The organism is Lysobacter capsici (assembly GCF_018732085.1).
GTDB classification, from domain to species: Bacteria; Pseudomonadota; Gammaproteobacteria; order Xanthomonadales; family Xanthomonadaceae; genus Lysobacter; species Lysobacter capsici_A.
This window is the reverse complement of sequence record NZ_CP076103.1, coordinates 4,305,191-4,362,390: the sequence shown is the minus strand read 5'-3', so window position 1 is coordinate 4,362,390 and position 57,200 is coordinate 4,305,191. Positions and strand designations below refer to the sequence as shown.

The following is a 57,200-nucleotide window of genomic DNA, read 5'->3' as shown; positions in this document are numbered from 1 at the left end:
TCGACGGTGGCCTTCATCGAGGCGATCGCGCGCGCCGCGGGCCGCCGCGTCGGCGCCTACACCTCGCCGCATCTGCTGGCCTACAACGAGCGCATCCGCATCGACGGGCGCGACGCGGACGATGCCGACATCGTCGCCGCGTTCGAGGCAATCGAGGCCGCGCGCGGCGAGGTCGTGCTGACCTATTTCGAATACGGCACCCTGGCGGCGTTGTGGCTGTTCGAGCGGGCGAAGCTGGATCTGGCGATCCTGGAGGTCGGCCTGGGCGGGCGCCTGGACGCGACCAACCTCGTCGATCCGGACGTGGCGGTGATCACCACGGTCGATCTGGACCATCAGGACTACCTGGGCGACGACCGCGAGGCGATCGGTTTCGAAAAGGCCGGGATCGCGCGCGCCTGGAAGCCGCTGGTGCTCGGCGACGACGATCCGCCGTCGAGCGTGCTCGGCCACGCTTATGCGATCGGCGCCTCGGCGGTGCGCGCGGGCTGCGATTTCTTCTTCGAATCGATGTCGGGAACCGATCACTGGCGCTGGCGCGAGGTCGGCTATCGGGTCGAATTGCCGGCGCCGGCCTTGGCCGCGCCGGCGCAGCGGCGCAATGCCGCGGTCGCGATCGCCGCGTTGCGGGCGCTGCGGCCGTCGCCGACCCGCTTGCAGTTCGCCGAGGGTGTCGCCGCCGCGCGGGTGCCGGGGCGGTTGCAGCGCTTCGAACGCGACGGGGTCGAGATCGTGGTCGATGTCGGCCACAACCCGCAGGCCGCGCGCGAACTGGCGGCGTGGTTGCGGGCCGCGCCGGCGGCCGGGCGGGTGCGGGCGGTGTTCGCCGCGCTCGGCGACAAGGACGTGGTCGGCGTGGTCGAGGCGCTGGCGGAGCAGGTCGACGACTGGTATCTGGCCGGACTGACCGACAGTGGCCCGCGCGGGATCGGCGTGGACGCGTTCGCCCTGCGGCTGCACGGCAGCGCGGCGGGCGAGGGCCAGCGGCATGCCGACGTCGCCACGGCGCTGCAGGCGGCGCGGGCGCAGGCGGGCGAGGGCGATCGGATTTTGGTGTTCGGCTCGTTCCACACCGCGGCGGCGGCGCTGGCGTGGTTGGGGGCGCACTGAGCCCCGGCGCCTTACGAAACCGCGACGGTCCCTGCAGGAGCGGCGCGAGCCGCGACCAACCGAAGAGGCCGAATACCACGCAACCCACCGAAGCGGTAATGGCCGGAACGCTTTCGCTCCCAATGCCCGGAGCGAGCTGGCTTCGGACGGGACGCTTGCGTGCGTGGCTTGGGTTGGTCGCGGCTCGCGCCGCTCCTACAGGGGGCCGCCGTGGCATTGCATCGCCGTGAAAAACGGCACCCCAACACGCCCGGTTATCCTGAATACAACGCTCCGACCCGGCCATGTACACCGGACCGATGCCCGCTCGGGGGTATAATTCGCGCCGGCATCCGGCCTTGCGAGTGATCGAGTAGCGATGGAACCTGCCCTGAAACAGCGATTGATCGGTGCGATGGTGTTGGTCGCGCTGGCGGTGATCTTTCTGCCCATGCTGATCAAGGGGCCGGCGCCCGCAAGCGGCGCCTCCGACGTGCCGTTGACCTTGCCCGACCAGCCGCAAGGCAGCGGCGACATCGAAACCCGCGAACTGCCGCTGATCACCCCGGGCGATGCGCCCCAGGGCGGCGTGGTCGGCATGGACCATCCCGCGCCCGCGACCGAGCCTGCGCCCGGCGGCGACGGCCAGACCCTGCCGACCGTGGACACCGCGGCCGGCAACAAGGGCATGCTGCCGGCGGCCACCGCCGGCGGTGATTACGCGGTCAGCTTCGGCAGCTACGCCAGTGCCGGCGACGCCGACCGGGTGATCGCGGCATTGCAGGCCGCGCGTCTGCCGGGTTATCAGGAAACCGTCGCCAGCGCCGCCGGCCGCACCGTGTACCGGGTGCGGATCGGGCCGTTCGCGACCCAGGCCGACGCCGAGTCCGCGCGCCTGAGTTCGGCGAAGGTCCGCAACGACATCGGCGCCAAGGTCGTGGTCCTGAACGCCGACGCCGCCGATCCGGCGCTGAGCACGCCCGCGGCCGCGTCCAAGCCGGCGGTCAGCGCGCCGCAGCCGCTGGCCGAAACCAAGCCGGCCAAGCCGACGCCGTTGCCGCCGACGCCGGTCAAGCCCGAACCGGCCAAGCCGGTCGCGGCCAAGCCCGCCGAGGTCAAACCGACCAAGCCGGCCGAACCGATCAAGCCCGAGACCAAGCCGGTCGCCGCCAAACCGGCCGAAACCAAGCCGGCCGCGCCCAAGCCCGTCGAGCCGGCCAAGCCCGCGGCCGCAGCCACCGGTTTCGCCGTGCAACTGGGCGCCTTCGGCAACGCCGAAGAAGCCAACAAGCTGCGCGACCGCGCGCGCGCCGCCGGATTCAGCGCTTTCGTCGAACAGGTCCGCACCGACAAGGGCACGCTCAACCGCGTGCGTATCGGTCCGGTGGTCAACCGTGCCGACGCCGACAAGCTCAAGGCCCAGGTCGCGAGCAAACTCGGGGTCGCCGATGCCCTGGTCAAGCCGCATCCGTGATCGACGGTCGCGGCGGGCAGCCAGGGCGGTCGCGGCGGTGAGCCGCGAGCGGAAACACTAAGGAGCGGCACGCTATGACGGCATTGGATTGGGGTTTGTTGTTGATCGTCGGTCTGTCGGCGATCCTGGGCATGGCGCGCGGCCTGATCGGCGTGGCGGTGTCGCTGGCGGCGTGGCTGCTGGCGGGCGTCGGCGCGTTCCTGTTCGGCGGCGAAGTCGGCCGCAGCCTCGGCGACGGCCAGATGGGCTGGGCCTCGTACATGGGCGGCTATGCGCTGGCGTTCGTGGCGATCTGGATCACGGTGGGGCTGATCGGCCTGGTGATCCGCCGGATCGCGCATTCCTACGGCCTGTCGGAGATGGACCGGCTGATGGGCCTGGGCCTGGGCACGATCCGCGGCCTGATCTTCGCCTGCGCCTTGCTGGTGACCTTGGGCATGACCACGCTGCCGCGCGAACGCGCCTGGCGCGAATCCAGCCTCGCCGCGCTGCTGATGCCGGGCGCCAAGCTGATGCGCAGCGGCCTGCCGGACGCGATGGCGCGCAAGGTCGATCTGGAAGGGCGCGGCACCTCGTTGCAGGCGACCGTGCAGTCCGAGGCGAAGAGCCTGGAGAAGAATCTGAAACAGCAGGTGCCGCAGGGGATTCCCGGCGGCATGGGCGGCTTCGGCGGTGGCGGCGGTGGACTGGCCGACCTGATCCCGGCCGGGCTCGGCGGCGCCAACCAGGGCAACAACAACGGCAACATCAATAACAACAACGGCAGCGGTGGACTGCGCGACATCGCGCTGCCGCAGCCACTGCCGGAAGAACAAGCCTCCGGCGGCTTGCAGGACCTGCTGCCCGGCGCGATGCGCGACCTGTTGCCGCGCGGCGCCGGCGGCCAGGGCGCGGCGAACCGCACCCAGGGCGATCCGGCCCGGGTCGACCCACACAACCAGCAAGACGACAAACGCGTGAATTGAGCCACGCCAGCGGCCACGGACGGCGGACGTAACGCAACTCGGCGAGGGGTGGGTATCGCTCCCCGTCGCCCGCATTTCGCAGTAACCGTTGTTCGCAACCGGGCTTCACAACTCGTTCCGCAACGCGCGCCGTCCACGGCAGTTCTTCGGTCGCGCCACGCATCATCGACATCTCAGCAGGATTCAAGCGCTATGTGCGGCATTCTCGGTATCGTCGGCAACACGGATGTCGCCGCTCAGCTCTACGACGGTCTTACGGTGCTGCAGCACCGCGGCCAGGACGCGGCCGGCATCGCCACCGCCGACGGCGCGCGTCTGCGCGTGCATAAAGGCAACGGCCTGGTCAGCGACGTGTTCGACGAAAAGGCCATGCGCCTGCTCGAAGGCCGGGTCGGCATCGGCCATTGCCGCTACCCGACCGCCGGCAGCGAAGGCTCCGACGAAGCGCAGCCGTTCTACGTCAACTCGCCGTTCGGCATCGCCCTGGCCCACAACGGCAACCTGATCAACACCGACATGCTGCGGCGCGAGGTGTTCGAACAGGACCGTCGCAACGTCAACACCGAATCGGATTCGGAAGTGCTGTTGAACGTGTTCGCGCACGAGCTCGACCGCCAGCGCGTGCTCACCCCCGAGGCCGCGTTCGGCGCGATCGAGGGCGTGAATCGTCGCTGCATCGGCGGCTATGCGGTGGTCGCCACCGTGCTCGGCCTGGGCCTGGTCGCGTTCCGCGACCCGCACGGCATTCGTCCGCTGGTGCTGGGCAAGCGCAACACCGGCGGCCAGGACGAATACGCGATCGCGTCCGAATCGGTGGCGCTGGACCTGCTGGGTTTCGAGCGCCTGCGCGACGTGCGTCCGGGCGAGGGCATCGTGATCAACGCGCGCGGCGAACTGTTCTCGCGCCAGTGCGCGCAGCCGCGCCAGCACGCGCCGTGCATTTTCGAATACGTCTACTTCGCCCGTCCCGACTCGATGATGGACGACGTGTCGGTGCACAAGGCGCGCATGCGCATGGGCCAGACCCTGGGCGAGAAGATCCAGCGCCTGCGTCCGGACCACGACATCGACGTGGTGATCCCGATCCCCGACACCTCGCGCGACTCCGCGCTGGAAATCGCCAACACCCTGGGCGTGAAGTATCGCGAGGGCTTCATCAAGAACCGTTACGTCGGCCGCACCTTCATCATGCCCGGGCAAGGCGAGCGGGCGAAATCGGTGCGGCGCAAGCTCAATCCGATTCCGCTGGAATTCCGCAACCGGGTCGTGCTGCTGGTCGACGATTCGATCGTGCGCGGCACCACCTCGCGCCAGATCGTGCAGATGGCGCGCGATGCCGGCGCGCGCAAGGTCTACCTGGCCTCGGCCGCGCCGCCGGTGCGCTTCCCGAACATCTACGGCATCGACATGCCGTCGACCGACGAACTGGTCGCGCACGGCCGCAGCGACGACGAAGTGCAGACCCTGCTGGGCTGCGACTGGCTGATCTACCAGGACCTCGACGCGCTGGAACAGGCGGTGTCCGGACCGAAGCACCGCATCGATCACTTCGATTCGTCGTGCTTCAACGGCGAGTACGTCACCGGGGTGGAACCGGGCTATTTCGAGCGCATCCAGCAACTGCGCTCGGACGACGCCAAGAAGACCCGACGCGCGTCGTAAGCGCGCGCCGGCCATGCTCGATTCGGGTTCGCTGTTCGACGCCGCACGCGCCTGCCTGGATGCGGCCACGCCGCAGGCCAAGGTCGAGCTGACCTTCGCCTGCGCGCAGGCCTATGCGCGCGGCGAACTGAGCACGCCGGCCGATGCGCCCGCGCCCGATCCGATCCGCATGCCCGGCCGCCCCGCGCGGCCGGCGCTGGTGCATCCGCGCGAATTGCCCAAGCGGGGCTTCGGCACCGCTGAGGGCCGCGCCGCGTTCGTGCATGCGATCGCGCACATCGAATTCAACGCCATCGACCTGGGCTGGGACGCGGTGTACCGCTTCCGCGGCCTGCCGGCGCAGTTCTATGCCGACTGGGTGAGCGTGGCCAGCGACGAAGCGCGCCATTTCAGCCTGCTGCGCGCGCGCTTGCAGGAGCTGGGTTACGACTACGGCGATTTCGACGCGCACAACGGCCTGTGGGAAATGGCCGAGAAGACCGCGCACGACGGCCTGGCGCGCATGGCGCTGGTGCCGCGCGTGCTCGAGGCGCGCGGGCTCGACGTGACCCCGGGCATGATCGTCAAGCTGCGTTCGCTCGGCGACGGCGCGACGGTGGCGATCCTGGAAACGATCCTGCGCGAGGAAGTCGGCCACGTCGCCGCCGGTTCGCGCTGGTACCGCTGGTACTGCGAACGCGCCGGCATCGACCCGGCGCCGCGTTTTCGCGAACTGCTGGGCGAATACGCGCGCGCGGTGCTGTATGGGCCGTTCAATTTCGAAGCGCGCAGCGCGGCGGGGTTCGACGATGAGGAACTGCGGATGCTGGAGGCGTTCGTCGAGCGTTGAGATGGTGGGATTGTCGCTTCTGATCGGAGAGCGTCAGGGCTGAAGCCCCCTCCCACAAAAGACCTCGTGGCGTCGCATGCGTTTGCGTTGCTCAGGGCGCCATGGAGTTGACTGAGTACACGCGGCGAACCGCACCATTTCGCGCTCAATGTTTTTCCGAAACCCGCGAAACTCGCGACAGCAGCGACAGCCACGAGGTCTCCTGTGGGAGTGGCTTCAGCCCCGACGCTTTCCTCTCCGCCGCGATCATCGACACGAAGGCAGCGCCTACGCAGCACCGGTTGACCTGCGGCTTGCATCAGCGACAGCAACGACAGCAGCGAAAGCCACGAGGTCTCCTGTGGGAGGGGCTTGAGCCCCGACGCTTTCCTCTCAGCCGCGATCATCGACACGAAGGCAGCGCCCACGCAGCACCGGTTGACCTGCGGCCTGCCTCACAGCCCAAGTCCACACACCGCAGCCCCGACCCCGCCGCCCGGTCGGACTGCCTCGCAATGCAAAGCCAGCCCCCGGCGCCTGTGCCATCGTCGGCCTTCCATCGAAGGGAAGGGGGATGGCATGAGTCGCTATGGGATGTGGGCCGCCGCGCTGCTGTGCGCCGCGGTTGGACCGGCGTGGGCGCAGCCCGCGTCGTTGAGCGCGCAAGACTACGCGCGCGCCGAGAAGGTGCTGGACTACAACCTCAAGGGCCAGATCAAGAACGCGGAGATCACCCCGCATTGGTTGCCCGACGGACGCCTGTGGTATCGCCGCGACGGCGATCAGGGCGCGCAGTACATGCTGGTCGATCCCGCCGCGCGCAGCCGCGAGCCCTTGTTCGATCCGGCGCGGATGCGCGAAGCGATCCGCGCGCTTCTGCCGGCCGCCGCCGAAGGCATGCCCGAGCCGCTTTCGGTCGTCGTCGAAGAAGGCGTACTGCGCGCACGATTCGCCGGCGACGCGAAGCAGCAATTGTCCTGCGATGTCGCCGCCAACCAATGCCGCATCGTCGCGGCGAACACACCCGATCCCTTGTGGCTGCCATCGCCCGACGGCCGTCGCGCAGCATTCGTGCGCGACTACAACCTGTGGCTGCGCGATCTCGACAGCGGCCGCGAGCGCGCGCTGACCCAGGACGGCGAAGCCTTCTACGGCTACGGCACGATGCCCGATCTCGCCCTGCACGCGGTGCCGGCGCGGCAGGGACGTTGGAAGGTGCCGCCGTTCGCGGTCAACTGGTCGCCCGACGGCAAGCGCCTGTTCGGTTCGCGTTTCGACGAACGCAAGGTGCAGCCGTACCCGATGCTGGCGATGGTGCCCCAGCATGGCTATCGGCCCGAGCTGTACACCATCCGCCTGAGCCTGTTCGGCGATGCCGAGCAAGCGCGGGCCGAATGGTTTTCCGTCGATGTCGACGGTGCCGGCAAGGTTCAGCGCATCGTCGCTCCCGACGGCTGGTCGCCGGTGATCGAGGCCGATATTTTCGGATGGTCGGCCGACAACCGCCGCGTCTATGCCTCCATCGCCAATTACGGCCGTCCGGCGCGCATGCGTCTGGTCGAACTCGATCTGGACACCGGCCGTTCGCGTGAAGTGCTGGAAGAAAAATCCGCCACCCGCGTGCAGGTCAACGACTTTCTCTACAACCGCGCCGCGGTGCGGGTGTTGAATCGCAGCCATCAGGTCGTGTGGTTTTCCGAGCGCGACGGCTGGGGCCATCTGTACCTGCACGACTTGCGCGACGGCCGCCTGATCCGCCGCCTGACCTCGGGCGAATGGCTGGTGCGCGATCTGATCGGCGTCGACGAAAACCGGCGCGCGGCGTACTTCACCGCCGGTGGCCGCGAGAGCGGCGATCCGTATCTGCGTCGTCTGTACCGGGTGTCGCTCGACGGCGGCGAACCCGTGTTGTTGACACCCGAAGTCGCCGATCACGCGCTGGAGGTCGGCGCGAGCGCGATCCTCGGCGGAGACGGCATCGATCTGCTGTCGCCGTCGGGCGATTACGTGGTCGATAATTTCTCCACCCTCGATACCGCGCCGCGCACCGTGCTGCGATCGACCCACGACGGCGCGATCGTGCTCGAACTCGAACGCGCCGACACTTCGAAAGTGATCGCCGCCGGTTGGCGCGCGCCGCAGCGGGTCACGCTCAAGGCCGCCGACGGCCGCACCGATCTCTACGCGACCGTGTACTTCCCGCCGGACTATTCGGCGAAGACCGCCAAGCCCGGCCAGTACCCGGTCATCGACGCGTTCTACGGCGGACCGCAAGTGACCAACGCGCCGGTCGGCATGGCCGAAGCGGTGTCGGCGACCAATCCGATTTCGCGCTCCAGCCTCGCCGCCTTGGGCTTCGTGGTGGTGACCATCGACGCACGCGGCACGCCGGGGCGATCGCAGGCCTTCCATGACGTGAGCTTCGGCGCGTTCGCCGATCCGCAGATCGACGATCACGTCGCCGCCATCGGCGAACTGGCGCGGCGCTATCCGGGACTGGACCTGCAGCGCGTCGGCGTCTACGGCCATTCCTTCGGCGGCTACAGTTCGGCGCGCGCGATTCTTTATCGGCCGGAGTTCTACAAAGTCGCGGTGTCCTCGGCCGGCAGTCACAACTACCAGGGCATGTACTCCAGCCTCAACGGCATGGAGCGCCTGCTGGCCGGCGAGGTCGACTACGGCAACGGCCGCACCGTGCGGCCCACGCCCGACGCGATCCCGGAAAACTACCGCGGCCTCGACAGCGCCACCCTGGCGCAGAACCTGCGCGGCAAGCTGATGCTGGTGTACGGCGACCTCGACGAAAACGCGCTGCCGGCGGTGACCGCGCAATTGTCCGCGGCGCTGATCCGCAACAACAAGGACTTCGACCTGTTGTACCTGCCGAACCAGAATCACGAGCTGTTTCGCAACGACGCGTATTACACCCGGCGCATGTGGGATTACTTCGTCGAGCATCTGATGGGTGCGAAGCCGCCGGTGGGGTACAAGCTGGCACCGCCGCCGAAGCCCGGTGGGGTCGGGTACTAAGATAAGTGCTGGGTCGACTGGTGCGATGGAAGGGGTGCAATGAGTCAGCAGGAATATCCGCATGCGCTGGACTGCGCCTGGATCGCATCCGATGGACAAGGGCACGTGGCGGTCTTCATTACCGCCGGTGAGGGACCGATCCCGGCGCAGGCTCTGCGCGGCGACTTCTTTCCTGTTGAGGAAGTGGAATCCAGAGTGCTGCGCCTGAGCATCCGGCCCGGTCAGGCGGTAACGAATCTGTGCGACGCGCCTGACCCCGGTTCCTATATCGCGCTGGCGCAGCGTGGCGTGTTCGTATACGACTGGACGGATTTCACCAGTATCAAAGGGTCATTGAACGCATACGAATTGGTCGCCCGGCCGCTGCTGCCGATCACCTGCGCCGATTTGTCGATCGATTTGCGAGAGGTGGCGCAAGCCGTGAGATTTACCGACGTATGCTTCGCCGACGCGAGCCTGGTCGCAGTGAAATAGCTCCGGCGGTGCGTTACGCCGCAGCGCGTCATGCTGGGGCCAAGGTAGGTAAAGTCCGAGTGTTTGGGTTATGCGATCTTCTTCTTTCATACCTGGGGAAGGGGATGGCATTGAAACGATGGGCGATCTGTATCGCGGCGATCTGCGCCGCGATGTCCGCTGCCGGTCAGGCGCAACCGGTGGCCTTGTCCGCTGCCGATTACGCGCGCGCCGAGCGCGTGCTGGATTACAACCTCAAGGGCCGGATCAAGAACGCGACGGTCGCGCCGCAGTGGCTCGCCGATGGCCGCTTCTGGTATCGCCGCGACGGCGAGCGCGGCGCCGAATACGTAGTGATCGATCCGGCTCGCGTCGAGCGCCGGCCGTTGTTCGATGCAGCGCGTCTGGGCGAAGCGATGCGTACCGCGTTGCCGTCGGCAACGGCGGCGCCGGAACTGTTGGCGCTGCGCGCGGACGGCGAAGCGTTGCATGCGCGGCTGCGGGGTGTGGACGCGCGCGACCTGGAATGCGACCTGCGGACCTATCGCTGCGAGGCAATAGCCGCGATGCACGCCGATCCAGGCTGGCTGTTGTCGCCCGACGGCAGTCGCGCGGCGTTCGTGCGCGAAAACAACCTGTGGCTGCGCGATCTGCGCAGCGGCGCCGAGCGTGCGCTGACCTCGGATGGCGAAGACCACTACGGCTATGGCGTGCAACCCGACTTCGCCATGCGCGGCGTGCCCCGTCGGCAGGGCCGCGGTCAAACCCGGCCGTACGCGGCGTCGTGGTCGCCCGACGGCCGCCATCTGTTCGGCCTGCGTTTCGACGAACGTAAAGTGCTGCCGTATCCGTTCGTCGCGCTCGCACCCGAACACGGCTTTCGCCCAGTCGCCTACGAGTTGCGCCTGACCCTGCCGGGCGATCGTGAGCCGGCGCGCGACGAATGGTTCGTGGTCGACGTGGAGGCTGGCGCCACGCGTCGCATCGCGATGCCGGGCGGCTGGAATGCGATGCGCGAGGCCGGCGTGCTGGGTTGGTCGCAGGACAACGGCCGGGTGTATGCCGCGATCGCCAACGACGGGCGGCCGACACGGGCTCGCATGGTCGAGATCGCTCTGCGCGACGGCGCGGTGCGCGAGGTGTTTGAGGAAACCTCCGACACCCGCGTGCAGGTCAACGATTTTCTGACCCGGCCGCCCGCGGTGCGTGTGCTCGCCGCGAGCGATGAAGCGGTGTGGTACTCCGAGCGCGACGGATGGGGCCATCTGTATCTGTACGATCTGCGCGACGGCCGATTGATTCGCCGCCTGACCGGCGGCGACTGGGCGGTACGCGAGATCATCGGGGTGGACGAACCTCGGCGCCGCGTGTACTTCACCGCAGGCGGCCGCGAGCCGGGCGATCCGTATCAACGTCGCTTGTACCGCGTATCGCTCGATGGCGGCGAGCCGACCTTGCTGACCGCGGAGCGGGCCGATCACGACATCAACGACGCCAGTGGCGGTTTCGCACGCAGCGGCGCGGCCGATCCCTTGTCGCCCTCGCGCGATTATGTGGTCGATACCTATTCGACCCTCGATCAGGCGCCGCGCAGCGTGTTGCGCTCGACCGAAGACGGCGCGGTGATCGCCGAACTGGAGCGCGCGGATGTGTCGGTGGTGACGCAGGCCGGCTGGCTGCCGCCGCAACGGCTCAAATTCAAGGGCGCCGACGGCCGCACCGACGTCTATGCCACGGTGTACTTTCCGCCGGATTACGCGCCCGAACGCGCCAAGCCCGGCCAGTACCCGATCATCGACGCGATCTACGGCGGCCCGCAGGTGACCAATGCGCCGGTGGCTTATGTCGAAGCGACCGCGGCGATCAATCCGGTCTCGCGCTCCAGCCTGGCGCGGCTGGGCTTCGTGGTGATCAGCATCGACGGACGCGGCACGCCGGGCCGTTCGCGCGCGTTCCACGATGTCAGCTACGGGCTCAATCACGACACCCAGATCGACGATCACGTCGCCGCGATCGAGCAACTGGCCGCGCGTTATCCGGGCCTGGATCTGCGGCGGGTCGGCATCTACGGCCATTCCTTCGGCGGCTATTCCTCGACCCGCGCGATCCTGCGCCGGCCGGAGTTCTACAAGGTCGCGGTGTCTTCGGCCGGCAATCAGAATTTCCAGGGCATGTACGCCGGCGGCGTTCTGGGCCTGGACCGCCTGCTGACCGGCCCGCTCGATTACGGCAACGGCGAACGCTTTCGGCCAAGCCCGGACGCGGTGCCGGCGGTGTATCGCGCCTTCGACAACGCCGGCCTGGCCGATCGTCTGCAAGGCAAGTTGTTGCTGGTGTACGGCGATCTCGACGAGAACGCCTATCCGGCCGTGACCGTGCAGCTGACCTCGGCCTTGATCCGCGCCAACAAGGATTTCGACCTGTTGTACCTGCCGAACCAGGATCACGAATTGTTCCGCAACGATCCGTACTACACCCGGCGGATGTGGGACTACTTCGTCGAGCACCTGATGGGCGCCAGACCGCCGGCGAATTATCGGCTGCAGCCGCCGAAGCAGTTGAGCACGTCGGGGTTTTGAGCGATTGAGCTCATGCGCGATGAGACAGGCAAGTCGGCGATAGGGACTCGCCCGCTTTCTCGATGACGCGGCCGGATACTGGTGACCACAAAAACCTCGCGTCGAAGCGCGAGGTTTTTTGTGGGAGGGAGCTTCAGCCCCGACGCTTTTGGTGCCGTTCGCCATGAACTGACCGAACAGCGTCGGGGCTAAAGCTCCCTCCCACAAAGTCGCCGCTATCGCTCCGCTCGCCGACGCGAACGAAAAAGCCGCACGTTCGCCCGATACTAGTGACCACAAAAAACTCGCGTCGAAGCGCGAGGTTTTTTGTGAGAGGGAGCTTCAGCCCCGACGCATTTGGTACCGTTCGCCGTGAACTGACCGAACAGCGTCGGGCTGAAGCTCCCTCCCACAAAGTCGCCGGTATCGCTGCGCTCGCCGACGCGAACGAAAAAGCCGCACGTTCGCCCGTCTCTACCTGCGTTCGATGCGCGCGCCCAGCGCAAACTGACGCCGATCTGAAATATCCCTTTCACACGTCACCCACAGACTTCCGGGCTTCGCTCTCAAGCCGCCCAAGAGTGATTCACGCAGCGGATTCTGCAACGCGTGCGGCGGCACTCTCTCCCAATGGAAGTCCCCCATGACGACGAAGACGACGCTCCTCGCCGCCTCGATCCTGTTGTGTCTGTACGCCGCCAGCGGCCATGCCGCCGAAGCCGCCAACCCCGCCAACCCCGCCAACCCCGCCGGCTCTGCCGAATCCGCTGCCGCCACCGGCGCCAGCGCCGACGCCGGCAAAGACGCCACCACGCTCGATGTGGTGTCCGTGGTCGGCACCGGTCAGACCCGCCAGGTGCAGGCGCTCGGCAAGGCCGATCTGCAACGCGAAGCGGCCGGCACCAGCCCGCTCAAGGTCATGGCCAAGCTGCCCGGCGTGCATTTCCAGAGCTCCGATCCGTGGGGCAACTACGAATGGTCGAGCAAGCTGAGCATCCGCGGCTTCTCGCAGCAGCAGCTCGGTTTCACCCTCGACGGCATCCCGCTCGGCGACATGAGCTACGGCAATCACAACGGCCTGCACATCAGCCGCGCGATCACCGCCGAAAACCTGTCCGGCGCCGAACTCTCGCAAGGCAGCGGCGCGATCGATACCGCGTCCTCGGGCAACCTCGGCGGCACCCTGCGTTTCTTCAGTTCCGATCCGTCCGCCGACTTCGGCGTGCGCCTGGCCCAGACCATCGGCAGCGACGCGACCAGCCGCACCTACGCGCGCCTGGACACCGGCGATCACGACGGCTGGAGCGCCTACCTGAGCGGCGTGTTCCACACCACCGACAAGTGGAAGGGCGAAGGCCCGCAGCGCAACAGCCAGTTCAACGGCAAGTTCGTCTACACCGGCGAAGACTTCAAGATCACCGGCTTCGCCGACTCCTCGCGTCGCCGCGAGACCGACTACGCCGACCTATCGCTGGAATCGGCCAAGCGCCTGGGCATGGACTGGGACAACTACGCCAAGGATTGGCAGCGCGCCATCGACGCGGCCAACGGCAACTTCCGCGGCGGCGTGACCAGCCTGGACGATGCCTACTACATCGCCCGCGGCGTGCGCGACGACGATCTGGCTTACCTGAGCGCGGAGTGGAACCTCAACGCCGATGTGACCCTGGCGGCGACGGCGTACTACCACAACAACGAAGGCCAGGGCCATTGGGCCACGCCGTATGCGGTCTCGCCGACGGTGCCGCTGCGCATGCGCACCACCGAATACGACATCGAGCGCACCGGTTTCATGCCCAGCCTGACCTGGCAGATCGGCAACCACCGCCTGCAGGCCGGCCTGTGGCTGGAGAAGAACGATCACGGCGTGCAGCGCAACTTCTACGACCTCAACCGCAACGAGCCGCCGGACGCGATCTTCTTCTACCGCAACCCGTCGCAGCGCGTGTTCCGCCAGCGCTTCGACACCGACACGCGCATGTACTACGTGCTCGACCACATGGAGTTCGCCGACGGCCGCCTGGCCGTGGACGCGGGTTTCAAGGGCCTGAAGGTGGAGACCGACGGCAAGACCCTGATCGGCGGCGCCAGCCGCGCCAGCGGCAAGCTGGTGTCGGAAGACAACTTCCTGCCGCAGCTCGGCGCGCGCTGGCAGCTCAGCGAGCACGAGGAAATCTTCGGCTCCTACAGCGAAAACCTGTCGGCGTTCCGCACCGGCGTCAACGGCCCGCATTCGACCTCGCAGGCCGCCTTCGACGCCGCCGTGGGCACGCTCGAACCGGAAACCTCCAAGACCTTCGAAGCCGGCCTGCGCACCAGCCGCGACCAGATCGAGGCCTCGGTCGCGGTGTACCGGGTCAACTTCGAGAACCGCCTGCTCGCGATCGCGCGTTGCGCCGGCATCGTGGGTTGCGCGTCGAGCTTCGCCAACGTCGGCGACGTGGAAAGCCGCGGCGCCGAGGTCACGGTGTTGTGGAAGCCGTTCGCCGGTTTCAGCTGGTATCACTCGCTGGCGTTCAACGATTCGCAGTACGAGTCGGATTATCTCGACGGCAATACCCTGGTGCTGACCAAGGGCAAGCAGGCGGTCGACGCGCCCAAGCGCCTGTACGCGACCGAACTGCGCTGGGATCACGACGGCCTGCAACTGCAGCTCGGCGCCAAGTACACCGACAAGCGCTATCTGACCTACCTCAACGATTCGCACGTGTCGGGGTTCTGGGTGGTCGATGCCTCGGCCTCGTACGAATGGAAGGACATCGCCTGGGCCGATGCGTTCAAGCTGCAGTTGAACCTGACCAACCTGTTCGACAAGGAATACTTCGGCAGCATCGGCACCAACGGCTTTGTGGCCTCCGATCCGCGCGGCCTGAACTACACCTTGCAATCGGGCGCGCCGCGCCAGGCGTTCCTGACCGCGGAAGTGCGGTTCTGATCGATGCGGCTGCGATCGATGCCGCCGTGACCAATACGGCGGCTATCGACGCAGCTGTGACCAATGACATCACCCGCATGCATTGAAGGCACGCGCATGCAAAGCAGCGAACGCCCGGCCCCGTCCGGGCGTTCGCATGTGTGCCTGCAATACCCCTCGTTGCGCATAGCGAAAACTCGTTAGCATTCGTCCGGGGATACGAACGGCGGGGCAGCATGGGTATCGGTTTTCAAGTTGTCAGCACGCCGTGGAAGCGGCGCATGTGGGCCAAGCCCAGCGTGCCGGCGTTGCTGCGTGAATTTAAACGCACCTACCTCGAGGCCCTGTCCGAACCGGTGCTGCGCGAACGCGTGCAGGTGTGGGAGGGCGAGCACGGCGCGACCATCGCCTGGCATCCGGCCGAGGAAGGACTGTCGATCGAACTGCGCGCCGACGGCAGCCTGCTCGCCAGCGCGCGTACCAACACGGTCGGGCCGGGCTATCACGCGTTCCTGCTCGACGTGCTCGATCGCATCGCCGCGCAATGGGGTTTGCGTTGGCGCTGGGACGAAGGCGAGGACGAGGGTTACGGCGACGAGACCGGCTACGCGAACGGCCGCGATTGGGTGCAGTTGCAGTCCGAGATGGCGTTCTGGCTGCGCCAGGTGGCCGGGCTGTTGTTGCAGCGGCGCGATGCGCAGGATCTGTTCGTATCGATGCCGATCGGGCCGATGCCGCGCATCGGCGGCTTCGTCGGTTCGCCGATGGGAATCTGGAGCGAGGAGCGTTTTGAACGCATCGTCGCAAACGAGGCCGAAGCGCTGGTCGCGGCGAGCGAATTCTTCCCGTGGTGGCAGCCGGGTTTCGGCGCCGACTTGTGGAGCGGGCTCGCGCGCGTGGGCGTGTGGTGCGACGTGCACTGGGTCGGCCCGCGCGATCAGGCCGAGCGCGATGTCTTGCGGCGCGTGCTCGACAGCGATCGCCGCGCGAGTGCGATCGACCCGCGCCGCGCGCTGGAGCCGGACGTGCGCGACGAACTGCAATGGCTGCTCGAACGCGGCGCGGAAATCGAACTGCCCCAGCGCGAAGGCCCGGGCTATAGACGTCTGCCGACCCGGCATGCGCTGTACGGCGGGCCATGGAGCGTCGAGGTGCCGGGGCATTTCATCGAGCATCAGCTCAACGACGGCAACAACCTGCAATACCTCGGCGACCGGCGCGCGGTCTATGTCAGTTCGTTGAACATTGCCTCCGCCGACGGCCGTCTGCCGCCCGCGGCCGAGTTGCTGGAAACCGCTAATCGCGACGGCCCGGGCGATCTGGCCTGGGCCCAGGACGAAATTCTGGCCAGTGCGCGCTGGGAAGAGGATGTCGAGGCGCAGGTGCGGCATCTGTACGCGGCCTGCGCGGTCGATGGGCGCGTACTGCTGCTGACCATCAGCGACGAACTCGACGCGTCGCGCGAATGGGCCGAGGCGGTGGCGCGTTCGGTGCGTTGGGCCTCGCCCGCACAGTGAGCGTCGGCCGTCGTGGCTTCGCCATTCGACGGCTCTCGACGGCCGTGCGGCGCCGGCTTCAGTCCAGCGTCTGCAACTGCATGCCGTCGCGATCTACCCGCAGCACCGAGCCTTGTTCGTACCAGTCGCCGAGCACGATGCGGGTGCGCGCGCGCCCGCCGACCTCGAGCGTATGCACGGCCGGACGATGGGTGTGGCCGTGGATGATCGTGTCGATGCCGTAGCGGGCGAAGGTTTCGGCGACCGTGTCCGGCGCGACATCGGTGATGGTTTCCATGCGCCCGTCGTCCTTGAGCCCGGCCTGATGCGCCTTGCTCGCCGCGCGCGCCTGCTGCGCGAACGCCAGCCGCGCCGCCAGCGGCTGGGCCAGGAACTGCGCCTGCCAGGCCGGATGCCGGGTCTGGGCGCGGAACTGCTGGTAGGCGACATCGTCGGTACACAGCAGATCGCCATGGCCGATCAACGCCGGATGGCCGTACAGCACGATCACCGACGGATCGGGCAGCAGGCGCATGCCCGCGCGCGTGGCGTAGTCGGCGCCGAGCAGGAAATCGCGATTGCCGCGGATGAAGAACACCGGCACGCCGCTGTCGTTGAGCGCCTTGAGTTCGCTGGCGACCAAGGCGCCGGTGTCGGACGGGTCGTCGTCGCCGACCCAGGCTTCGAACAGGTCGCCGAGGATGTACAGCGCATCGGCCTGGCGCGCCTCGCCGCGCACGAAGCGGCCGAACAGCTCGGTGATTTGCGGGCGCTCGGCGTCCAGGTGGAGGTCGGAGATGAAGAGGGTGGTCATGGCGGCTAGTCTAAAACACCGCGCCCGAGCGGCGCGGGCGAGTGCGCACAATGCTCGCTCCGGATCGGCCGAAAGCCTTGCGGGTCGGTGCTTTCGCGATGGCGTGGGCGCTCTGACGCGGCGTCGCGCGGCCGTTGCCGCCATCGCCACCGCCAGTCCGTTAAAATGCGCGATTCCCCGGTCCACCCGAGCCCCGCATGACCCGCACCCGCTTCGCCCCCAGCCCCACCGGTTACCTGCACATCGGCGGCGCGCGCACCGCGCTGTACTGCTGGCTGGAAGCGCGCCGCGCGGGCGGCCAGTTCATCCTGCGTATCGAGGACACCGACCGCGAGCGCAGCACCCAGGCCGCGATCGACGCGATCCTGGAAGCGATGCAGTGGCTGGGCCTGGATTACGACGAAGGCCCGATCTACCAGACCCACCGTCTGGAGCGTTACCGCGAGGTCGCCGAGCAGATGGTCGCGGCCGGTACCGCGTACTACGCCTACGAGAGCAAGGACGAGCTGCAGGCCGCGCGCGAAGCGGCCGAGGCGGCCAAGGAGAAGCCGCGTTACAACGGCGCGTACCGCGATCGCAACGAGCCTTACCGCGACGATCCGAACCGGGTGATCCGGTTCAAGAATCCGCTCGACGGCACGGTGGTGCTGGAGGACAAGGTCAAGGGCCGGATCGAGATCGCCAACAGCGAGCTCGACGATCTGGTGATCTTCCGTGCCGACGGTTATCCGACCTACAACTTCGCCGTGGTCGTCGACGATCTGGACATGGGCATCACCGATGTCGTGCGCGGCGACGATCATGTCAACAACACCCCGCGCCAGATCAACATCTACCAGGCGCTGGGCGCGCCGGTGCCGCATTTCGCGCATTTGCCGATGATCCTCGACCACGAGGGCAAGAAGCTGTCCAAGCGCACCGGCGCGGCCGATGTGATGCAGTACCGCGACGAAGGTTATCTGCCGCACGCGCTGCTCAATTATCTGGTCCGCCTGGGCTGGTCGCACGGCGATCAAGAGATCTTCTCGATCCCGGAAATGACCGCGCTGTTCCAGTTGTCCGACGTCAATTCCAGCCCCTCGCGCCTGGACGCGGCCAAGCTGGGATGGATGAATCAGCAATACCTCAAGAGCGACGATCCGATCGAGGTCGGCAAGCATCTGCAATGGCATCTGCTCAACAACGGTTACGACCTGGCCAACGGCCCGGCGCCGGCCGACGTGGTGATCGCGCTGCGCGACCGCGTGCAGACGCTCAAGGACATGGCCGAGCGTGCGGCGGTGTGGTATCGCCCGCTGGAGAACTACGACGAAGCCGCGGTCGCCAAGCACCTCAATGCCGCCGCCCAGGCGCCGCTGAGCGAAGCGCGCACGCGCCTGGCCGCGTTGAGCGAGTGGAGCGCCGACACCGTCTCGGCGGCGCTGCACGAGGCCGCCGACGCGCTGGGCCTGGGCATGGGCAAGGTCGCCCAGCCGCTGCGCGTGGCGATCACCGGCACCCAGGTCAGCCCGGACATCTCGCACACGGTGTACCTGGCCGGCCAGGCCGGGGCCTTGCAACGCATCGACGCCGCCCTTACTAAGATCCCTGCGTAGGTTCAACCGCGCCGCGACCACGGAGTCCGCCATGAGCACCAGCCACGCCTGCACCGATCCCCAGCACCACGTCCACGACGGCGACGCCTTCGTGCATGAGGTCGAGCGGGCCTGCGAGCAGCGCGGGCTGCGGCTGACCCCGATCCGCGCGCATGCCCTGCGCCTGATCGCCGCGGCCGGCAAGCCGATGAAGGCCTACGACCTGCTCGACCAGATGAAAGCCACCCACGACGCCGCGGCGCCGCCGACGATCTACCGCGCGCTGGATTTCCTGCTCGAGCACGGCTTCATCCACAAGCTCGCCTCGATCAACGCCTTTGTCGGCTGCCATCACCCCGGCGGCGCCCAGCACGCGGTGCCGTTCCTGATCTGCGACAACTGCCAGTCGGCGATGGAGCTGGAAGACGAACGCATCGTCGACCTGCTGGAAAGCCGCGCGCGTGCGCTGGGTTTCGTGCCGCAGGCACAGACGTTGGAAGTGCATGGGCTTTGCGCGGATTGCGTTGAGGCCAAGGCGGCGCAGGCTTGAGCGCTGATTGAGCCGAGGGCTGCGCACGGGTCTTGGCTTGCTCCGAGTTGGTAAGGCGCTGTAACAAATCCAAACGAGTATTTGCCCCCTTTGAAAAAGGGGGCTGCGCCTTGCGTTGCGCGAAGTCAGGTCATGGCCGACTGGCGCGGGGGATTTGCTTTTTGCCCCGGTGCGCGGCTATCTGACAGCAAGAGCAAATCCCCCTTGGCCCCCCTTTTTCAAAGGGGGGAACCGATCGAGAATTCGCCCCCTTTGAAAAAGGGGCTGCGCCTTGCGTTGCACGAAGTCAGGTCATGGCCGACTGGCGCGGGGGATTTGCTTTTCGCCCCGGTGCGCGGCTATCTGACAGCAAGAGCAAATCCCCCCTGGCCCCCCTTTTTCAAAGGGGGGAATCGGTAGGAAGGATTCGTCTCGTCCGGTGCTCGACATCAAGTACCAAGCATCGAATCGTCGATCGATTCCCGATTCCCGATTCCCGATTCCCGATTCCCGATTCCCGATTCCCAAATCCCAAATCCCGAATCCCGAATCCCGAATCCCGAATCCCGAATCAAGCCGCCGCCAACCCACCGGCCCGCACCGGCCTCGCCTCGCGAATCGGCAGATTCGCCAGCGCTGCGACCAAGGCCAAAGCGATGTCGGCGTACCACATCCAGGTGTAGTCGCCGAACTTGGCCATCGCCACGCCGCCGAGCCAGGCGCCGAAGAAACCGCCGATCTGGTGCGACAACAAGGTCAGCCCGAACAACGTGCCCAGGTAGCGCGGCCCGAACAGTTTGCCGACCAGGCCCGCGGTCGGCGGCACCGTCGCCAGCCAGGTCACGCCCAGGCCCGCGGCGAACAGGTAGAAGGTCAGCGGCGTCGGCGGCGAGATCAGGTAAATCGCGATCAACCCCGCGCGGCTGGCGTACATCAACGCGAGCAGGTGCTTCATCCGATAGCGCTGACCGAGCCAGCCTGCGGCCAGACTGCCGGCGACGTTGAACAGGCCGATCAAGGCCAGCGCCATCGCCGACACGTTGTCCGACAGCCCGCACAGCGCGATCTCGCCGGGCAGGTGGGTGACCAGGAAGGCGATGTGGAAGCCGCAGGTGAAAAAGCCCAGGTGCAGCATCCAGTAGCTGCGGTCGCGCAAGGCGATGCGCAGTTGCTCGCGCAGGCCGATGCCGGGCGCGGCGGCGGCTGTCGTCGCCGACGGCGTGGCCGGCTCTGCGCGGCGCCGCAGCGGCCACGCCAAAGGCAAGGTGGCGACCGCGGCCGCGGCCAGGGTCCACATCGCCGCCATCCATCCCGCCGCGGCGATCACCGCCTGCACCAGCGGCGCGAACACGAACTGGCCCATCGAGCCGCCGGCATTGATCACCCCGGCCGCCATCGAGCGCTTTTCCGCCGGCAGGCGTTGCGCGGTCGCGCCGATCAGGATCGAGAAACTGCCCGCGCCCGCGCCGGCCGCGCCGAGCAGGCCGAGGGTGACGATCAATCCCCATTGCGAGGTCACCAGCGGGGTCAGCGCCATGCCGGCGATCAACAGCAGTCCGCCGAACACCAGCACCCGTCCGGGCCCGCGTTGGTCGGCGAGCGCGCCGAACAGCGGCTGCACCGCGCCCCACACGAACTGACCGATCGCGAGCGCGAAACTGATCTCGGCGATGCCCAGCCCGGTGCTGTGGCCGATCGGTTTGATCAGCAGGCCCTGCGATTGGCGGATGCCCATGGTGATCATCAGCATCGCGGTGGCGGCGAGCAGCAGCGGCCAGTAGGAAACGGGCTTGGGGCCGAGGGACGCGGGGCGGGTGGAGGTCATGGGGATCTCGACGGCGGATGAGGTGAGAGGGTGCGGAGATTTCTATTGCGGGGGTTCGTTTTTGCCGTCATTCCCGCAATGGCGGACTCTGCTTTACTTCGGCGGAGCCGAACATCCAGAGACTTCAGCGTGATCGCACCCGAGCGTCATTCCCGCGAAGGCGGGCTCTGCTTTAGTTAGGCGGAGCCGAACATCCCGAGACTTCAGCGTGATCCCACCAGAACGTCATTCCCGCGAACGCGGGAATCCAGGGCTTTTCGTGCGAAAGACTGCCGATGTCGATGCATAAATGCTCTTCGGTTTCTATGCGTAAAAGTGGACACGCCCAGACTTCAGAAGTTCTCGCGCGAAAGGCCCTGGATTCCCGCCTTCGCGGGAATGACGGTAGGAGGGTTGCGCGGTTATTGAATGGTGGGTCATGCAGAATCAGCGACTCGCCCCCTGCAACTGCGCGATCGCCGCATCCAACTGCGCATGCAGCAGCGCAATCCCGTCGACTCCAAGCCCGCGATCGATCTCATCCTGCGCCACCCGCCACAGCGGCATCGCGCGGTCGATCACCTTGCGGCCGGCGCGGGTGAGGCGCAGTCGCCGTTGACGCGCGTCCTCGCCCGCGACCGCTTCGATCCAGCCCGCGTCGACCAGCGGCTTGAGATCGCGGCTCAAGGTGCTGCGGTCCATGCCCAGTTCGTGCGCGATCTCGCCCAAGGGCCGGCCCTGGCCGCCGGTGCGGCGCAGGATCGAATACTGGTTGAGGTTGACCCCGGCCGGCGCAAGCGCCTGGTCGTAGCGCTGGCTCATCAGGCGCGAAAGCTTGCGCATGCGAAAACAGGTGCAGACGCTGGGCGAGGGTGAAGGAGAGGACGAGGACATCGCGGCGGAATCGTTGCTGGCGGTCATTATGTGTATATACACCTATTTGCGCCGCAACCGCAAACGCCGGCGCGAAGGCCGGCGTTCGGGGCTGCGAGGATGCGCTACAAGCGACCTGGAGAGAGTCGGTTCAACCCCGCAAACGATGCCTCGGCAGCAGCGGTCAGAAGAACACCCGCACGCCGAAATCGACGCCGCGGCCCGGCAGGATCACGCTGTCCTTGAGGAACGAGGTGTGGACCCGCGCGACCTGGTCGGTCAGGTTGGTGCCGTCGAGAAACACTTCGTAACCCAGGTTGCCGGCGTCCCAGTGATAGGCCATGTGCGCGTCGACCAGGGTGTAGCCGTCGGTCGGGGTTTCGTTGAGCGCGACCTTGTCCTGCTTCATGTAGCGGGTCGCGCCGAGCGACGCGCGCCAGCTGTCGGCGTCCCAGCGCAGTTCGCCGCCGATACGCGACGGCGCGATCCGCGGCAGGTTGCCGCCGCCGTTGTCGAGCTTGGCGCGCACGGTGTCGCCGAACAGGCGCACGTCGAACTTGCCGGCGTCGCCGTCGAACACATGCGCGATCGCCTCGCCTTCGAAACCGGTGAAGGTGGCATCGGCCTGGCTCCACTGGCGCACCGGATTGCCTTCCTCGAACGCGCCGGTGTCGACCAGGTAGATGAAACCGTCGAAGCGGGTCTGGTACGCGGCCAGCTTCGCTTCGAACATCGAGCCGTGGTAGTGCAGGCCGAGTTCGAATTGATTGGCGCGCTCCTTGCGCAGGTCGGCATTGCCTATCTCGAACGAGGCGGTCGCTGCGTGCAGGCCGTTGGCGAACAGTTCTTCCTCGGCCGGCGCGCGCTCGGCGCGGTCGACGTTGAAGGTCAGGCGCCAGGCGTCGGTGAATTTCCACATGGCGCCGGCCGACAGGCTCAGCGGATTGAAATCGCGCTTGGCCGCGCCGCTGGGCGAGCTTTCCACCTTGTCGATGCGCGCGCCCAGTTCGATCTGCAGCTGATCCCACTTGCGCTGCTCGGTCACGAACAGGCCGGCGGCGCGGGTCTTGGTCTTGGGCACGAAGGCTTCTTCGCCGATCGCCTGGAAGGTGCGGTCGTAGCCTTGCAGGCCGATCGCGCCGACCCAGCCGGCCAGCGGCTTGTGGGTCAGTTCCAGCCGGCCTTCGGTGGCGTCGTTGAGAAAGCGCGTGCCGATTTCGCTGCCTTCGAATTCGGTGTGTTCGTATTCGGTGTTGGCCACGCTCGCGCGCAGGCCGCTGAAGATGCCGAAGTCCTGGTTGATGCCGCCCTTGAGTTCGAAGCGATTCTGGCGCATGTCGATGTGGACCGGTGACTCGCCTTCCTCGGCGTTGCCCGGCTCGCCGGGATTGCCGTATTTGTCTTCGTAGCGCGCGGCGGAAAAACCCAGGAAGCCGACGTCGCCGACCAAGGACGCGCCGAGCGCGCCGGTCTTGGTGTCGACGAAGCTGTTGCGCTGGCGGCCGAGCGGGGTGTCGTAGTCGTCGTTGTTGCGGTACACGCCGTCGGCGTGCAGCACCAGCGCGCCGTCGGCGCCGCTGGCGTCGACCCGGGCCATGCCGGTGACGCCGTTGCTGACCGAGCTGCGGCGCACTTCGGCGCGGCCGGATACGGTTTCGTCGAGCGGCTTCTCGGCGATGCGGCCGTCGACGATGTTGACCACGCCGCCGATCGCGCCGCTGCCGTACAGCAAGGTGGCCGGGCCCTTGAGCACTTCGATCTGGTCGGCCAGGAACGGCTCGACCGCGGCGTTGTGGTCCTGGCTGACGGTCGATACGTCCTGGCTGGCGAGGCCGCCGGTCATCACGCCCACGCGCGGGCCTTCCATGCCGCGGATGATCGGCCGGCCGACGCCGGCGCCGAAGTTCGAACTCTGCACGCCCGGCAGCTTGCCGACGGTTTCGCCGAGGGTGGCGCCGCGCGCTTCGTCGAGCTTCTCGCCCGACAGCACTTCCACCGGTTGCGCCAGCTCCTCGGCGCTCGATTGCAGCGGCGTGGCGGTGACGACGACCGCGTCCAGGCTGGTAGCCTTGTCGTGGCGGGTATCGCTGGGGCTGGACGGACCGGCGGCATCTTGGGCGACCGCCTGCGTGAAGGGCAGGGCGAGGGTCAGGGCAAGGGCGAGCGCGCTGCGACGAGCGCGCGGGGACGACACGATGGGCTTGGGCATGACGGACCGACTGGAAAAGAAGGGTGGGGGAGGCTGGCGGGCCTGGGTGAAATGTTATAAAGTAACGTTACCGAATTGACAACCATCCCAGAAGTCATCCCCCATGCCTTCATTTCTACGCGGCCTGTTGGACCGTATCGGCGCCGTCGGCTCGCTGGCCTGCGCCGTGCATTGCGCCGCCCTGCCGTTGCTGATCGCGGTGCTGCCCTCGCTGGGCCTGTCCAGCTGGTTCGGCCATCGCTTCGAAATCGCGTTCGTGATCTTCGCCACCTTGCTGGGCGGTTTCAGCGTGTGGTCGGGCTATCGCCGCCACCACGCGGTGCGCGCGCTGTCGCTGCTGATCCCGGGCCTGATCGTGCTGTGGAGCGGCGTGCTGTACCCGCCGCTGCACGGCGCGCTGTTGCCGCATGCGATCGTGATGACCTTCGGCGGCACCCTGGTCGGCCTGGCCCATCTGGCCAATCTGCGGCTCAACCACGGCCACGTCCACGACGCCAGCTGCGCCCACTGAAGCCCATCGACTCCGGTCTAGAGGCCGAGTCCGGACGCTTGTGCTAGGCTTCGCAGCCTCGCGCGCGGCCGCGCTGCGCCGGTAGCCGGTCCGATCTCTTCATCGAGAGGCGGCCCGGGTCCTCCGGCCGACCCGCCTGCAGTCTGCGCGGACCACCATTCGATACAACGTTCAACGTCTTAATTAGGAGCACGACCATGGGTAAAGGCGACCGCAAGACCGCCAAGGGCAAGCGCTACAACTCCAGCTACGGCAACGCCCGCAGCAAGGCCGTGACCAAGGCCGCCGGCACCGCCGCCGCCCCGGCGGTGAAGAAGGCCGCCAAGACCGCCGTCGCCAAGGCGCCGGCCAAGAAGGTCGTCGCGAAGAAGGCCGCGAGCAAGGAATAATCCGGCCCGCCGGTTGTTCCGCCTGACGAAAAGCCCCGCCTCGCGGGGCTTTTTTTTGCCCGCGCGGCACCGCCGTGGCGCAGGCGATGTCCGCGCGGAACGCCTCGCCTGCATCGAATTTGCGTCTTTGTGTGAGCGCCATCGAAAAAACTACACGAGATGTGATTTTTTCATTAAGATGCGCGCCGTTCCCGAGGAAAGGGACGTCTAACCAAATCAAGGATCAAGGGGATTTATGAAGAAGCAACTCGCGCTGGCTCTCCTTCTCGCCACCGCTTCCTCGGCCGCCGCGGCCGCCGACGGCCTGAGCTATTCCTACGTCGAAGTCGGCGCTTCGCAGAGCAAGGTCGAGCTGCCGACGGTCGACGCCAACTTCTCGGTCGACGACATCAAGGCCAACGGCGGCTACCTGCGCGGTTCGGTCGCGCTCGGCGATGCGTTCCACCTGTTCGGCGGCTACCGCCAGGGCGACGACGATGTCGCGGTGCGTTTTCGCAACGTCAAGATCGGCGAAACCAACATCGACCTGGCCCAGTACGAAATCGGCTTCGGTTACCACCACACGCTGTCCGAGCGCGTCGACTGGACCGGCGAGCTGAGCTACGTGGGCACCGACGTGGACGTCGAGGGCGGCGGTGATTTCGATCGCGCCGACGACTTCCGCGCCTCGGTCGGTCTGCGCGGCAAGCTGGCCCGCAACTTCGAAGGCTGGGTCAAGGCCAACTACACCGACGGCGATGCGTACGACAGCGAATTCAGCGGCACCATCGGCGCCCAGATCAAGTTCAACCACATCTGGGGCATCGTCGGCGAAGCCGAATTCGGCGACACCCACAATCAGCTGAGCCTCGGCGTGCGCGCCAGCTTCTGATTGTCGTGTTGTGATGCAACGAAAAAGCCCGGTGCGAACCGGGCTTTTTTGTGCGCGTGAGTTTGCATGGTCGCGCGCGCCTGTCGTGCGATGCGGCCGCCGGGTCATCGTCTCAGTCGACGACGCTCTGCACGATCACGTACTGCTTGCGGTATTCCATGTGCGTGCCCGGCCAGGTGGCGGCGTAGGCGCGCAAAGCCTCCAGGCCCTGCGGCCATTCCTCGCCGTTGGCGCGGCAGTCGGACTGGCACTCGCCGTCTTCGTCGCGCGAAGCGAACAGGCGCAGGCCGTACAGCGCCTGGTCCTGCAACAGCGGTTTGAAGGTATCGATGGAATTAGTGAACAGACAGCAGGGACAGAAGTCGTGCTCGCTCTCGTCATCGCCGCCGTGGCCATTCGTGGCGGACTCGCGCGGCACCCGGCCGTAATGCGCGACCGGCCCGAACAGCACGCGTCGCGCGTACGCCGGCCGATCGCCTTCGGCGGGGAACTCCATGCGCATCTGCATGCACGATTCGGCCGTGTCGCGGGTCGCATCGAGCAGCACCGGCAGGTCGGTGCGCGCCCATTGATTGAAACCGTGCGCGGCGGCCTCGTCGAAGGTCTCCTGGACCGAGTACTGGTACTCGAACAGACCCTGCGGCAACAAGGTTGCATGGTTGCACTGCAGGGTCGTGGCGACGTGGATGTTGCCGTCAGGACGGATGTCGAACTCGATCAACTGCGGCAGCAGGTACAGGCCGCTGGCCGGCAGCTCGATCCAATCGCCGTCGATGCGGACCTCGTGGCCGAGTTCGCCGAGCACCTTCGCCGCCAGTTCGGTCAGGTCGAACGGTTCGACCCAGCTTTCCTCGCCCTCGGGGGCGAAGGTCAGGTGGCCGTAACTGGCCGAACCCGGATTGGCCGGGCTCGGTTCGAACGCGTGCGTCGCCTGCGCGTCGGTGGATTCGCTCATGGCGTCGCCAAGGCCTCGACCCGGCCCCACACGCGCAGCAGATTGCCGCCGAGCACCTTGCGAATGGTCTCGTCGGAATGGCCGCGCACCTTCAGCCCGTCGATCAGGTTCGGATAGTCGGCGACCGACTTGAGCCCTTCGGGCAGGGCGCCGCTGACGCCGTCGAAGTCCGAGCCGATGCCGACGTGATCGGCGCCGAGCAGCTTGACGCCGTAGTCGATCTGATCGAGCACCGCGTCGATCTTGACCGTGCGCGGCGGATGCGCGGCCTGCCAGGCGTCGTCGAATTCCTTTTCGCTGCGCGGCTTGTCGCCGCGCGCGCGCGCCGCGGCCTGTTCGAGCTCGAACTTGGCGCTGGCGTCGAAATAGGCTTGCGTGTCGGCGGCCGAGGCCGGATCGACGAAGGCGTTGCCGAACACCACCTGGACCACGCCGCCCTTGTCGGCGACCGCCTTGGCCAGCTCATCGCTGAGGTTGCGTTCGAAGCCGGGAGTGAAATGGCGCAGGCCCGAGTGGCTGGCGGTCACCGGCGCCTTGCTGCGCGCGAGCACGTCGCGCACCGCGTCGTCGGACAGGTGCGAGACGTCGATCATGATGCCGAGCCGGTTCATTTCGTCGACGACTTTCTCGCCGAACGGGCTCAGGCCCTTCCACTTGTGGTGCTTGTCGTAGGACGAATCGCTGATCCGGTTGTCCTCGCTGTGGGCGAGGGTGATGTAGCGCACGCCGCGATCATGGAACAGCTTGAGCCTGGACAGGTCGTCGCCGATCGGCGCGCCGTTTTCCATGCCCAGCGCCAGCAGCACGCGCTGGCCGCGCTGGTGCAGGCGTTCGAAATCCTTCGGGCTGCGCAGCACCGCGAACTGGTCGGGACGGCGCCCGACCATCGCCTCGACCGCATCGATCTGGGTGTGCGCGGTCTGGGTCGCGGTGCCGGCGGCGTCTTCGGCCGGCGAGGTGTAGATCGACATGAAGGCGACATCGAGCCCGCCCTGGCGCGCGCGCGGGTAGTCGAACTCGACCTTGGGCGTGTCCAGGCCGAGGTCGTTCCAGTTGCGCAGCAGCAGGCTGGGCGCGTCGATGTGGGTATCGACGATGATCGCGTCCTGGGCGAAGCGCTGGCCCGCGCTGAGGGGCTGGTCGGCTTGCGCGATCAGCGGTGACGAGGCTACAGCAGTGACAGCTAGGGCGAGAACGGCGATGCGCACATGACCTCCGGATCAGGATGACCGCGCGCATCGTGCGGCGCGGCGGGCGCCCAGCGTACAACAGCGCGAGGATGGAGCCTTGCGGCGGCGCAACGTTGGTGGGATCGCCGTTGTCGACGAGCGCGTGCGTGGGCACTTGCTTTTTCGAGCGCGAGGCTGGTGGCCAGCTATTGTGTTCCGCTATTTCGCTATTTCGCTATTTTTCTATTTCGTTGTTCGAGTTCGCTTCGTTGCGCAGGAACCCCGTGCTGTTCCCCCCTTTGAAAAAGGGGGGCAGGGGGATTTGCTCTTAGCCGCAACGCCCAGCGCAGCCGCGGCGAAAAGCAAATCCCCCCGCGCTATCAGGTATGCAAAGGCTTCGTGCCCGCGCCGGCGCGGCCCCCTTTTTCAAAGGGGGCGATGTCGATTCGGGGGCGCTTCGAATGTCGATGTCGATAAGAGGGCCGTCAAGCGTTTGGCTGCGCATCGCGCACTCAACTAACCGACGCGCTATCGATAACCGAACGCATCAATCCTACTCGCCGCGCTCCACCACCACCCCTCCCCCCGCAACCACCCGCCGCGCCAGCCGCCCGCCAAGCCAATAGCACAGCTCGGCCGGATGCCCGATATCCCACTGCACGAAGTCCGCGCGCGCGCCGACCCGCAGCACGCCCGCATCCACCAGCCCCAGCGCGCGCGCCGCATGCACGGTCGCGCCGCGCAGCGCTTCCTCGGGGGTCAGGCGGAAATGCGTGCAGGACAACTGCATGGCCTGGCGCAGCGACAGCAAGGGCGAGGTGCCCGGGTTGCAGTCGGTCGCCACCGCCATCGCCACGCCGTGCTCGCGGAACGCTTGCAGCGGCGGCAGCTTGGTTTCGCGCAGCACATGGAACGCGCCGGGCAGCAGCACCGCGACCGTGCCGTGTTCGGCCATCGCGCGCACGCTGTCCAGCGAGGTGTGTTCGACGTGGTCGGCCGACAGCCCATCGAACGCGGCGGCGAGCGCGCCGCCGCCAAGGTCGCTGAGCTGGTCGGCATGCAGCTTGACCGGCAGGCCGAGCGCGCGCGCGGTTTCGAACACGCGCCGGGTCTGCGCCGGGCTGAAGCCGATGCCTTCGCAGAACGCATCGACCGCATCGACCAACGATTCCGCATGCAGAAGCGGCATCCACTCGCAGACCGCGTCGATGTAGGCGTCGGCGCGGTCGCTGTATTCGGGCGGCAGCGCGTGCGCGCCGAGGTAGGTCGTGCGCACCTGCACGCCGAGGATCTCGCCGATCCGGCGCGCGACCCGCAGCATCTTGCGTTCGTTGTCGAAGTCCAGGCCGTAGCCGGACTTGATCTCCAGGCTGGTCGCGCCGTCGGCCAGCAGCGCGCGCGCGCGCGGCAGCGACTGGCGCAGCAGTTCGTCCTCGCTGGCTTCGCGGGTGGCGCGCACGCTGGACACGATGCCGCCGCCGGCGCGGGCGATGGCTTCGTAACTCGCGCCCTGCAGGCGCAGTTCGAACTCGCGCGCGCGGTCGCCGGCGAACACCAGATGGGTGTGGCAGTCGATCAGGCCGGGGGTAATCCAGCCGTCGGCCTGGATCAACGTCGCGGCCAGTTCGGCCGGCTCGCCATCCAGCGCGGCGCGCGGGCCGATGTGGGCGATGCGGCCGTCGCGCCAGGCCAGCGCGGCGTCGGCGATCTCGCCGTAGCCGTCGGCGCAGTCGAGGGTGGCCAGCGAAGCGCCGAGGATCAGGCCGTCGTAGCGGTGGCCGTGAGGGGCAGAAGTAGAGGCGGTCATGGTGCCGATTCTAGTCGGTTGTGCCGCTCGCTCGCGCGCGAGGGTCGCGTTGCGCCGCCGCGCAGGCGAGAATGCGCGCATGACCACTCCCGCCTCCCAACGCATCTGGACCCCCGCCGGCTGGCGCGGCGACGCCGCCGGCGATCGCGTCGTGCCGGGCATCGCCAACCTGCATTCGCACGCGTTCCAGCGCGCGATGGCCGGCATGGCCGAGCGCCAGACCAACCCCGCCGACAGCTTCTGGACCTGGCGCGAAACCATGTACCGGTTCGCCGCGCGCTTCACCCCCGAGGCGTTGCATGCGGTCGCCACCCAGTTGTACGTGGAGATGCTCGAAGCCGGCTACACCAGCGTGTGCGAGTTCCACTACCTGCATCACGCGCCCGACGGCCGGCCCTACGCCGACCCGGCGGCGATGTCGCGCGCGCTGATCGCCGCCGCGCGCGAAACCGGCATCCGCATGACGCTGCTGCCGGTGCTGTACATGACCGGCGGTTTCGACGAACGCCCGCTCGGCGAACGCCAGCGCCGCTTCGGTCACGACGTCGAGGCGTATCTCAAATTACTCGACACACTGCGCGGCGAAACCGACGCGCTGCTGCGAGTGGGCTGCTGCCTGCACAGCCTGCGCGCGGTGCCGCCGGGGCCGATGCGCGACGTGCTCGCGGCGTTGCCGTCCGACAGCCGCGTGCATGTGCATATCGCCGAACAGGTCGCCGAGGTGGAGGATTGCCTCGCCGTGCGCAAGGCGCGGCCGGTGCAGTGGCTGCTGGACAATGCCCAGGTCGACGAACGCTGGACCCTGGTGCATGCCACCCATCTCGACGAGGCGGAAGTGCAGGGCATCGCCCGCTGCGGCGCGACCGTGGCGATCTGCACCACCACCGAGGCCAATCTGGGCGACGGCTTCTTCCCGCTGCGCGATTACCTCGATGCCGGCGGGTTCTGGGGCGTCGGGTCGGACTCGCATATCTCGGTGTCGCCGGTCGAGGAGCTGCGCTGGCTGGAGTACGGCCAGCGTCTGCTCACGCGTCGGCGCAACATCGCGGTCAGCCAGGCATCGAGCAGCGTCGGCGAAACCTTGCTGCGCGACGTGGTCGCGAGCGCGTCGCGTTCGACCGGGTTCGATCAGGCCAGCCTCGATGGCGACACGTTGACTCTCGACGGCGATGCGCCGGCCTTGGCCGGCGCGAGCGATGAGGATTGCGTCGACCGCTGGTTGTTCAGCGGCAATCGCAGCGTGCTGCGCGAGGTGCATGTCGGCGGGCGGCAGGTCGTGGCCGACGGGCGTCATCGCGATCGTGAGGCGATCGCGGCGCGGTATGGGCGGACCTTGCGGGCGTTGCTGGCCGATTGATTTTGGCTCGGTGAGTTCGGCGATCTGATCGAAAGGCGTCGGGGCTCAAGCCCCTCCCACAAAAGACCTCGTGGCTGCGCAATCTTTTGTGGGAGGGGCTTGAGCCCCGACGCTTTCCGATCCGCCGCGATCAAACCGCAAACAGATCCGCGATCGGCGCGGGTTTGCCCAAAACCCCTTCATGCGTCAGCAGAAACTGCTTGGTCGGCAGCCCACCGCCGAACCCGGTCAGACTGCCATCGGCGCCGATCACGCGATGACAAGGCAGCACGATCGGCAGCGGATTACGCCCGTTGGCGGCGCCGACCGCGCGGGTCGCGGTGGGCTGACCCATGTGCCGCGCCATCTGCCCATAACTCCAGGTCTCGCCCCATCCGATCAGCGCGAGCGTGCGCCAGCATTGCATCTGGAACGGCGTGCCGTGCGGGGCCAGCGGCATATCGAAATCCTTGCGCGTGCCGGCGAAATACTCGGCGAGCTGCTTGCGGGTCGCGGCCAGCACCGCATCGTCGCCTTCGCGCCAGCCATCGCCCATCGACACCGGATGCCACGGCGCTTCGAATTCGATCAGGCGCAGGCCGTCGTCGCCGCTGGCGAGCAGCAGGCGCCCGACCGGGCTGTCGATGTGCTGGTAGGTGACCGCGTCGTCCTTGAGTCGGATGTTCGTACTCATGCGGCCTTCCTCGCTTTGCGTGTCTTCATCGGTGGATGGCTCGGCGGTTCGATCGCGGGCGCGGACTTGGCGGCGGTCTTCGCGAGCGGCGTGGACATGCTGTCGCGCCAGATCTGGATCACCGCATACGCGCGCCACGGCCGCCACGCTTCGGCGCGGGCGTTGAGCGCTTTCGCGCTCATGCGGATACCGTCTTCGGGCAGGGCTTTTTGCAGGACCAGATCGTCGGCCGGGAACGCATCGGGATGGCCGAGCGCGCGCAACGCGATGTAGTGCGCGGTCCACGGCCCGATCCCGGGCAGCGCGACCCAGCGCGCGACGAACTCGTCGAGCGTGCGTTCGGTGCGGAAGTCGACCCGGCCGTCGAGCAGCGCGCGCGCCACCGTGCGCACGGTGTCGGCGCGTGCGCGGGTCAGGCCGATTTCGGCCAGGTCCGCATCGGCCAACGCTTCGGGCGTCGGGAACAGATGTTCCAGCCCGGGCCCGAACGCTTTCGGCAACGGCTGGTCGAAACGTTGCGCGGTGCGCGCGGCGAGCGTGCGCGCGGCGGCGACGCTGACCTGTTGGCCGAGGATCGCGCGCACCGAGATTTCGAAACCGTCCCAGCCGCTGGGCAGCCGCAGCCCGGGACGCTTGGCGACCAGCGCGCGCAGCCGCGGATCGACCGACAGCGCCGCGCCGATCGCATTGGGGTCGGCGTCCAGATCGAACATCCGCCGCAGGCGATTGATGATTTCCAGCAAGCGCGCCGGCGCCGGCCCATGCAATTCGAGCTTGAGCGCGTGCTGTGGCTCGTTCTTGGCATTGGGCCAGGCGCTGACCCGGAGCCAGCCCGGCGTTTCGATCGGCCCGATCACCCGGCTGTAGCTGTGTTCGTCGACGACTTCCACGCCCGGCAGGGCGCGCCCGCGCAGGAAATCCAGCATCAGCGCGAAGTCGTACGGCGGCCGATAACCCAGCCGCAGCACCAGCGTTTCGCCGTCGCTGTTCGGGGGCTCGTTCGGATGCCGGCGCAGATCGCGCGGCGCCATCCGATAGGCCTCGCGGAAGGTGGTGTTGAAGCGGCGCAGGCTGCCGAACCCGGCGGCCATCGCGACTTCGGTGATCGGCAGGCGGGTTTCGGTCAGCAATTGCTTGGCGAACAGCAGACGGCGGGTGCCATGAACGCCGATCGGCGGCGCGCCGAGGCGATCGACAAACAAACGCCGCAACTGGCGTTCGCCGAGCCCGACGCGTTCGGCCAGCGCGGCCAGCGGCTGCTCGGCCAGCGCGCCCTCGTCGATCAACTTGAGCGCGCGCGCGATCGCCGCATCGCCACGGCGCCAAGCGCCTTCGGCCGGCGACAACTCCGGACGGCAGCGCAGGCACGGCCGGAACCCGGCGGCTTCGGCCGCGGCGGCGTGGCCGAAGTATTTGACGTTCTCGCGCTTGGCCGCCGGCGCCGGGCACACCGGCCGGCAATAGATACCGGTGCTGGTGACCGCGGTGAAGAACAGTCCGTCGAAGCGCGGATCGCGGCTGAGCCGGGCCTGTTCGCACACTTGCCACTGGGGCAGCGAGGCGCTTGGGGCGGGGATGGCGACGGGGTCGGATTTGCTGTTCATGGGGGAAGGCTAGCATCGGGCGGGGAGGGGGGACTCGCCGGATTCGGACATCAATGCTGGAGGGGTTCAGGGGGATGAATTGGGTGGTTTGTGGGGCTCGATCGGTCCCCTTTTGTTATCGCCGTGGCGGTGGGCGTTGTTGTTGCTGTTGCTGTTGCTCGCGCCTGAAGCTACGTAGTTCATCCAGCGCTGCGACGCCACTAACTCGCGTTAGCAAAAGCACACCCGTAGGGCGGCGCACATGGATGTGCGCCGTGCGCCACCGGGACAGGATGTCTCGTGTGGCGCATGCCTGCGTCGGCACCGATCGTGCGGCTTTTGACTCGAAACAGGAACGCCTTTTTCTTTGGTGACTTTTGACCGAAGGGAATCCAGACGGACTTTTGTCGCTTTTGACAAAAGAAAGTTACCCGCCGCTTTAGTGGCGGAAGCTTTTGATCCTGCTGGAAGCTCCTAAAAGCTTCAAAGCTCTAGAACCTTTGAAGCCGAAGGCAAGATCAATAGCTTTCGTCCGCAAGCGGCCGAGTTACTTTCTTTTGTCAAAAGCGACAAAAGTCCGTCTGGATTCCCTTCGGTCAAAAGGTAACCAAAGAAAAACGCTTTTCTGTGAATCAAGTGCCCGCAAGTGCGGAGCTGACGCAGGCACGCGCCACACGGGACATCCATGTCCCGGTGGCGCACGGCGTGCATCCTGCACGCCGCCCTCCGGGTGTGCGTTTGCTAACGCGAGTTCTTTGCTTCGCAGCGCTGGATGAATTGCAAGACTTCAGGTGAAAGCCGCATGGCCTACCTGTAGGAGCGGCGCAAGCCGCGACCGCGGGAGTGCAGCTATGACGAAAATTGCGAGGTCGCCGCGGTGGCGCGGTCGCGCCGCTCCTACAGGGAGGCCATCCGAGGAACGGGGTAAGTCGCGACGTCGTTCGATCAGATAGCGAAGATCATCGCGATCGGAACGAAAGGCGTCGAGGCAATAGCCCCTCCCACAAGAGCGGGGCGCGCGATCGCGTTGCCAAGAAAAAACCCCGAGGCCAACGTGCGGCCTCGGGGTCGACTAGAGCATCGTGTCTGGTACGTAGTTGCACAGCTACGCAACAAGGCAACAACGCAATAACAAAGCACTAAGCAACCAAGCAACGAGGTAACTTAACGACGACTACTGACAACTAGCCAACGGCGTCCCGTCATCCCACGCATTGCGCAGCCACTTGATCCCCTCGTTGCCGTTGTACGCAATCGTCGGCGAATGATTGGCCGGGCTGTGGTTGCCCACGTAACAAGCGCTGCCCCACTGCGAATTGCGCACGAACCGCGTGTCGCTGACTTCGATCACCACCCCCGAACCCAATCCGGAATCGTACGGCGCCAAGGTGTAACCGCCGCCGGCGAGGCGGCTTTCGCGGATGGTCAGGGTCGAACCCGCGCCCGGGCGATCGGCCCAGAACACCGCGGCGTTGCCGTAACCGGAGGTGTTGACCGGGCGCGCGTCGATGTTGCTGTGCACGATGCTGACGTGACCGACCTGACCCGGCGAATAGAACTGCACCGCGTCGAGATGATCGTCGGGATAGAAACAGGTGTTGTGAATCAGGCTGTCCTGGATCACCACCGGCTCGCCGCCGCCGGTGATCAGCATGTCGTCGCCGTTGTGGTGCAGGTGGGCGCGGATCAGGGTGTAGCCGTTGTCGCCGGTGATCAGGCGGCGTCCGCCGTTGTTGACCGCGGGGCACGCGTCGGGACCGACGTCGACGTCCTTGAGCACCAGGTTGCGGACGTTGCGATTGTCGACGAAGCCCTTGATCCGGCTGTTGCTCACGGTGACGTTGTGATGGCGGATCACCAGGTCGCCGGTGATCAGCATGGCGTTGATCACCTGGCCGTCGCGGGTGCTGCTGAGGCTGCCGTTGATCGTGGTCAGCGCCTGGCCCGCGGGCACGCCGGTGCAGGCCGCGTTCGGAAACGCCGGGAACGGCGGGCAACTGCGCGTGCTGCTCGCAGGCGGAGTGGTGACGGTGATCGCTGCCGATCGCGCCGATTCGTTACCGGCGGCATCGACCGCGCTGACCCGATAGCTGTAGGTCGTTTGCGGCTGCGCGTCGTCGTGCACGAACGCGGGCACGTCGACTTCGCCCAGCGCGACCGGGTTGTTGTCGAGATACACGCGGTAACGCACCGCGCCGGTGTCGTCGCTGCTGGTGTCCCAGTTCAACGACACCGTGGTGGCATCGCCGACGACCGCGCGCACTCCGGTCGGTACCGTCGGTGCGGTGGTGTCGCCGTCGAGTGGAGCGAATTCGACATCGACCCAGTAGTTCGCCGAGCGCCAGGTCGCGTCCGGGAATGCGCTTTGCGCGCCATAGCGGTAGTTGCCGTTGCCGCCGTCGCTGCCGTCGCGCAATGCGCGCAACGGGCCGTTGGCGTAGTCGGCGGCGGCGAAATAGTCCAGGTCGGCCGAATAATGGCCGCCGGGCGCGTAGTACGACACCACGTAGGTCGTATCGGCGGCGATCCGCACCGGCGTGGCAAAGGCGACGCGCTGCCAGCCCGACGGTGTTTCGTCGACGAAGTTCGCGCGCGCCAGCAAGACGCCGTCGTTGCTCCACAGATTGCCGACATGCACGCCGATGTTGGCCGCGGCCTTGTAGAAGCGCACGCCCTTGATCCAGCCCGGCTGGATGCTGCGGAAGCGCAGGCCCAGTTCGACCCCGCCGGGATCGGGCGCATCGACCACGGTCGGCACCGCGCTATCGTTCCACAGGCTCAGGCGGCCGGCTTCGAACGCGCGCACTTCGCGGATGTTGGTCCAGTACGAGCTGTTGTGGGTGCAGTGCAGCTGGCCGGTGACGCGCACCGCGCGCACTTCGCTCGGCGGGCCGCGGAAGGTGTAGGTGACGCCGGCGGTCTGCGAGGAGTCGTATTGATACGCCGGTTGCAGGGTCCAGCCGCTGTTGCGCCAGTCGCCGCTGAAGCTGTTGGAGAACTGCAGGGTTAGCCCCGCGCAGAACGCGCCGTCGCCGCTGCTGTTCCAACTGCCGTGGACGATCTCGACCCGGTCGATGGTGCGTAGTCGATCGCGCCATATCACTCCGGCCGCTTCGTAGTTATTGATCGGTTCGGGCTGGCCGCCACTGAGGTCGACATCGACCGTGTCGTCGCCGTCGTTGAGCAGCGACGCGGCCACCCGCACGCTGGTCGGTTCGGTCTCGCTGCGGCCGTCGGCGCCGGGTGTAAGCCCGTGCGCCCAGCGGTAGGCGGTGCCGGCCGGCGCGATGTTCTGCGCGCCGGCCGCGCCGGCGCACAGCAACGCGGACAGCGACAGGATGCAGGCCGACAACACGCGCTTCGCGTCGGTGCGGGTTCGCTTGCGTTCGGGTATTGCGAAACAGCGGCGCGCGCGGCGACGCGCAGGCTCGGTGCCTGGGGTGGTGTGCATGGACGGATCTCGAGAATGGATCGCGATGACGCAGCGCGCCCGGGAGTCGGCGCGCCGTTGCGGGGACGGTGACGGAACGGCAAGGAGGCGTGGAATCGCCAGCGCTAAGCTAGCGCTCCGCAGGTCCGCGAAATTCGGGCGAGCGTCACCAAAATCCGCATCGATGACAAACGTCAGCGCCGTGGGCTGTCAGCGATGCCGGCGAAAGCCCGATTCGCGCATCGCGACCTGTGTGTTGTCATCGCGCGGGCATGACAACGCCCGTAGCGCGATGCGTTGTCGATGCGGTCGCGCGGGTAGTTGCGCGGCCATGCGCGGGTCTCGTCGTCCGCATGCGCATCGTCGCGGTGTGGCGGTGCCCACCGCGCGATGCGATCGTCAGGGCCGATCGGGATCGCGCAATGCCGGCAGCAGCGGCGCGATGTCGCCGTCGTTCCTGGCCGGGCGAATACCGATCAGACGCGTCAGCAGCGGATACACATCGACGTTGTCGAACGCGGGAATGGTCGCGCCGCGCTTGAACGCCGGGCCGCGGGCGAGAAAGATCGCGCGCATCGACGGCAGGGCCGGATCGAAGCCGTGCGAGCCGCGGGTCTGGACCTGGGTCGCGCCGCGCAGTTTTTCGCCTTCGATCGCGTCCCAGCCCTCGTGCATCTGACACACGATCGGCGGCACCCGCGGATGGGTGCCGTAATGCCAGCGCGCCGGCAGCTCGCTCTTGCGCCAGCAGTCGTATTGTTCGTGCGCGCCGAGCAGGCGGTGTTCGACCTGCGCCTCGAAACCGGGATTGGGGGCGATGCCGATCGACTGGCCGACCGAGGTCACCACGGCCTGCTCGGGCGTGACCATGTCCTCGACCGCGATGCGATGGCCCGGCACCACTTCGGCCATGCCGTGGTCGGACACCACGATCAGGTTGACGCGTTCGAGCTGATCGCGCGCGGCCAGGCCGTCGAGCAGGCGGCCGATCGCCGCGTCGATGCGCACCATCGCCTCGCGCGCCTCAGGGGAATTCGGACCGTGCTCGTGGCCTTCGTGATCGAGCGCGTCGAAGTACAAGGTCGCCACGTGCGGCCGGGTCGAGGCCGGTTCGCCGAGCCAGCCCAGCACTTCGTCGACGCGCGCGTTCTCGTCGACCTTGGCGTCGAACGGGCGCCAGCGGTTCGGACGCAGGCCGTGGATCGGCGCTTCGCTGCCGGGCCAGAACAAGGTCGCGCTGCGCAGGCCGGCTTTCTGCGCGCCGATCCAGATCGGTTCGCCGCCGCTCCACCAGCGCGTATCGCCGACCGCATCGCGATCGGCGACCTTGAACTTGCCGATGCTCGCGTCGCTCATGCTGTTGTGGATCACGCCGTGGTGGTCCGGACGCAGGCCGGTGACCAGGGTGTAGTGATTGGGAAAGGTCAGCGACGGGTACGACGGCGTCATCCACTGCGCGCGCACGCCGTCGCCGGCCAGTCGTTCCAGGTTCGGGGTCTGGCCGAGTTCGAAGTAACTCGCGCGAAAGCCGTCGATCGAAATCAGCAGCAAGGGCGTGTCGGCCGGCGGCGCCTCGGGGCGGGTCGGCGGGGTGCAGGCGGCGAGGGCGAAGGCGAGCAGGGCGGCGGTGGCCGCGGTCAGAATCGAGCGCATCGCGACATGATAGCCGGGGCCGATGGCCGGCCTGTGTCACCGCATCGGCCCCGCGCGCCGCGCGGCGAATCGCCAGGATCGGCATGAAGCCTGCGGTATGAAGAGCGGCATGACTTCCGTCGCTGGCGGCGGGGCGGCACGCGGCCGATAGTGATCGCCGGATCCTGTCGCGAGTTCCGCCATGCGCCGTATCGTTCGCACCGTTTGCCTGCTGGGCTCGCTGAGCGTGTCGGTCGCGGCCGCGCAGACGGCGCCTGCGCCGTCCGCGCCAGCGTCGCCGCAACTGAGCGCGGACGAATGCGCGGTGTGGGCGCGCGAGCTGGGTTTCGCCCGTTCCATCGCCGAGCACGACCGCAAGGCCTTCGCCGAGCACGTGCATGAACAGGCCGCGTTCGGCGCCGGCAGCGTCCAGCCGACCCGGGGCCGCGACCGCATCGTCGAGGAATGGGCCGGGCTGATCGAAGGCAAGCGCCTGCGCCTGCGTTGGTATCCGACCCGGGTCACCATCGCCGGCGCGCCCGACATCGCCTGGTCGACCGGCCCGGCGCTGTACCAGAAGCTCGATCCCGGCGCGCAGCCGCGTTACCTGATCGGCGCCTACCAATCGGTCTGGCAGCGCGGCGCGGACGGGGTGTGGCGGGTGTTGTTCGACGACGGCATCGCGCCGCGGCCGGCGACCGAGGCCGAAGCGATGGCGTTCCACAGCGGCCGCCGCGAGACCTGTCCACAACGCTGACAATCGGCTAAACGAAACGCATGACACCTGCGTCACGCCGACACGGCGGGCGTATGGTGATGGAGCCCATTCCCAACCCTGTTCGTACAGGAGGCGCTTCATGAAACGTCTGATGCTCGCCACGGCGTTGAGCGCATTCGCGTTCGCCGCCGCGGCGCAAACCCCCAATCCGCAAACCCAGGTCGAATCGACCGTGCAAGCCGATGCACGCCAGGCCGACACAAGCGTCGATGCGAAGGCCGATGCGCAGGCGCAGCCGGCGAAGAAAAGGCTCAGCGACGCGCAATGCCTGCGCGAGACCGGCTCGCGCATCCAGTCCAGGTCCAAGCGCGACTGCGCCGCCTACGGCCGCAGCTACAGCCGCGACGATCTCAACGGCACCGGCGAGGTCGATGTCGCCAGTGCGTTGCGCAGGCTCGATCCGGCCGTTCACTGAGGCCTGGCTTGCGCAGTCGCTGTTTCGCTCAGCGTCCCGATTTCGCTTAACTTCTGGTCCGACTCTGGATCGATCGAACGCCCGGCTCGTGCCGGGCGTCTTTTTGTCCGGCCCCGCGTTATCGCGCGCGGCCGCGACGTCCGCGGCCTAGGCCTCGATGCCCTGCAGCAAGCGCGCGAGCGAGGCTTCGTAGAAACGGCGGAACTCGCGTTCGTCGTAACTGAAACGGCCGGCGCGGTACAGCGCGATCAGACCGTGGGTGTGCGCCCATAACGTCATCGCGATGTCCCAGGCATCGCCCGGCTTCAGGCGTCCGGCCTGTTGCGCTTCGATCACTACATCGGCGACCACGTTCAAGGTCGGCGAGCGGCGCGCGCGGAAATCCTCGGGGAAGCGCCGCGCCCGTTCGCGCGGCATCGAGAAGGCGTGATCGAACAGATGCGGGTGCGCCAATGCGTAGTCGAGGTAGATGCGCTGGATCGCCAGCAGCCGTGCGATCACGTCGCCGCCTTCGTTGCGCGCGCTCCAGTGATGGGCGATCTGCTCGAAGCTGTCGTCGCTGATGCGCTGCAGCAGCGCTTCGCGGTTGGGGAAGTGGCGGTAGATCGCCATCGGCGTCAGCCCGACGGCCTGGGCGATGCCGCGCATGCTCACCGCCTGCGCGCCGCCGCGCTCGAACAAGGCGCGCGCGGCGCGCAGGATGCGATCGGCGGTGGCGGGCGCGCTCATGTATACAGCGTATACATTTTGGCTTCGGTGCGACAGTTTCGGGCGCAAACACCGCTTTGCACGCGCTCGCGGCGGTGCCGGCGCTGGCGAGCGGCCGGAACGCGGCGCGATAATTCGGGTCTCTTTCGCGCATCGGAAACCGCCATGTCCGCAGCCACTCGCAACGATCCCTCCCGCGTCATCCGCGCTCCGCGCGGCAGCGAGAAAACCTGCAAGTCGTGGCTAAGCGAGGCCGCGTTCCGGATGATCCAGAACAACCTCGACCCGGACGTGGCCGAGAATCCGGCCGAACTGGTGGTGTACGGCGGCATCGGCCGCGCGGCGCGCGACTGGCCTTCGTTCGATGCGATCTTGAAATCTCTGCGCGAACTGGAGGACAACGAGACCTTGCTGATCCAGTCGGGCAAGCCGGTCGGTGTATTTCCGACCCATGCCGATGCGCCGCGCGTGTTGCTGGCGAATTCCAACCTGGTGCCGCACTGGGCGACCTGGGAGCACTTCAACGAGCTCGATAAGAAGGGCCTGATGATGTACGGCCAGATGACCGCCGGCAGCTGGATCTACATCGGCTCGCAGGGCATCGTCCAGGGTACCTACGAGACCTTCGTCGAGATGGGTCGCCAGCATTACGGCGGCGATCTGACCGGCAAGTGGATCCTGACCGCCGGCCTGGGCGGCATGGGCGGCGCGCAGCCGCTGGCCGCGTCGCTGGCCGGCGCGTGTTCGCTCAACATCGAATGCAAACAGAGCAGCATCGACATGCGCCTGCGCACGCGTTACGTCGACGAGCAGGCGAGCGATCTCGACGACGCGCTGGCGCGCATCGCCAAGTACACCGCCGCGGGCGAGGCCAAGTCGATCGCGCTGCTCGGCAATGCCGCCGACGTGCTGCCGGAACTGGTGCGCCGCGGCGTGCGTCCCGATGCGGTCACCGACCAGACCAGCGCGCACGATCCGGTGCATGGCTATCTGCCGATCGGCTGGACGGTCGAGCGTTGGCTGGCCGAGCAGAAGAGCGATCCGCAGGGCGTGCGCGATGCGGCCAAGAAGTCGATGCGGGTGCATGTCGAGGCGATGCTCGCGTTCCAGAGGCAGGGAATTCCGACCTTCGACTACGGCAACAACATCCGCCAGATGGCGCAGGACGAGGGCTGCGAGAACGCCTTCGATTTCCCCGGTTTCGTGCCGGCCTACGTGCGCCCGCTGTTCTGCCGCGGGGTCGGTCCGTTCCGCTGGGTCGCGCTCAGCGGCGATCCGGAAGACATCTACAAGACCGACGCCAAGGTCAAGGAAATCATCGCCGACGACGCGCACCTGCACCGCTGGCTGGACATGGCGCGCGAGCGCATCAGCTTCCAGGGCCTGCCGGCGCGCATCTGCTGGGTCGGCCTGGGACTGCGCCACAAGCTCGGCCTGGCGTTCAACGAGATGGTGCGCAACGGCGAGTTGAAGGCGCCGATCGTGATCGGTCGCGATCATCTCGACAGCGGCTCGGTGGCCTCGCCCAATCGCGAGACCGAAGCGATGAAGGACGGCAGCGACGCGGTCAGCGACTGGCCCTTGCTCAACGCGATGCTCAACGTCGCCGGCGGCGCGACCTGGGTGTCGTTGCATCACGGCGGCGGCGTCGGCATGGGTTACTCGCAGCATTCCGGCGTGGTCATCGTCTGCGACGGCAGCGAAGAGGCCGACAAGCGCATCGCGCGGGTGCTGTGGAATGACCCCGGCACCGGCGTGATGCGGCATGCCGATGCGGGCTACGAGATCGCGCAGCAGTGCGCGAAGGAACAGGGCTTGAAGTTGCCGATGCTGTAAGCGCGGCGGGGTGCTTCGGATCGAAACGGCCCGGGATTCCGGGCCGTTTTTTTTGGGGAGCGGGAATTGCCACAACCAGCCAGAGTCAGTGCGCTGCCCCGAGGTTTTTTGTGGGAGGGGCTTCAGCCCCGATGCTTTTCGATCCGATGAGGGATTACTGCAAGAAAGCTTTCGCAGATCGGGCGATCTGAGAGGAAAGCATCGGGGCTGAAGGCCCTCCCACAAAATACCTCGCAGCCTTATTCGTAGGTGAGGCTGATCTGCGTGGTGTACTGCCTCGTGGATGTTCAGGTCGAGGCGTTCGCTGGCAACTGCGTCCACTCGACTTCGAGCCGGTTCCACTGCCCCGGAAACAGTTCGCCCTCGATCGATGCGCGGCGGATCTCGCCGTGCCGGCGCAGGGTCTGCGCCGCGAGCCGGTCGATGGCCTTGTCGAGCAGGGCTTCCAACTCGTTGTAGCGCGGGTCGAAGTGGCCGTGCTTGGGGTGCGAGTCGGCGCTCAGCCGGCCGGCGTGGGCTTCGGTTTCCCAGCGTTGCCAGATCGCCCAGTGCTCCTGCGCCCAGGCGTAGGTTTCATCGTCGATCGGGGTGATGTCGAACACGTCGCCGTAGATGCCCAGTTCGTCGTCGAACACGCAGGAGAAGTAATGCGGGCGGCCGTTATGGTCGGCGATGCCGGTACGCGGGCCGTCCGCGTAATCCCAGATCATGCGCAGGGGTTCGTAGGCCATGGGGCGATCGGTGAGTGGAAGCGATAGGGCATAGCATGCGCAATCGCCCGGCCCGGTCAAGATGGCGGCTGCTCGATTTACCTGGGCCGGACCGGGCGAGTGTCGTGGTTCGCGACGCCGGCCCTGCGGCGAGTGCGATCAGGCCGGCGACTGCACGTAGCGATACGCCATGTACGCGACGGCCGCGAATGCGGCCCACGCCAACAGGCCGACCACGCCGCACAAGGTATCGCTGGGCTCTTTGTCCCGGTGGAAGGGTTTGAGCAACACGTAGCCGGTGCCGTACAGCAACCCCTGAAATAACACTTCGGCCACCATGCGCCCGAAGAACCGCAGCACACCGCCGAACACTTCGCCTACCGCGTCCAAGGCCATCGAGATCGTTCCTTCGTCGATGGCCGGATCATAAGCCAAGCCGGGCGCCGATTGCGTCCGCGATCCGACGCGGTTGACGCGGGTTTATTGTTGGGTCCACACCGCCAGTTCGTAGCCGTCCGGATCGGTGAAGTGGAAACGCCGTCCGCCGGGAAATTCGTGGTTGGCCACGATCGGGGCACCGGCGTCTTCCACGTTGCGTCGCGCCTTGTCCAGATCGTCGGCGTAGATGATCACCAAGGCGCCGCCGGGCTGCGGCCGGCCCTGGGTGGTGAAGCCGCCCTTCATGCGGCCGTCGCTGAACTCGCAATAGTTCGGGCCGTAGTCGGTGAAGGTCCAGCCGAAGGCTTCGGCGTAGAACGCCTTGGAGGCGGCGATGTCGGACACGGTGAATTCGATGTAGTCCAGGCGCAGGTTGCGGTCGGTGGGGGGCATGGGCGTGATCCGGTGGCGAACGGCCTTCCTTTGTACACGCTCGCACGCACCGCGTCGTCGTGAGACTGCGGTCGCAATGCGCTGCGACGCAGGTTCCCGCCGCGCTGTTTCGCAGCCAGGCCATTAGCCACCGTGACCTCCGGCGCAGGGTGCCGTGTCCGCGCAATCGTTAACATCGAGTTGCGGATGACCGCCGGGGAGATGCTTATGCGACGCACCAGACAACGAATCGGACTGTTGGCCTTGACGGTGGCGCTGTCGCTGCCGACGCTGGCGGCGCTGCCGCCGCCCCCGGCCGCGGCCAAGGCCGATGCGCCCAGGCAGGCCGCCGGCAAGGACGACGCATCCGCCCAGGTCGACGCGATCGCCGACGATTACCTGGCCGCGGTGCTCGATTTCGATCCCGGTCCGGCCTACCAGACCGGCTTGCCGTTGAAGCGGCACGACTACCTGCCGCACAACGCCGCCGCCGATCTGCGCGCGTTCGAACGGCGCGAGGATGGGTTGTGGCAGCGCTTCTCGGCGATCGACCGTGCCGCGGTCGGCGACGACGGCGCGCAGCTGCTGTACGCGCAACTGCGCGAGATGCTGCAGGCCAGCCGCGGCATGCGCGTGTGCAAGGCAGAAGGCTGGAACGTCAACCACATGGGCGGCTGGCAGAACAATCTGGCCGATCTCGCCGATCGCCAGCCGGTGGCGACGGCCGAAGAACGCAAGCAGGCGCTGACCCGCTGGCGCGGTTTTCCGGGCTATGTCGACAACGAGATCGTGAATTTGCGCGCGGGCCTCAAGGCCGGTTATTCGGCACCCAAGACGCTGGGCGCGCGTGGCCGCAATCGACGCCGTCGCACGCTCGCCGCCGGTCGCCGTCGTGAGACCGGCGCAGCACAGCGAGGATGCCGCGCGGGCAAGGGTTCCGCGCTCGTCGCTGATCAGACGCCGGCCGCCGCCGCCCGCGCCGCCGCGCTAGCAGCCCAGACAGCATCGCCTGTCGGCCCCGACGCTGTCGCCGCTCGCGCGTGCTGCGCCGCCCCCGGCCGCGCGCGCCAAGAGGCGCCGGCGGCAAGCGACCGTCGCAGATCCGCCGCCGGTGAGCGAAAACGGCGGTGCTCGATTCGCGGCAGCGACCGCGGCATCGAAGCCGCGGCGCCGACGTTCGCCTCGGCGCGAGAACTGGCGTTCTCGCAGCCGCGGCATGCTCGACGCGCGCGAACGAGCGCGAAGATCGCGCGATGCCGGCCAGCCCGCGTCGACGGTGAAGAACGCAACAGCGCGGGCTGGGTGCAGCGCAACGAGATCGCCCGATCGCCGCCGGGGCATCTACCGCGCCAATGCGCCCGGCGACGATGCCGCGCGGCGGCCGAGTCACCGGGCAGAACCTGGCCCGGCTCAACCGCAGATCGCCTCGCGGCGCGCGTGCGCCGAGTTCTCGTCGCGCACGGCCAGCGCGAGGATGCGCGTTCGCGAAGCGCTCGCGCGCCGGCTTCCGTTGCGCGATCGGCGCGCCGCGAGGCCGGCGAGCCTTGCGTGGTGCCTGGACCCGGGCAGTTCACCGCGCGCGCGCGAGGTATCTACTGCGCCGCACCGTCGCGACGCCCGCACGGTGAGCGAACTGGGGCAGAAGGCGGCGTCAGCCCGGGCGCCTGGCGAACCCCGCCCGGCCGACGAGGAACTGGCGTTCTCGCGCTTCGTGCAGCGCGAGTCGCGCGGCAGCCGGCGCGGGGTCAGCTCGCATTACGAGATGCAGCCCGACATCGCCAAGCCGGGCATCTACCGCGCCAACCTCGACCGTCCCGGCGACGATCGCCGCGGGCGCCGCGATCACCTGGTGCATGACCGGGCATCACTGACGCCGCGGCGATCGGGGCGCGTTCGTGGCGCGGCGGCGGGAAGGCTGGGCGCGCTACGCCGAAGCGCTCAGCGAGGAAGCCGCACCAGCGGCGATTCGGCGGCGCGCACCGGCGCGCGGGATGGTGGTCGGACGGGCATCCATCGGCGGCGCCGGGGCAGGTTCGAAGTCGGGCGCGCTGGAAATCTTCGCGCTGCGTCGCGAGGCCGAACAGGCGCTCGGCGATCGTTTCGACATCCGCCAGTTCCACCAGCAGGTGCTCGGCGACGGCATCGTGCCCTTGCAGTACCTGCGCGAGCGGGTGCAGGGCTGGATCGCGCGCAGCCGCGCGGCGAAGTAAAGCGCTCGCTGCCGCCGTTCATTGCGCGATCGAGCGCGCGTGGCTGGAGCAACAAAAAGGGCTGCCGGTGACGGCAGCCCTTTCGTTTGTCTGTCTACCGATGATGCGAGCGAGGAAGACTTACTTCGACAGCTCCAGCGCCAGCGAAGACACCCAGCCCTTGTTGCCCAGTTCGTCCTCGACTTCCCACATCGCGCCCTGCTTGTTGCCGGTGGGGTAGAGCATCATGCCCGGGTCGAGCGGACGCACCACCTTGCCGGCGCCGTTGGAATTGGCGAACAGGCGCGCGGCCTTGACCACGGTGACCGCCTGCTGCGAATTCGAGGCCGACGGGTTGTTCGACAGCCCGCCCAGTTCGGCGACCAGGTTGGTGTAGGCCTGCAGGTACGCCAGGGTGATGACCTGGCCGACTTCGGTGTTGGCGTAGCCCGACACGCCGGCGCCGCCCAGGCCGCTGCCGCCGAACAAGGCGCCGCTGCCGCCGAAACCGATGTCGGTCTTCTTGGCGCTGCCTTCGGCCATCGCGACCTGCTCGGAGGAGCGCACGTCGGTCACCGTCAGCACCACGTCGGCGGTCTTCTTGTTGAAGTTGAGGTTGCCGGCGACCGCGCCGGCCTTGCCGCCGATCAGACCGCCGAGCAGGCCGCCGATCGCGTTGCCGCCGGCGTTGCTGTTCTTGGAGATCAGGTCCGGCACCAGCACGTAGTCGGCGGCGCGGATCTGGCCCTTGCCGATGTTGGATTTGTTGCGCAGCTGGCCGTCTGCGGCCAGATCGCGTTCGCGCATCGCCGAGTCCATGCCGACGCCGCGGTCGACCAGGGTGAAGCAGCGCGATTTCTGCACGAACACCTTGATCAGCTTGCTCGGCGCGGGCAGCTGCTGGCCGCTCCACCAGTTCACCGTGTCTTCGGGCTCGATCACCGAAATCGCGCCGAGGTTCTTGGAGCAGGTCGGGATCTGGGTCATCTTCTCGGCGCGCTGGTCCTGCGCGCTCTTGCGCTGGGCCCAGCCCGGTGCGGCGCTCAGCGCGGCGGCCAGGCCGATCACGCAGGCGGCGGCCTGGATTCCCCTGTTTGCGGTCTTCATCGTCATTCGTTCCTTCAAACTGCTTTCCTGAAAGCCGCGGCCGGTGCGGACGCAGCGCCTGATTCGAGTCGATCCGTCCTCCCGCCGCACGGCCGGAAGGCCGGGTCGGTCGGGTCCCCAGACGAACGCAGGCACGGAATATCCGTGCCTGAGGGTGACTCGCTAGACAATAATAACGTGATCAATGTCCGTTTAAGGACGTCGCCTGTCAGTGTCGACAGGTGCGGGCGCCGGCGGGCGGCTTCTGGCAGGCTGGGCGCCCGTCTCCCGCGTTCGACCCGCATGCTCAGCACCCTGGCCATCGCCAATTACCGTTCCCTGCGCGAACTGGTCGTGCCGATGGGCCGGCTCAACGTGGTCACCGGCGCCAACGGCAGCGGCAAGTCGAATCTGTACCGCGCGCTGCGCCTGCTCGCCCAGACCGCGCAGGGCGGAGTGGTGACGGCGCTGGCGCGCGAGGGCGGCTTGGAGTCGACGTTATGGGCCGGGCCGGAGACGATCTCGGCGCGGATGAAGCGCGGTGAGGTGCCGATCCAGGGCGGGCCGCGCAACGCGCCGGTGTCGCTGCGGCTGGGCTTCGCCGGCGACGAATACGGCTATGCGATCGACCTGGGCCTGCCGACGCCGAGCCTTTCGATGTTCGCCCACGATCCGGAAATCAAGCGCGAGGCGATCTGGAGCGGGCCGTTCCTGCGCTCGTCCAATCTGCTGGTCGACCGGCGCGGGCCGATGGCGCGGGTGCGCGAGGGGCGCGGCTGGCGGGTCGCGGCCGAACACCTGAGCGCGTTCGACAGCGTGTTCGCCCAGATCGCCGACCCGCGCGCCGCGCCGGAGGTGCTGAGCCTGCGCGAAACCATCCGCGGCTGGCGTTTCTACGATCACTTCCGCAGCGACGCGCAAGCGCCGGCGCGGCAGCCGCAACTGGGCACGCGCACGCCGGTGTTGAGCCACGATGGCCGCGATCTGGCCGCGGCCTGGCAGACCATCGTCGAGATCGGCGATCCGCGCGCGCTGGCCGAGGCGGTCGACGATGCGTTTCCCGGCGCGCGGGTCGAGGTCGACGGCGAGGGCGGACGTTTCTCGCTGCGCTTCTTCCAGCACGGCCTGCTGCGGCCGTTGTCGGCGGCGGAACTGTCCGACGGCACCTTGCGCTATCTGCTGTGGATCGCCGCCCTGCACACCCCGCGACCGCCGCCGCTGATGGTGCTCAACGAGCCCGAAACCAGCCTGCACCCGGACCTGCTGCCGGCGCTGGCGCGGCTGATCGCGCACGCCTCGCGCCGCACCCAGGTGTGGGTGGTCTCGCATGCCTCGCGCCTGATCAGCGCGTTGGAGGCCGAAGACGATTGCAACAGCCTGCATCTGGAAAAACAGTTCAGCCAGACCGGCATCGCCGGGCAGGGGATGCTGGATGCGCCGGCTTGGTATTGGCCGGAGCGGTGAGTTTGGAGGGGTGAGTTTGGAGGGGTGAGAAGTGAGAGGTGAGGAGTGAGGAGTGAGATAGGAGCAAAGGCTTCTGCTTTTCCCCCCTTTGAAAAAGGGGGGGTAGGGGGATTTGCTTTTGCTCTTAGAACTCCCCACGCAACGTCGTCGCTTGCGGGTAAAAGCAAATCCCCCCTACCCCCCTTTTTCAAAGGGGGGGAACGGTAGGTTGGAGCGCTGCGGATTGAAGGTGGCGTTTGCTCCGTGCATTGCATCGGATGCCACGCCGCGCATCCTCCGCATCCCCGCATCCCCGCATCCCCGCATCTCCGCATCTCCGCATCTCCGCATCTCCGCATCCCCACAGCCCCCACATCCCCCACATCCCCCACATCCCGACATCCCGACATCCCGACATCCCGACATCCCGACATCCCGACATCCCTAGGCCGCCTCGCGCCACCCCTGCGCCTCCAACCCCACCAGCACCGGAATCCGCTCCACCAGCAGATCGATCGCCACGCGCGTGCGCAGCGGCAGGTAATGGGTGTGCGGCCACACGGCGTTGATGCGGCCGCCGACCACGCGGTCGGCGTGCATCACCATCTGCAATTCGCCGGTGCGCACGTATTGGCTCAACAGCCAGCACGGCAGCTGGGCCAGGCCGGCGTCGGCGATCGCGGCGTCGGCGATCGCCTGCAGGTCGTCGAAGCGCAGCCGCGCGCGCACCGCCGGTTCGCGCACCTCGCCGTTCGCGTCGCGCAGGCGCCACGGCACGCTGTGGCCGTTGCGGCCGTACAGCACCGCGTCGTGGCCGGCGAAGTCGTCGACCTCGCGCGGCAGTCCGCGCTGCGCCAGGTACGCGGGCGACGCGCAGATGCCGAGGCTTTCGTCGGTCAGCCGGCGCGCCGCGAGGGTCGCGCTGTCGGGCAGGCGGCCGATGCGGATCGCCAGGTCGTAGCCGTCTTCGACCAGATCGACCACGCGGTCGCTGAAGGACAGGTCGATGTCGAGTTTCGGGTGCCGGCGCGCGAGTTCCAGCATCACCGGCGCCACGCAATGGCGGCCGAACAGCACCGGCGCGCTGACCCGCAACCGGCCGCTGGGTTCGCGCCGGCCGCTGTCGAGCGCGGCCTGGGCGGCGTCGAGTTCGGCCAGCGCTTTGACGCAGCGTTCGTAGTAGGCCTGGCCGTCGTCGGTCAGGCTCTGGCGGCGGGTGCTGCGGTGGAACAGGCGCGCGCCGAGCTGTTGTTCGAGCCGGGCGATGCGCTTGCCGATCGCCGAGCGGGTCACGCCCAGGCGCTCGGCGGCGATCGCGAAACTGCCGGCCTCGGCCGATTGAACGAAGGCGACGATGCCGAGCAGTTGGTCGTTGACGGCCATATTGGTTCCTGTGGGGCTACGAAGTGTGGCCTGAATCTAGCCACTGGGGCGTATCGGGCGACGCTATCGTAGCGCCACACGGTCGCCAGGCACATCGCATCCGCCCGGACCCGATCCGCGCACCCGCGATCCACCGCGCGGCCGTCGCACTCCCCCACCTCCAAAGAGAATCCCCATGAAGGCTTATCGCATCCGCAGCGGCGCCGGTATCGGCACGCTGGAATCGTTCGAACGCCCCTCGTTCGCACTGGCCGCCGGCCAGGTCCGGGTCCGGGTCCGCGCGGTGTCGTTGAATTTCCGCGACCTGATGATCGCCGGCGGCAGCTATCTGCCCAGTTCGGACACGCCGGTGGTGCCGGCTTCGGACGCGGTCGGCGAAATCGTCGAGATCGGCGCCGGCGCCGGCCGCTGGAAAGTCGGCGACCGGGTCGCGACCAGTTTCTTCCCCCACTGGCACGCCGGCGCGCCCACCGCGCACAACACCCGCGACGCCTTCGGCGCGGTCGCCGACGGCGTGCTGGCCGAGGAAATCGTGGTGTCGGAAGACTCGGTGTTCGCGGTGCCCGCGCATCTCGACGACGCCCAGGCCGCGACCCTGACCTGCGCCGGGGTGACTGCGTGGAATGCGTTGTTCGTCGAAGCCCGTTTGCAGCCGGGCGCGAGCGTGTTGCTGCTGGGCACCGGCGGCGTATCGATCTGGGGCCTGCAACTGGCCAAGGCGGCCGGGCTGCAGGCGATCATCACCTCGTCGAGCGACGACAAGCTCGCCCGCGCCAAGGCGCTCGGCGCCGATGCGACGATCAATTACCGCGCCACCCCGGAATGGCAGGACGAAGTGCGCCGGCTCACCGACGGACGCGGCGTGGACGCGGTGCTGGAAGTCGGCGGCCAGGGCACCTTGCAACGTTCGATCGACGCCGCCGCGATCGGCGGGGCGATCTCGATCATCGGCGGGGTCAGCGGTTTCGGCGGCGACTTCAATGCGTTCTCGCTGATCACCGGGGTCAAGCGCCTGTCCGGCATCTTCGTCGGCAGCCGCGCCATGGCCGAGGATCTGTCGCGCTTCGTCGCCGTCAACGCGATCGCGCCGGTGGTCGATCGGGTGTTCGGGTTCGATCAGGCGCGCGAGGCGTATGAGCATCTGCAAAGCGGCGCGCATTTCGGCAAGGTGGTGATCGAGGTCGGGCGCTGAGTCAGCTGGGTGGGGTGGCGCGGGTTGCATGAGGTTGCGCCGTCGATGTGGCGGCGCGGTCGCGGCTTGCGCCGCTCCTGCAGGGGGCCGACGTGGATGCGACTTTCCGCCGATGCCGTTTGATCTGCCGGCATGCGATCTTGATCGCCCCTCACAAAGCATGCCGCCATGAGCGATTCGACCGACGTTGCTGCCTCCCTCACCACCCACATCCGCCGCGCCCACGCCGGCGACGCCGACGCGCTGGCCCTGGCCGGCGCGGCGACGTTCCTGGAAACCTTCGCCGGCATCCTGCACGGCCGCGACATCGTCGAGCATTGCCGCGCGCAGCACGCGCCGCAGGTCTACACCGCGTGGCTCGCCGATCCGGCGACCGCCTCGTGGCTGGCGCAGACCGATCGCGGCGATGCGCCGGTCGGTTATGCGGTGATCGCCCCGGCCAAGTTGCCGCTCGAGGACGTGAGCGCGGACGATCTGGAACTCAAGCGCATCTACCTGTTGTCGCGTTTCCACGGCGGCGGCGTCGGCCGCGAACTGATGCAGCACGCCGTGGCCGAGTCGCGCGCGCGCGGCGCGCGGCGGCTGTTGCTCGGGGTCTATGCCGGCAATGCGCGCGCCTTGGCGTTCTATGCGCGCAACGGTTTTCGCCAGGTCGGCGAACGCCGCTTCCAGGTAGGTGGAAACACCTATGGCGATGCGATCCTCGCGCTGGATCTGCATGAATGAAAGCCGCCAACGCGCTGACAAACGCCGCGGCCGATGTCGCTTCGAAAGCGCCGCGATCGCGCCAAAATAGTCGCGTTTTATGTGCCAGGTGGCTGTAGTAAACCAGCGAGAAATTTTTATTGGACGGATCGCGAACACGATCAGTCGGTAACGCATGCATGCATTCGCTCAAGCCGTTGCATGCCTGCCGCGATGCCCGCCGAAACACGAAGCCGAAACGCGAAAATTAAATCTCGCGAAATCACATCGGATTGACATGAAACGGCGCGTCGGCACGTTAGCCTGCGCACATAACACGGCAACATCGCCGTGTTTGTCGACCAGGCAAGGAGGGTGCCGTGAGTATTTTGGTCGTTGACCGATGGATGGACTTCAAGGGAACTTCGATTCACACACTCGATGCAGGCACTCAGCAGGCATACGCCTATCTGAGTCCGCATATTTCGATCACCGCCGATGGCGCGCCCGACGCCTACCATCCACACAACCTGGGGCTGGCGAACATCCGCCACAGCGGTTGGCCCGACGGCGACTGGCGCAGCGCGCTGGTCGCCGATCCCAAGCGGCCCGGGCGGCCGCTGGAACAAAACCGCGGACGCAACGCCGGCTACTACATCTCGATGACCGCGTTGAGCGATCCCGAGCGTCCGCGCACCGATCCGCTGGCCTATGTCGACGCCGCGCGCATTCCGTATCTGACCTTGCCGGCGACGTTTTTGCAGATACACGGCACCGGCGAACTCGGCGACTTCGTCGTGGCCTATCACCCGCGAACGCGTCGCTACAGTTACGGCGTAGTCGGCGATGTCGGCCAGGACCGGCCGCTGGGCGAGGTCTCGATCCGCATGGCCAGCGATCTGTCGGGGCAGACGGTGAACCTGGCCAGCGGCAAGGGCGCGCCGAGCGGGGAGACCTTGTACCTGGTGTTTCCCAAGTCGCGATTGAGCCCGGCCTGGCCGATGGCGCCGGCGGCGATCCGCGCGCGCTGCATGGCGCTGCTCAAGCCGCTGGGCGGCAGCGCGCGGCTGGAGCAGATCGCCGAAGCGCTGGCCTGAGACGCGGCGGGGTTAGCTCACGACCGCTCGACCTGCGGCTGACCGGCCAGGCTCAGGTCCAGCCGCACCAGCCGGCCGAGCCGGTCGCGGCGTTGCGCGCGCAGATACCAATGCGCGCGCAGCCGATCGATCCGCACCGGCGGCAATACGGGTTCGCCCCACAGGCTCAGTTCGTAATGGCGTTGGTGCAGCCAGTGCAGCAGCGCGTTGAAGCGATCCTCGTCGTCGGGCAGTTGCAGGTCCGCGTCGCCGGGCCGGCGCGCGGGCGGATCCCCGTCGTGCGCGAGCCAATGGGCGAAGCTGCCGTACAAGTCGAAAGCGAAGCCGGCCTCGCGCATCGCCCGCAACTCGTCGATGGTGCTGCGCAGGCAGATGGTTTCGGCGGTCTTGTGCATTACCAGCGCGTACTCGTGGCTGCGGTTGCTGGCGCTGGCGCCGGCCGGCAGCGGCGCGGTGTCGCGTTCGTAGCACAGCAGGCGTTCTTCGCGCGCCACGAACATCGCGCCGAGCACCCGGCCCAGGTCCCAGGCCAGCGGCAGCATGCGGCCGTCGATCACCAGGTTCTCGGCCATCGCGATGCAGTAGCCGCCGTCGGGCAGGGCCGCGCGCACTGCGTAGAAGATGTCGCGCAGGCGTTCGAGGTAGGCGGCGTAATCGCGTTCGAGGTACAGCTGATCGCGGTTGCGCGAGCCGTCGCCCGCGGCCGCTTGCGGCCAGCGGCAACCGAAGTAGGGCACGCTGGTCAGGCACAGATCGATCGCGCCGGGAATCGCGGTCTGCGGCAGGCTGCCGACCGCGATCGGCGCATCGACGCCGTGCCGGCGCAGGCGTTCGCCGGCAAGCGCGGCGCGATCGGGATCGATCTCGATCCCGCAACCGGCGCGGCCTTCCAGCGCGGCCGCCAGCAAGGTCGTGCCGAAGCCGCAGAACGGATCGAACACGGTCTGGCCGGGGCGGCTGAAGTGGCGCACGAACGGCCGCATCTGGTTGACCCAGCCGCAGTCGCGGCCGTCGAAGCCGTCGCGGCCGCGCAGATCGTCGGGCAGGCGGTGTTCGGGTGGATCGGGCGACAGCACCCACCAACTACGGTTGTCCATGCATCGCTCCGTGGCGCGGGTCCCAGAGAATGTCGCGGTCGGGTTGCCAGCCGGCGCACAGGCGGCCGTCGGCATGGAACACCAGTTTGTAGATGTCGCCGCTGGCGTGGCGGCGGTGCATCGCGCTGTAGTCGGAGGATTCGAACACCACCTCCAGGCCGCTGGTTTCGTCGTACAGGCGCAGGTTCCAGAAGTAATAGCCTTCGGTGATCTGCAGCGCGCGCATTCGCGGCCACCAGTGCGCGGCCATGCAATCGGCGAGCACCTGTTCGATCGCGACGCGTTCGCTGTCGACATAACGGCGCGTGCCGTTGTCGCGATAGCCTTCGCCCAGGCGCGAGAACTCGCGGAAGATCACCGTGCCGGCGCCGCATTGCTTCGCCCAGTCGAGGTAGGCGGCGACGCCGCGCGCATCGGCGACGCCGTCGCGTTGCAGGATGCAGACCTGGCGCAGCGGCAACGCGGCCGAGATCGCGCGCGCGACCGCTTCGAACGCAGCGTTGTCGGCGACCGCTTCGCCGTCGCGGAAGCGCATGATGCGCTGGTTGCGCAGCGCATCGGGGTGATGCCGCGACAGCTCGACCCAGGACAGGCCGAAGCCTTGCAACGCGGCGATCAGTTCCTCGCCGCGGCCGCGCGCGAAGCCGGCGCCGTTGCTGTACAGCACCCGGTCGTGCGCGATCACGCCGTCACGTTCGGCCTGGTGCAGGGTGCGCAGCAGTTGCAGGAACCAGTCTTCGTCGTCGCTGGATTCCAGGCCCGACAGCGACCACGACAGCGGCAGGCCGCGCAGTTGCGCCAATGCCCGCGCCAGGGTGTCGAAATAATCGTCGGCCGGACGCAGCGTCTGCGCCATCGTGCCGCCTTCGAGCGGGCGCAGGGTTTCCGAACAGAAGCGGCAGCGCGCCGAGCACGGGCGCACCGAGGCGTAGGGGGTGAAGGTGATCGGCTGGGCGAAGCGGTAGCGTGCGCCGTCTATGCTGTGCGGATGCCAGCGGGTGGCGTCGTGTTCGACCGGCGCGCGGCGCGCGAGTTGCGGCGTGGTCGCGCGCAGGCGTTCGAACAGACAGGAGGCTGCGCTCAGGGGCAGGGTCGCCGGGTCTGCGGCGGCTAGCCCTTCGATGGGGGCTTGCATGGAAGATTCCATTGGTTGTCGTGATGTGGGGAAAGCCGAAGCATTCGAGCCTTCGGCGCTCATCCCCTCACCCTGGCCCTCTCCCGCAAGCGGGAGAGGGAAGCGGTTGCGTTGCTGTCCGATGATGGCGTTGTGTCGCGATCGCGTCGCCCTTAGCCCCTCTCCCGTGCAACGGGAGAGGGGTTGGGGTGAGGGCCGCAAGCAAGCTCAAAGCCGGGTAGCGTTAGCCAACTCGCGCACCTGCGCGAACGTCCAGTCGTTGACCAGCTTGCCGTCCTCCCACACCGTCACCATCGCATCGTCGAAGCCCAGCGGCTTGACCGCTTCTTCCAGCGACGCCGCTTCCGGCGGCACCGGCACGGTCTTGAAATGGCCGTATTCGCGATGGCGCAGCAAGGTCATGCGGCCGCGCTTGCTCGACTTGCCCTTGTCGGTGACCGGGTCCTTGTACACGTCGATCCACTCGCCGTTGACCCGCGCCGCCGAACACTTGAGCGCGAACTTCTGGGTATCGCGATCCAGCCGCTGCAGCAACGCGCCGCCCATGCCGAAGGCGAGGTTGTCGGTGGCGTAGCCGTAGCTGGTGATGCGTTCGAGGATCGCGCGGATACTGGTCGGGTTGATGCCGTCGCCCTGGATCACGCGCACGTGGTTCAACACCTTGAAGCCCTTGCTGTTGACGGTGTGGCCGAAGGCTTCGTCGAGCAGGGTCACGCACTGATGCACGACGTCGACCGGATCGCCGGAGTCCGGACGCACCACCAAGGTCGCGCCCGAGGCGATCACTTCCTCGCGCAAGGTCTTGCCCCAATGCTCGCGGATGGCATGGAAGATGTCGTAGCTGTCGGACACCACCGCGACGATCGCGCCGGGCTTGCCGAACTGGGTCAGCATATTGCGGTAGGCATCGACCTCGTGCTCGCGGCCCCAACTGGTGATGGTGCTGTGCTCGGCGGCCGGAATCGAGAAACCGGCCATCGGCTCGTGATAGTAGCGCTTGGCCAGCAGCAGGCCCGAAACGGTGTCGGTGCCGAGGAAATTGACCAGATGCGCGGCGCCGCCGAACGCCGCCGATTCGGTGCTGGACACGCCGCGCGCGCCGAAGTCGTGCAGCTTGAACGGCAGCTGGCCTTCGGGGTCGTCGCTGGTGCGTTCCAGGAACTGGCGGATCGTCTGCTTGGCGTGCCAGCTGATCGTCGCCACCGTCACCGGATACCACAGCCGCAGCAGCAAGGTTTCAAGATACGACGGCACCCAGTACGCATCCGGATCGGTCGATTCGATCGTCACCAGCGCCTGGTGCGTCGGCACCACCGTGCCTTCGGGCACGGCGCGAATGCGGATCGGCATCAGGCCGCCGTGACGGTCGACGATGTAGCGCCAGCCGGTTTCGTTGAACGGCTCGCCGTGCGCCGCGAACAGGTCGCGCGCTTCATCGATGTCGGCGTGGGTGATCGGCTTGGCCAGGTATTCCTTGAGGATCGCCTGCAGGCCGAAGAACACGGTGCGGTCGTGCACGCCGCCGCGCGATTCGACATAGAAGAACGTCGCATCGGTACCGGGCGGGTATTGCAGCCAGTGGCTGGCCTTGTAGCTGTCGGTGTTGAGCAGCAGGTTGTCGAGGCATTGCATGACGGGAAGCTCCTTCGCGTCTGGGGTAAGCCGGCGGTCTGTCCGCCGGCGAGAGGCCGGGCGGTGCGTGTGCGCTTAGCCGCGGCCGAGAAAGAATTCGAGGATGTGCAGGTGGTCTTCGAACAGTTGCGGACCCATTTCCAGCGCCTCGCTGACCGCGATCCAGCGTGCCTTGTCGGCGTCGTCGCCGCCGCGCACCGGCGGCAGTTCGCCGGCCGGGAATTCGAAGTGGAAGGCGTGGGTGATGGTGCGTCCGCGCGCGCTGCGTTCGGGATGGTCGAACACGTGCTCGCCCTTGATCGAGCCCTTGAGCACCGGCAGCGGCAGCTTGAGCCGGGTTTCCTCGCGCAGCTCGCGCAGGCAGGCGTCGAGCAGG

47 protein-coding genes (2 of these 47 running past the window's edge) are annotated in these 57,200 nt (G+C 67.5%); 25 read left to right on the top strand and 22 right to left on the bottom strand.

Translation table 11 applies throughout. From position 1 onward, the window contains the following. From folC to KME82_RS18130, 10 genes are all read left to right on the top strand, one after another. Positions 1 to 1,110, top strand: the 3' portion of a protein-coding gene (gene folC, locus KME82_RS18175; RefSeq protein WP_430538849.1) for a bifunctional tetrahydrofolate synthase/dihydrofolate synthase. It extends 168 nt beyond the left edge of the window; 1,110 of the gene's 1,278 nt are visible here — the last part of the coding sequence; the start codon falls outside the window, past its left edge; the stop codon is at positions 1,108 to 1,110. Positions 1,111 to 1,468: 358 nt separating this feature from the next. Then, positions 1,469 to 2,563, top strand: coding sequence for an SPOR domain-containing protein (locus KME82_RS18170; RefSeq protein ID WP_215495303.1), 1,095 nt, complete (start codon positions 1,469 to 1,471; stop codon positions 2,561 to 2,563). Positions 2,564 to 2,637: 74 nt separating this feature from the next. Further along, on the top strand, positions 2,638 to 3,528 hold the full coding sequence (locus KME82_RS18165; protein WP_215495302.1) for a CvpA family protein: 891 nt from the start codon (positions 2,638 to 2,640) through the stop codon (positions 3,526 to 3,528). 192 nt (positions 3,529 to 3,720) lie between these two features. After that, positions 3,721 to 5,190, top strand: coding sequence for an amidophosphoribosyltransferase (gene purF, locus KME82_RS18160; RefSeq protein ID WP_215495301.1), 1,470 nt, complete (start codon positions 3,721 to 3,723; stop codon positions 5,188 to 5,190). 13 nt (positions 5,191 to 5,203) lie between these two features. Next, a complete protein-coding gene (locus KME82_RS18155) occupies positions 5,204 to 6,019 on the top strand; it encodes a ferritin-like domain-containing protein (protein ID WP_215495300.1) in 816 nt (271 codons plus the stop codon). Between the two features lie 558 nt (positions 6,020 to 6,577). After that, positions 6,578 to 9,028 carry a S9 family peptidase gene (locus KME82_RS18150; protein ID WP_252255405.1) on the top strand — a complete coding sequence of 817 codons (2,451 nt, stop codon included), beginning with the start codon at positions 6,578 to 6,580 and terminating at the stop codon, positions 9,026 to 9,028. Positions 9,029 to 9,067: 39 nt separating this feature from the next. Then, positions 9,068 to 9,502, top strand: a complete 435-nt coding sequence (locus tag KME82_RS18145; RefSeq protein WP_215495299.1) for a hypothetical protein — start codon at positions 9,068 to 9,070, stop codon at positions 9,500 to 9,502. A gap of 104 nt (positions 9,503 to 9,606) precedes the next feature. Next, positions 9,607 to 12,060 (top strand): S9 family peptidase, encoded by a 2,454-nt coding sequence (locus KME82_RS18140; protein WP_252255403.1) that lies wholly within the window; start codon positions 9,607 to 9,609, stop codon positions 12,058 to 12,060. Positions 12,061 to 12,682: 622 nt separating this feature from the next. Next, positions 12,683 to 14,974: a TonB-dependent receptor gene (locus tag KME82_RS18135; protein WP_215495298.1), complete on the top strand. Its 2,292-nt coding sequence runs from the start codon at positions 12,683 to 12,685 to the stop codon at positions 14,972 to 14,974. A gap of 215 nt (positions 14,975 to 15,189) precedes the next feature. Beyond that, positions 15,190 to 16,470 (top strand): hypothetical protein, encoded by a 1,281-nt coding sequence (locus KME82_RS18130; protein WP_215495297.1) that lies wholly within the window; start codon positions 15,190 to 15,192, stop codon positions 16,468 to 16,470. A gap of 58 nt (positions 16,471 to 16,528) precedes the next feature. On the opposite strand, the gene lpxH is transcribed toward KME82_RS18130, so the two are convergent. After that, positions 16,529 to 17,263, bottom strand: coding sequence for a UDP-2,3-diacylglucosamine diphosphatase (gene lpxH / locus KME82_RS18125; RefSeq protein WP_215495296.1), 735 nt, complete (start codon positions 17,261 to 17,263; stop codon positions 16,529 to 16,531). A gap of 197 nt (positions 17,264 to 17,460) precedes the next feature. On the opposite strand from lpxH, the gene gltX reads away from it, so the two are divergent. Next, positions 17,461 to 18,858: a glutamate--tRNA ligase gene (gltX, locus tag KME82_RS18120; protein ID WP_215495295.1), complete on the top strand. Its 1,398-nt coding sequence runs from the start codon at positions 17,461 to 17,463 to the stop codon at positions 18,856 to 18,858. A 31-nt stretch (positions 18,859 to 18,889) separates the two neighbouring features. Then, positions 18,890 to 19,387 carry a transcriptional repressor gene (locus KME82_RS18115; RefSeq protein ID WP_036114650.1) on the top strand — a complete coding sequence of 166 codons (498 nt, stop codon included), beginning with the start codon at positions 18,890 to 18,892 and terminating at the stop codon, positions 19,385 to 19,387. 550 nt (positions 19,388 to 19,937) lie between these two features. Here the strand turns inward: KME82_RS18115 and KME82_RS18110 are convergent. From KME82_RS18110 to KME82_RS18100, 3 genes are all read right to left on the bottom strand, one after another. Further along, positions 19,938 to 21,191: an MFS transporter gene (locus KME82_RS18110; protein ID WP_215495294.1), complete on the bottom strand. Its 1,254-nt coding sequence runs from the start codon at positions 21,189 to 21,191 to the stop codon at positions 19,938 to 19,940. A 426-nt stretch (positions 21,192 to 21,617) separates the two neighbouring features. Then, entirely contained in the window at positions 21,618 to 22,013 is a 396-nt protein-coding gene (locus tag KME82_RS18105; RefSeq protein WP_252255401.1) for a MarR family winged helix-turn-helix transcriptional regulator, read from the bottom strand. A 214-nt stretch (positions 22,014 to 22,227) separates the two neighbouring features. Beyond that, entirely contained in the window at positions 22,228 to 24,252 is a 2,025-nt protein-coding gene (locus tag KME82_RS18100; protein ID WP_215495292.1) for a TonB-dependent receptor, read from the bottom strand. 103 nt (positions 24,253 to 24,355) lie between these two features. Here KME82_RS18100 and KME82_RS18095 point away from each other — a divergent pair, with 103 nt between their 5' ends. The 3 genes from KME82_RS18095 to KME82_RS18085 all read left to right on the top strand — a co-directional run bounded on the left by KME82_RS18095 (position 24,356) and on the right by KME82_RS18085 (position 26,023). Further along, the gene (locus KME82_RS18095) at positions 24,356 to 24,763 is read left to right on the top strand and encodes a MerC domain-containing protein (RefSeq protein ID WP_215495291.1); all 408 of its coding nucleotides are present in this window, start codon (positions 24,356 to 24,358) and stop codon (positions 24,761 to 24,763) included. A gap of 197 nt (positions 24,764 to 24,960) precedes the next feature. Further along, positions 24,961 to 25,152, top strand: a complete 192-nt coding sequence (locus tag KME82_RS18090; RefSeq protein ID WP_036114666.1) for a 30S ribosomal protein THX — start codon at positions 24,961 to 24,963, stop codon at positions 25,150 to 25,152. 235 nt (positions 25,153 to 25,387) lie between these two features. Next, positions 25,388 to 26,023: an outer membrane beta-barrel protein gene (locus tag KME82_RS18085; RefSeq protein WP_215495290.1), complete on the top strand. Its 636-nt coding sequence runs from the start codon at positions 25,388 to 25,390 to the stop codon at positions 26,021 to 26,023. Between the two features lie 112 nt (positions 26,024 to 26,135). Here KME82_RS18085 and KME82_RS18080 read toward each other — a convergent pair whose 3' ends face one another. From KME82_RS18080 to hutI, 3 genes are all read right to left on the bottom strand, one after another. Further along, positions 26,136 to 26,978: a DUF6348 family protein gene (locus KME82_RS18080; RefSeq protein ID WP_215495289.1), complete on the bottom strand. Its 843-nt coding sequence runs from the start codon at positions 26,976 to 26,978 to the stop codon at positions 26,136 to 26,138. After that, positions 26,975 to 28,186 (bottom strand): dipeptidase, encoded by a 1,212-nt coding sequence (locus tag KME82_RS18075; RefSeq protein WP_215495288.1) that lies wholly within the window; start codon positions 28,184 to 28,186, stop codon positions 26,975 to 26,977. The genes KME82_RS18080 and KME82_RS18075 overlap by 4 nt, the downstream gene beginning before the upstream one ends. 514 nt (positions 28,187 to 28,700) lie before the next feature. Continuing rightward, entirely contained in the window at positions 28,701 to 29,954 is a 1,254-nt protein-coding gene (gene hutI / locus KME82_RS18070) for an imidazolonepropionase (protein ID WP_215495287.1), read from the bottom strand. A gap of 79 nt (positions 29,955 to 30,033) precedes the next feature. Between hutI and KME82_RS18065 the strand changes: the two genes are divergently transcribed. Next, entirely contained in the window at positions 30,034 to 31,311 is a 1,278-nt protein-coding gene (locus tag KME82_RS18065) for a formimidoylglutamate deiminase (protein WP_215495286.1), read from the top strand. A gap of 130 nt (positions 31,312 to 31,441) precedes the next feature. On the opposite strand, the gene KME82_RS18060 is transcribed toward KME82_RS18065, so the two are convergent. The 4 genes from KME82_RS18060 to KME82_RS18045 all read right to left on the bottom strand — a co-directional run bounded on the left by KME82_RS18060 (position 31,442) and on the right by KME82_RS18045 (position 38,650). Further along, positions 31,442 to 31,984, bottom strand: coding sequence for a methylated-DNA--[protein]-cysteine S-methyltransferase (locus KME82_RS18060; RefSeq protein WP_215495285.1), 543 nt, complete (start codon positions 31,982 to 31,984; stop codon positions 31,442 to 31,444). Continuing rightward, positions 31,981 to 33,588, bottom strand: a complete 1,608-nt coding sequence (locus KME82_RS18055) for a DNA-3-methyladenine glycosylase 2 family protein (RefSeq protein WP_215495284.1) — start codon at positions 33,586 to 33,588, stop codon at positions 31,981 to 31,983. The genes KME82_RS18060 and KME82_RS18055 overlap by 4 nt, the downstream gene beginning before the upstream one ends. A gap of 1,153 nt (positions 33,589 to 34,741) precedes the next feature. After that, positions 34,742 to 37,018 (bottom strand): DUF4082 domain-containing protein, encoded by a 2,277-nt coding sequence (locus KME82_RS18050; protein WP_215495283.1) that lies wholly within the window; start codon positions 37,016 to 37,018, stop codon positions 34,742 to 34,744. A 378-nt stretch (positions 37,019 to 37,396) separates the two neighbouring features. Then, a complete protein-coding gene (locus KME82_RS18045; RefSeq protein WP_215495282.1) occupies positions 37,397 to 38,650 on the bottom strand; it encodes an ectonucleotide pyrophosphatase/phosphodiesterase in 1,254 nt (417 codons plus the stop codon). A 181-nt stretch (positions 38,651 to 38,831) separates the two neighbouring features. Here KME82_RS18045 and KME82_RS18040 point away from each other — a divergent pair, with 181 nt between their 5' ends. After that, positions 38,832 to 39,386, top strand: coding sequence for a YybH family protein (locus KME82_RS18040; RefSeq protein ID WP_215495281.1), 555 nt, complete (start codon positions 38,832 to 38,834; stop codon positions 39,384 to 39,386). A 100-nt stretch (positions 39,387 to 39,486) separates the two neighbouring features. Beyond that, positions 39,487 to 39,822 carry a hypothetical protein gene (locus KME82_RS18035; RefSeq protein WP_215495280.1) on the top strand — a complete coding sequence of 112 codons (336 nt, stop codon included), beginning with the start codon at positions 39,487 to 39,489 and terminating at the stop codon, positions 39,820 to 39,822. A gap of 147 nt (positions 39,823 to 39,969) precedes the next feature. Here the strand turns inward: KME82_RS18035 and KME82_RS26845 are convergent, their stop codons facing one another. Next, the gene (locus KME82_RS26845) at positions 39,970 to 40,551 is read right to left on the bottom strand and encodes a TetR/AcrR family transcriptional regulator (RefSeq protein WP_215495279.1); all 582 of its coding nucleotides are present in this window, start codon (positions 40,549 to 40,551) and stop codon (positions 39,970 to 39,972) included. A 144-nt stretch (positions 40,552 to 40,695) separates the two neighbouring features. On the opposite strand from KME82_RS26845, the gene hutU reads away from it, so the two are divergent. Then, positions 40,696 to 42,366 carry a urocanate hydratase gene (gene hutU / locus KME82_RS18025; protein ID WP_215495278.1) on the top strand — a complete coding sequence of 557 codons (1,671 nt, stop codon included), beginning with the start codon at positions 40,696 to 40,698 and terminating at the stop codon, positions 42,364 to 42,366. 85 nt (positions 42,367 to 42,451) lie between these two features. On the opposite strand, the gene KME82_RS27180 is transcribed toward hutU, so the two are convergent. The 4 genes from KME82_RS27180 to KME82_RS18010 form a co-directional block, all read right to left on the bottom strand. After that, complete coding sequence (locus tag KME82_RS27180) at positions 42,452 to 42,514, bottom strand: DUF6053 domain-containing protein (protein ID WP_430538848.1); 63 nt, start codon at positions 42,512 to 42,514, stop codon at positions 42,452 to 42,454. Positions 42,515 to 42,653: 139 nt separating this feature from the next. After that, positions 42,654 to 43,097, bottom strand: coding sequence for a hypothetical protein (locus tag KME82_RS18020; protein ID WP_215495277.1), 444 nt, complete (start codon positions 43,095 to 43,097; stop codon positions 42,654 to 42,656). Positions 43,098 to 43,235: 138 nt separating this feature from the next. Next, entirely contained in the window at positions 43,236 to 43,472 is a 237-nt protein-coding gene (locus KME82_RS18015) for a hypothetical protein (protein WP_215495276.1), read from the bottom strand. 84 nt (positions 43,473 to 43,556) lie between these two features. Then, complete coding sequence (locus KME82_RS18010) at positions 43,557 to 43,907, bottom strand: VOC family protein (protein ID WP_215495275.1); 351 nt, start codon at positions 43,905 to 43,907, stop codon at positions 43,557 to 43,559. A 207-nt stretch (positions 43,908 to 44,114) separates the two neighbouring features. Here KME82_RS18010 and KME82_RS18005 point away from each other — a divergent pair, with 207 nt between their 5' ends. Together KME82_RS18005 and KME82_RS18000 are read left to right on the top strand one after the other, a co-directional pair. Beyond that, positions 44,115 to 45,743 (top strand): DUF885 family protein, encoded by a 1,629-nt coding sequence (locus KME82_RS18005; protein ID WP_215495274.1) that lies wholly within the window; start codon positions 44,115 to 44,117, stop codon positions 45,741 to 45,743. Between the two features lie 134 nt (positions 45,744 to 45,877). Beyond that, complete coding sequence (locus KME82_RS18000; protein WP_215495273.1) at positions 45,878 to 46,096, top strand: DUF885 family protein; 219 nt, start codon at positions 45,878 to 45,880, stop codon at positions 46,094 to 46,096. A gap of 120 nt (positions 46,097 to 46,216) precedes the next feature. Here KME82_RS18000 and KME82_RS17995 read toward each other — a convergent pair whose 3' ends face one another. Continuing rightward, positions 46,217 to 47,182 (bottom strand): CsgG/HfaB family protein, encoded by a 966-nt coding sequence (locus KME82_RS17995; protein WP_215495272.1) that lies wholly within the window; start codon positions 47,180 to 47,182, stop codon positions 46,217 to 46,219. A gap of 282 nt (positions 47,183 to 47,464) precedes the next feature. Between KME82_RS17995 and KME82_RS17990 the strand changes: the two genes are divergently transcribed. Further along, positions 47,465 to 48,625: an AAA family ATPase gene (locus KME82_RS17990; RefSeq protein ID WP_215495271.1), complete on the top strand. Its 1,161-nt coding sequence runs from the start codon at positions 47,465 to 47,467 to the stop codon at positions 48,623 to 48,625. 423 nt (positions 48,626 to 49,048) lie between these two features. On the opposite strand, the gene KME82_RS17985 is transcribed toward KME82_RS17990, so the two are convergent. Next, on the bottom strand, positions 49,049 to 49,987 hold the full coding sequence (locus tag KME82_RS17985; protein WP_215495270.1) for a LysR family transcriptional regulator: 939 nt from the start codon (positions 49,985 to 49,987) through the stop codon (positions 49,049 to 49,051). 175 nt (positions 49,988 to 50,162) lie between these two features. Here KME82_RS17985 and KME82_RS17980 point away from each other — a divergent pair, with 175 nt between their 5' ends. The 3 genes from KME82_RS17980 (at position 50,163) to KME82_RS17970 (ending at position 52,960) form a co-directional block, all read left to right on the top strand. Beyond that, complete coding sequence (locus KME82_RS17980; protein WP_215495269.1) at positions 50,163 to 51,179, top strand: zinc-dependent alcohol dehydrogenase family protein; 1,017 nt, start codon at positions 50,163 to 50,165, stop codon at positions 51,177 to 51,179. Positions 51,180 to 51,347: 168 nt separating this feature from the next. After that, positions 51,348 to 51,905: a GNAT family N-acetyltransferase gene (locus KME82_RS17975; RefSeq protein WP_215495268.1), complete on the top strand. Its 558-nt coding sequence runs from the start codon at positions 51,348 to 51,350 to the stop codon at positions 51,903 to 51,905. A gap of 338 nt (positions 51,906 to 52,243) precedes the next feature. After that, positions 52,244 to 52,960 (top strand): glycoside hydrolase family 75 protein, encoded by a 717-nt coding sequence (locus KME82_RS17970; protein WP_215495267.1) that lies wholly within the window; start codon positions 52,244 to 52,246, stop codon positions 52,958 to 52,960. Positions 52,961 to 52,977: 17 nt separating this feature from the next. Here KME82_RS17970 and KME82_RS17965 read toward each other — a convergent pair whose 3' ends face one another. From KME82_RS17965 to KME82_RS17950, 4 genes are all read right to left on the bottom strand, one after another. Next, positions 52,978 to 54,057, bottom strand: a complete 1,080-nt coding sequence (locus KME82_RS17965; RefSeq protein ID WP_215495266.1) for a DNA methyltransferase — start codon at positions 54,055 to 54,057, stop codon at positions 52,978 to 52,980. Further along, positions 54,044 to 55,141, bottom strand: coding sequence for a hypothetical protein (locus KME82_RS17960; protein ID WP_215499121.1), 1,098 nt, complete (start codon positions 55,139 to 55,141; stop codon positions 54,044 to 54,046). The genes KME82_RS17965 and KME82_RS17960 overlap by 14 nt, the downstream gene beginning before the upstream one ends. Positions 55,142 to 55,399: 258 nt before the next feature. Continuing rightward, the gene (locus KME82_RS17955; RefSeq protein ID WP_215495265.1) at positions 55,400 to 56,824 is read right to left on the bottom strand and encodes a nicotinate phosphoribosyltransferase; all 1,425 of its coding nucleotides are present in this window, start codon (positions 56,822 to 56,824) and stop codon (positions 55,400 to 55,402) included. A 75-nt stretch (positions 56,825 to 56,899) separates the two neighbouring features. Beyond that, positions 56,900 to 57,200 carry the end of a bifunctional nicotinamide-nucleotide adenylyltransferase/Nudix hydroxylase gene (locus tag KME82_RS17950; RefSeq protein WP_215495264.1) on the bottom strand. Its footprint extends 755 nt past the window's final position, so only the last 301 of its 1,056 coding nucleotides appear in the window; its start codon lies beyond the right edge, outside the window; the stop codon is at positions 56,900 to 56,902.

What these genes read in the sequence shown, in the direction of transcription:
- KME82_RS18135 (WP_215495298.1), top strand. Translation starts at nt 12,683, where the DNA reads ATGACGACGAAGACGACGCTCCTCGCCGCCTCGATCCTGTTGTGTCTG.
- KME82_RS18040 (WP_215495281.1), top strand. Translation starts at nt 38,832, where the DNA reads ATGCGCCGTATCGTTCGCACCGTTTGCCTGCTGGGCTCGCTGAGCGTG.
- KME82_RS18015 (WP_215495276.1), bottom strand. Translation starts at nt 43,472, where the DNA reads ATGGCCTTGGACGCGGTAGGCGAAGTGTTCGGCGGTGTGCTGCGGTTC.
- KME82_RS18140 (WP_252255403.1), top strand. Translation starts at nt 9,607, where the DNA reads ATGGCATTGAAACGATGGGCGATCTGTATCGCGGCGATCTGCGCCGCG.
- KME82_RS17995 (WP_215495272.1), bottom strand. Translation starts at nt 47,182, where the DNA reads ATGAAGACCGCAAACAGGGGAATCCAGGCCGCCGCCTGCGTGATCGGC.
- KME82_RS17985 (WP_215495270.1), bottom strand. Translation starts at nt 49,987, where the DNA reads ATGGCCGTCAACGACCAACTGCTCGGCATCGTCGCCTTCGTTCAATCG.
- KME82_RS18170 (WP_215495303.1), top strand. Translation starts at nt 1,469, where the DNA reads ATGGAACCTGCCCTGAAACAGCGATTGATCGGTGCGATGGTGTTGGTC.
- KME82_RS26845 (WP_215495279.1), bottom strand. Translation starts at nt 40,551, where the DNA reads ATGAGCGCGCCCGCCACCGCCGATCGCATCCTGCGCGCCGCGCGCGCC.
- KME82_RS18085 (WP_215495290.1), top strand. Translation starts at nt 25,388, where the DNA reads ATGAAGAAGCAACTCGCGCTGGCTCTCCTTCTCGCCACCGCTTCCTCG.
- KME82_RS18050 (WP_215495283.1), bottom strand. Translation starts at nt 37,018, where the DNA reads ATGCACACCACCCCAGGCACCGAGCCTGCGCGTCGCCGCGCGCGCCGC.
- hutU (WP_215495278.1), top strand. Translation starts at nt 40,696, where the DNA reads ATGTCCGCAGCCACTCGCAACGATCCCTCCCGCGTCATCCGCGCTCCG.
- lpxH (WP_215495296.1), bottom strand. Translation starts at nt 17,263, where the DNA reads ATGACCACCCTCTTCATCTCCGACCTCCACCTGGACGCCGAGCGCCCG.
- KME82_RS18055 (WP_215495284.1), bottom strand. Translation starts at nt 33,588, where the DNA reads ATGAACAGCAAATCCGACCCCGTCGCCATCCCCGCCCCAAGCGCCTCG.
- hutI (WP_215495287.1), bottom strand. Translation starts at nt 29,954, where the DNA reads ATGACCGCCTCTACTTCTGCCCCTCACGGCCACCGCTACGACGGCCTG.
- KME82_RS17955 (WP_215495265.1), bottom strand. Translation starts at nt 56,824, where the DNA reads ATGCAATGCCTCGACAACCTGCTGCTCAACACCGACAGCTACAAGGCC.
- KME82_RS17990 (WP_215495271.1), top strand. Translation starts at nt 47,465, where the DNA reads ATGCTCAGCACCCTGGCCATCGCCAATTACCGTTCCCTGCGCGAACTG.
- KME82_RS17975 (WP_215495268.1), top strand. Translation starts at nt 51,348, where the DNA reads ATGAGCGATTCGACCGACGTTGCTGCCTCCCTCACCACCCACATCCGC.
- KME82_RS18155 (WP_215495300.1), top strand. Translation starts at nt 5,204, where the DNA reads ATGCTCGATTCGGGTTCGCTGTTCGACGCCGCACGCGCCTGCCTGGAT.
- KME82_RS17965 (WP_215495266.1), bottom strand. Translation starts at nt 54,057, where the DNA reads ATGGACAACCGTAGTTGGTGGGTGCTGTCGCCCGATCCACCCGAACAC.
- KME82_RS18010 (WP_215495275.1), bottom strand. Translation starts at nt 43,907, where the DNA reads ATGCCCCCCACCGACCGCAACCTGCGCCTGGACTACATCGAATTCACC.
- KME82_RS18045 (WP_215495282.1), bottom strand. Translation starts at nt 38,650, where the DNA reads ATGCGCTCGATTCTGACCGCGGCCACCGCCGCCCTGCTCGCCTTCGCC.
- KME82_RS18105 (WP_252255401.1), bottom strand. Translation starts at nt 22,013, where the DNA reads ATGCGCAAGCTTTCGCGCCTGATGAGCCAGCGCTACGACCAGGCGCTT.
- KME82_RS17980 (WP_215495269.1), top strand. Translation starts at nt 50,163, where the DNA reads ATGAAGGCTTATCGCATCCGCAGCGGCGCCGGTATCGGCACGCTGGAA.
- KME82_RS18145 (WP_215495299.1), top strand. Translation starts at nt 9,068, where the DNA reads ATGAGTCAGCAGGAATATCCGCATGCGCTGGACTGCGCCTGGATCGCA.
- KME82_RS18035 (WP_215495280.1), top strand. Translation starts at nt 39,487, where the DNA reads ATGAAACGTCTGATGCTCGCCACGGCGTTGAGCGCATTCGCGTTCGCC.
- KME82_RS18100 (WP_215495292.1), bottom strand. Translation starts at nt 24,252, where the DNA reads ATGCCCAAGCCCATCGTGTCGTCCCCGCGCGCTCGTCGCAGCGCGCTC.
- KME82_RS18065 (WP_215495286.1), top strand. Translation starts at nt 30,034, where the DNA reads ATGACCACTCCCGCCTCCCAACGCATCTGGACCCCCGCCGGCTGGCGC.
- KME82_RS18020 (WP_215495277.1), bottom strand. Translation starts at nt 43,097, where the DNA reads ATGGCCTACGAACCCCTGCGCATGATCTGGGATTACGCGGACGGCCCG.
- KME82_RS18080 (WP_215495289.1), bottom strand. Translation starts at nt 26,978, where the DNA reads ATGAGCGAATCCACCGACGCGCAGGCGACGCACGCGTTCGAACCGAGC.
- KME82_RS18060 (WP_215495285.1), bottom strand. Translation starts at nt 31,984, where the DNA reads ATGAGTACGAACATCCGACTCAAGGACGACGCGGTCACCTACCAGCAC.
- KME82_RS18005 (WP_215495274.1), top strand. Translation starts at nt 44,115, where the DNA reads ATGCGACGCACCAGACAACGAATCGGACTGTTGGCCTTGACGGTGGCG.
- KME82_RS18095 (WP_215495291.1), top strand. Translation starts at nt 24,356, where the DNA reads ATGCCTTCATTTCTACGCGGCCTGTTGGACCGTATCGGCGCCGTCGGC.
- KME82_RS18090 (WP_036114666.1), top strand. Translation starts at nt 24,961, where the DNA reads ATGGGTAAAGGCGACCGCAAGACCGCCAAGGGCAAGCGCTACAACTCC.
- KME82_RS18130 (WP_215495297.1), top strand. Translation starts at nt 15,190, where the DNA reads ATGGGTATCGGTTTTCAAGTTGTCAGCACGCCGTGGAAGCGGCGCATG.
- KME82_RS18000 (WP_215495273.1), top strand. Translation starts at nt 45,878, where the DNA reads ATGGTGGTCGGACGGGCATCCATCGGCGGCGCCGGGGCAGGTTCGAAG.
- purF (WP_215495301.1), top strand. Translation starts at nt 3,721, where the DNA reads ATGTGCGGCATTCTCGGTATCGTCGGCAACACGGATGTCGCCGCTCAG.
- gltX (WP_215495295.1), top strand. Translation starts at nt 17,461, where the DNA reads ATGACCCGCACCCGCTTCGCCCCCAGCCCCACCGGTTACCTGCACATC.
- KME82_RS18110 (WP_215495294.1), bottom strand. Translation starts at nt 21,191, where the DNA reads ATGACCTCCACCCGCCCCGCGTCCCTCGGCCCCAAGCCCGTTTCCTAC.
- KME82_RS18165 (WP_215495302.1), top strand. Translation starts at nt 2,638, where the DNA reads ATGACGGCATTGGATTGGGGTTTGTTGTTGATCGTCGGTCTGTCGGCG.
- KME82_RS18150 (WP_252255405.1), top strand. Translation starts at nt 6,578, where the DNA reads ATGAGTCGCTATGGGATGTGGGCCGCCGCGCTGCTGTGCGCCGCGGTT.
- KME82_RS18115 (WP_036114650.1), top strand. Translation starts at nt 18,890, where the DNA reads ATGAGCACCAGCCACGCCTGCACCGATCCCCAGCACCACGTCCACGAC.